Raw genomic sequence first — 57671 nt, forward strand, 5'->3', positions numbered from 1 at the left:
GCACTGTTCCGCCAACGTGGGTGAAAAAGGCGATGTCGCGGTCTTCTTCGGCCTTTCCGGTACCGGAAAAACCACTCTGTCCACCGACCCGAAACGTCGTCTGATTGGCGATGATGAGCACGGTTGGGATGACGACGGCGTGTTCAACTTTGAAGGCGGCTGCTACGCCAAAACCATCAAACTGTCGAAAGAAGCGGAGCCAGAAATTTATCATGCGATTCGCCGTGATGCGCTGCTGGAAAACGTCACCGTGCGCGAAGACGGCAGCGTTGATTTCGACGATGGTTCCAAAACCGAAAACACCCGCGTCTCTTACCCGATCTACCATATCGATAATATCGTTAAGCCCGTGTCCAAAGCAGGTCACGCCACCAAGGTTATCTTCCTGACGGCGGACGCCTTCGGCGTGTTGCCGCCGGTTTCCCGTTTAACCGCTAACCAGACGCAGTACCACTTCCTGTCGGGTTTCACCGCTAAACTGGCCGGCACCGAACGCGGCGTCACCGAACCGACCCCCACCTTCTCCGCCTGCTTCGGCGCCGCGTTCCTGACGCTGCACCCGACGCAGTATGCTGAGGTGCTGGTGAAACGTATGCAGGCAGCAGGCGCGCAGGCTTATCTGGTTAACACCGGCTGGAATGGCACCGGCAAACGTATCTCCATCAAAGATACGCGCGCGATTATCGACGCCATTCTGAACGGTTCTCTTGATAACGCGGAAACCTTCCGTCTGCCGCTGTTCGATCTGGCGATCCCGACTGAACTGCCAGGCGTGGATACCCACATTCTCGACCCGCGTAACACCTACGCGTCGCCGGAACAATGGCAGGAAAAAGCCACCGCGCTGGCGAAACTGTTCATTGAGAACTTCGAGAAGTATACGGATACCCCGGCAGGCGAAGCGCTGGTTAGCGCCGGACCGAAGCTGTAAGGAACAGGCCGGATGGCGGCTTTGAACAGCGTCATCCAGCGTTAAGAAGAAAGGGAGGGTAATACCTCCCTTTCTTATGCCTCTTTTGTCGTCCCCTGGACGCGAGCCACAGGAACCGGTAGCCAGGCGCGAATCGACAATCCGCCACGCTCGCTGGTGCCAATCTCCAGCATCCCGTTATGGTTATCAATAATGCGCTGCACAATCGCCAGCCCCAGCCCTGTACCGCTGGTGCTACGGGCGCTGTCGCCGCGTACAAAAGGCTGGAACAGATGTTTACGCTGCTCCGGCTTAATGCCCGGCCCGTCATCTTCTACCTGGAACCAGGCGCGATGCGACTCGGTGCCGCTACTGACCTTAATCCAGCCGTTGCCATAACGGGCAGCATTAACCACCATATTCGCCACCGCGCGCTTAATCGAGAGCGGGTGCATTTTCACCTGGATGCTGCCTGCCTGAAGCGCAGTGTTAATCTCACGCTCATAGCCGCTTTCCGCCGCAATCACCTCGCCCAGTACGGAATTGAGATCCGCCATCTCCATTGGCATTTCCTGACCGGTACGCAGATAGTCAATAAACTGTTCGATAATGGCGTTACACTCTTCGATGTCTTTATTGATCGACTCCGCGAGATAACCGTCTTCCTCGCCCATCATCTCCGTCGCCAGACGAATACGGGTCAGCGGCGTGCGCAAGTCGTGGCTGACGCCCGCCATCAATAGCGTACGGTCATCGGCCAATTGTTTCACGCCGGCTGCCATATGGTTAAACGCCCGGGTCACAGAGCGCACCTCAGAGGCGCCATATTCACGCAGCGGCGGCGGGATAATTCCCTTCCCTACCTGCAAGGCGGCATGTTCAAGATCCACTAACGGTCGGTTCTGTATACGAATAAACAGCCACGCGCCGCCTATCGCCAGGAGCATGATCGCCAGCGTGTAACGGAAAAGCGGAGAAAAATCGCCCTGATGAATCTCGGTCAGCGGCACGCGCACCCAGATATTGGGCGACAGCCAGGTTTTGAGCCACACGACGGGCGAGCTTTTGTTGACCTCAACGCGCACTTCCGTCGGGCCGCCTAATTGCTGCGCCATCTGGTGGCTTAAGAATTCGTAGTGTTGCGCCCAACGCAACCCGGCCTCTTCAGCGGCTTCGTTGGTGTAGAGAGAGATCCCCAGCTCGCGATAGATTTCCCGACGAAACGCAGGCGGCACGACTAACTGCGTGCCGTCCTCCAGTTGCAGCTTATCGGTCATCAGCATACGGACTTCGTAAGCCAGAACCTTATTAAACTGCTGGAGGCTCGGCAAAATCGCGAAGTTCAGCACCACCAGGTAGGTCGTCACCAGGCTGACGAACAGCAAGGTGACGATGAGCAACAGCGTGCGGGCAAATGAACTTCGCGGCGAGAAGCGCATTCGCCTCATGCTTTAGAACCGTCCGGTACGAAGACGTAGCCCAGGCCCCAGACGGTCTGAATATAACGCGGATGCGCCGGATCTTCTTCCACCATACGGCGCAGGCGGGAGATCTGGACGTCGATGGAGCGTTCCATCGCGGAATACTCGCGGCCACGGGCCAGATTCATCAGCTTGTCGCGAGAGAGCGGCTCGCGCGGATGGCTGACTAACGCTTTCAGTACCGCAAACTCCCCGCTGGTCAGCGGCATCGGTTCATCTTCACGGAACATCTCGCGCGTACCGAGGTTCAGTTTAAACTTACCGAACGCGATAACGGCCTCTTCCTGCGACGGCGCGCCGGGCAGTTCGTTTGCCTGACGACGTAGCACGGCGCGGATACGCGCCAACAGCTCGCGCGGGTTAAACGGTTTAGGAATGTAGTCATCGGCGCCGATTTCCAGCCCGACGATACGGTCAACTTCTTCACCCTTCGCCGTGACCATAATGATCGGCATTGGATTACTTTGACTACGCAGGCGACGACAAATCGACAGACCATCTTCACCTGGCAGCATTAAATCCAGTACCATGAGATGGAAAGATTCACGGGTCAGCAGACGATCCATCTGCTCGGCGTTAGCGACGCTTCGAACCTGGAAGCCCTGCTCGGTCAGATAACGTTCCAGTAGCGCCCGCAGACGCATATCGTCATCAACCACCAGAATCTTATAATTCTCTTGCATTGTCTGTACTCCCAAAGGTTCGCAACAAATGTAAGTGTGTATTCTTAAAAAAGCTCACGTGAGTCACCAGCAAATTCTGGTATGAATTTCAGGCTAAATTGTTACAAAGCATATTTAACAGCAGCTTAAATATACAATTAATCGGCAACCCCATTATTTATTCTGTCGGGACGATCACGTTATACCCCGTGTGCGCAATATCGACAGCAAAGGTAAATCAACGAGATGAAAACGCCCCTGATCACCCGCGAAGGGTACGAAACACTCAAACAAGAGCTCAATTATCTCTGGCGTGAAGAGCGCCCGGAGGTCACCAAAAAAGTGACCTGGGCTGCGAGTCTGGGCGACCGCAGCGAGAATGCCGACTATCAGTATAATAAAAAGCGCCTGCGTGAGATCGACAGACGCGTCAGATATCTGACCAAATGCATGGAAAATCTCAAAATCGTGGATTATTCCCCGCAGCAGGAGGGCAAAGTCTTCTTCGGCGCCTGGGTGGAAATTGAAAATGATGACGGCGATACGCTGAAGTTCCGCATTGTCGGCTACGATGAAATTTTCGGACGTAAGGATTACATCTCTATCGACTCGCCGATGGCGCGGGCGCTACTGAAAAAAGAAGTGGGCGATCTGGCGGTGGTCAACACCCCTGTCGGCGAAGCAAACTGGTACGTCAATGCGATCGAATACGTCAAATAAGACAAGAAGAATCCTAAGCCCCCGCTGATGGCTGGCATTTTTGCCAGCCAATCCGTATAACTATCCCCTGATTTTTATCCTGAAGACGAAGCTAACCCATGATGAATGATTCTTTCTGCCGCATTATTGCGGGTGAAATCCAGGCAAATGCCGGGCAGGTTGAAGCTGCCGTTCGCCTGCTTGACGAAGGGAACACCGTGCCGTTTATCGCACGTTATCGTAAAGAAATCACCGGCGGTCTGGATGACACGCAGTTGCGTAACCTGGAAACGCGTCTGGGCTATCTGCGTGAGCTGGAAGACAGGCGTCAGGCCATCCTCAAGTCCATTTCCGAACAAGGCAAACTGACCGATGAGCTGGCTGGCGCCATCAACGCTACGTTAAGTAAGACCGAGCTCGAAGACCTCTACCTGCCCTATAAACCTAAACGCCGCACCCGTGGACAAATCGCCATTGAAGCCGGCCTTGAGCCGCTGGCCGATCTGCTCTGGAACGAGCCGTCCCACGATCCTGACGTGGAAGCGGCAAAGTACATTGATGGCGACAAAGGCGTGGCGGACACGAAAGCCGCGCTCGACGGCGCACGCTACATTCTGATGGAGCGCTTTGCCGAAGACGCCGCATTGCTGGCGAAAGTGCGTGATTACCTGTGGAAGAACGCCCATCTGGTCGCCACAGTCGTGAACGGCAAAGAGGAAGAAGGGGCAAAATTCCGCGACTATTTCGACCATCATGAGCCCATTGCTAACGTCCCGTCTCACCGTGCGCTGGCCATGTTCCGTGGTCGTAACGAAGGCATTCTGCAACTTTCGCTCAATGCCGACCCACAGTTTGATGAGCCGCCGAAAGAGAGCTACTGCGAGCAGATCATCATGGACCATCTCGGCCTGCGGCTAAATAACGCCCCGGCGGATAGCTGGCGCAAAGGCGTAGTGAGCTGGACGTGGCGTATCAAAGTCTTAATGCACCTCGAAACCGAACTGATGGGCACCGTGCGCGAACGTGCGGAAGATGAAGCGATTAACGTGTTTGCCCGTAACCTGCACGACCTGCTGATGGCAGCCCCCGCAGGCCTGCGCGCTACAATGGGCCTTGATCCTGGCCTGCGTACCGGCGTAAAAGTCGCTGTCGTTGACGGCACCGGCAAGCTGGTGGCGACGGATACCATTTATCCGCATACCGGTCAGGCGGCCAAAGCGGCTACCGTGATCGCCGCGCTGTGCGAAAAATACCACGTCGAACTGGTCGCGATTGGCAACGGTACGGCCTCGCGTGAAACCGAACGCTTCTATCTCGACGTACAGAAACAGTTCCCGAACGTGACGGCGCAAAAAGTGATCGTCAGCGAAGCGGGGGCGTCCGTGTATTCCGCTTCTGAGCTGGCGGCGCAGGAGTTTCCGGATCTCGACGTCTCCCTGCGCGGCGCGGTCTCTATCGCGCGTCGTCTGCAGGATCCGCTGGCGGAACTGGTGAAAATCGATCCGAAATCGATCGGCGTCGGCCAATATCAACACGATGTCAGCCAGACCCAGTTGGCCCGTAAGCTGGATGCGGTGGTCGAAGACTGCGTAAACGCCGTCGGCGTCGATTTGAATACCGCCTCCGTACCGCTGCTGACCCGCGTCGCGGGCTTAACGCGCATGATGGCGCAAAACATCGTCGCCTGGCGCGATGAGAACGGTCAGTTCCAGAATCGCCAGCAACTGTTGAAGGTGAGCCGTCTGGGGCCGAAAGCGTTTGAGCAGTGCGCGGGCTTCCTGCGTATTAACCACGGCGATAACCCGCTGGATGCCTCCACCGTCCACCCGGAAGCCTATCCGGTTGTCGAACGCATTCTGGCGGCGACGCAGCAAGCGCTAAAAGATCTGATGGGCAACAGCAACGAATTGCGTCACCTCAAGGCCGCTGATTTTACCGACGATAAATTCGGCGTGCCGACCGTGAGCGATATCATCAAAGAGCTGGAAAAACCGGGCCGCGACCCGCGTCCTGAATTTAAAACCGCGCAATTCGCCGATGGCGTTGAAACCATGAACGACCTGCTACCGGGGATGATTCTGGAAGGGGCGGTCACTAACGTCACTAACTTCGGCGCGTTTGTCGATATCGGCGTTCATCAGGATGGCCTGGTGCATATCTCCTCGCTCTCGAATAAGTTCGTCGACGATCCGCACACCGTGGTAAAAGCCGGCGACATCGTGAAGGTGAAAGTGCTGGAAGTGGATCTGCAACGTAAGCGTATCGCGCTGACGATGCGTCTGGACGAACAGCCCGGCGAAACCGCCGCTCGCCGCGGCGGCGGCGGCGCCGATCGCGCTCAGGGCAACCGCCCGGCGTCAAAAGCGGCGAAACCGCGCGGTCGTGACGCCCAGCCAGCCGGTAACAGCGCCATGATGGACGCGCTGGCAGCGGCAATGGGGAAAAAACGCTAATCGGGTAATACGCAGGCCGGGTTACTTCTTATCCGGCCTGCGATTTTGCAATACGTCCAACCCTTTCTTTTTTAATTAACAATTAAATCTTACCCATTAGAATCTGTTAATTAATTTCCCTCTGCTATCCGCACTATTAATTATCACTTTATTAACAGATGAAACCTTAATTAAACATTAAAAACGGTGAATATTTGCACATTAGGGGTATTTGCAAAAAGACAAATAAATGTTGAGCCATATCAACATCGGCGCAAATTATCGCTTATTTGTACATTCCGTCACATTTTAATCGTTGAAGATAGAAACCATTCTCATTATCATTGTGTTGTTGATTATTTACTCTTTCCTTCGTTGGCTAAACATCGGGTCTCCTGCCGCCCCCCTGAGCGCCGCATGAGGTATACATCCAGTTAGTAAGAAACAAGTAGGTCGTATGCAATTCACTCCTGACACTGCGTGGAAAATCACCGGCTTTGCGCGTGAAATCAGCCCGGCGTATCGTCAAAAACTGCTTTCGCTCGGCATGTTGCCCGGCTCTTCATTTAATGTCGTCCGCGTCGCGCCCTTAGGCGATCCGATCCATATCGAAACACGACGCGTGAGTCTGGTTTTGCGTAAAAAGGATTTGGCGTTAATAGAAGTGGAAGCGGTTTCCTGTTAATACAGTGAGTCTATAAAAATGAAAAAATTAACCATTGGTTTAATTGGTAATCCTAATTCCGGCAAGACCACCTTATTTAACCAACTCACCGGCGCGCGTCAGCGCGTGGGGAACTGGGCGGGCGTCACCGTCGAGCGTAAAGAGGGCCAGTTCGCGACAACTGACCACCAGGTCACGCTGGTAGATTTACCCGGCACCTATTCTCTGACGACCATCTCGTCACAAACCTCTCTCGACGAACAGATCGCCTGCCACTACATCCTGAGCGGCGACGCCGACCTGTTGATAAACGTTGTGGACGCCTCCAATCTGGAGCGCAACCTCTATTTGACGCTGCAACTGCTGGAGCTGGGTATCCCCTGTATTGTCGCGCTCAACATGCTGGATATCGCCGAAAAACAGCAGGTTCGTATTGATGTCGACGCTCTGTCCACGCGTCTGGGTTGCCCTGTCGTACCGCTGGTATCGACTCGCGGCCGCGGTATCGAGGCGCTGAAACTGGCCATTGACCGTCACAACGCTAACGACAACGTCGAACTGGTGCATTATGCCCAGCCGCTGCTGCGCGAAGCGGGTTTCCTGGCCGACGCGATGGCCCAGGAGATGCCTTTACAACAGCGCCGCTGGCTGGGTCTGCAAATGCTGGAGGGCGATATCTACAGCCGGGCTTACGCAGGCGAGGCGGCGCAAAACCTGGACACCTCCCTGGCCCGTCTGAAGGACGAAATGGACGACCCGGCGCTGCATATCGCCGACGCCCGTTACCAGTGTATCGCCGCTATTTGCGACGTGGTCAGCAATACCCTGACAGCCGAACCCAGCCGCTTCACCAGGGCGGTCGATAAAATTATTCTGAACCGCTTCCTCGGCTTACCGATTTTTTTGTTCGTGATGTACCTGATGTTCCTGCTCGCCATTAACATCGGCGGCGCGTTGCAACCCCTGTTTGATGCCGGTTCCGTCGCCATCTTTATTCATGGCATTCAATGGATTGGCTACACGTTGCACTTCCCGGATTGGTTAACCATCTTCCTGGCGCAAGGTCTTGGCGGCGGGATCAATACCGTCCTGCCGCTGGTGCCGCAAATCGGGATGATGTACCTGTTCCTCTCCTTCCTTGAAGACTCCGGTTATATGGCGCGCGCGGCCTTCGTCATGGATCGCCTGATGCAGGCGCTGGGACTACCGGGTAAATCCTTCGTGCCGCTGATTGTCGGCTTCGGCTGTAACGTGCCTTCCGTGATGGGCGCCCGCACGCTTGACGCTCCGCGCGAACGTCTGATGACCATCATGATGGCGCCGTTTATGTCCTGTGGCGCGCGCCTGGCGATTTTCGCCGTCTTTGCCGCCGCCTTCTTCGGGCAAAACGGCGCGCTGGCGGTCTTCTCGCTGTACGTGCTGGGTATTGTCATGGCGGTATTAACCGGCCTGATGCTGAAGCATACCATTATGCGCGGCGAAGCCTCTCCGTTTGTGATGGAGCTGCCGGTTTACCACGTCCCGCATATCAAGAGCCTGATCATCCAGACCTGGCAACGCCTGAAAGGTTTTGTACTACGCGCCGGTAAAGTCATTATCATCGTGAGTATTTTCCTGAGCGCGTTTAACAGTTTCTCGCTGAGCGGCAAAATCGTCGATAACATTAATGACTCCGCCCTCGCCTCTGTAAGCCGGGTCATCACGCCAGTCTTTAAACCGATCGGCGTCCATGAGGATAACTGGCAAGCGACCGTGGGTCTGTTTACGGGCGCCATGGCTAAAGAAGTTGTCGTCGGTACGCTGAACACGCTCTACACCGCCGAAAATATTCAGGACGAAGCGTTTAATCCTGCCGACTTCCACCTCGGCGATGAACTGCTGGGCGCGGTTGACGATACCTGGCAAAGCCTGAAAGACACCTTTAGCCTGAGCGTACTAGCTAACCCGATCGAAGCGAGTAAAGGCGACGGCGAAATGGCAACCGGCGCGATGGGCGTGATGGATCAAAAATTCGGCAGCGCCGCGGCGGCGTACAGTTACCTGATTTTTGTCCTGCTTTACGTACCGTGTATCTCGGTAATGGGCGCTATCGCCCGCGAGTCCAGCCGCGGCTGGATGGGCTTCTCCATCCTGTGGGGACTGAATATCGCCTATTCGCTCGCCACGCTGTTCTACCAGGTTACCAGCTTCAGTCAACACCCGACATACAGTCTGATCTGTATTCTGGCAGTGATCGTCTTTAACGTTGTGGTGTTAAGCCTGTTGCGCCGCGCCCGCAGCCGTGTAGACATTGAACTGCTGGCAACCCGCAAAAACGTCAGTTCCTGTTGTTCGGGCACTGCGGGCAATTGTCACTAAGGGATGTAAAAAATGGCTTCATTGATACAGGTTCGCGATCTACTGGCGCTACGGGGGCGTATGGAGGCAACGCAGATCAGCCATACGCTGCACGCTCCGCAGCCCATGATCGACGCCATGCTGAATCAACTGGAGATCATGGGTAAAGCGGTACGTATCCCGGAAGAAGCGGACGGCTGCCTTTCAGGCAGCTGTAAAAGTTGTCCGGAAGGTAAAGCCTGCCTGCGCGAATGGTGGGCCTTGCGTTGACCTTCGCCGGGTAGCGGCATAACGCGTCTTATCCGGCCTTTATCCCGCATTATGTTGCCCGGTACGCGTCACGCTGCCGGGCAATTTTGCGTCATGCCTTCCACAAAGATGAAAGCGTTACCGCCGTGCGCATTTATCTCCCCATGCGCCTCGCAAGCGCACTAATCCTCTACTGCAATCAGCCCGGTCTGCGCGTAGCGTCACGCCATTGAACTTCACCGATGACGGATCGATATGGCGACCTCAACAACATCCACGCCGCATGACGCGGTATTCAAACAGTTTCTATGCCACCCCGATACTGCACGGGATTTTTTGGAAATTCATCTCCCGACGACATTACGTCAAATCTGTAATCTAAATACGTTACGGCTGGAGTCCGGTAGCTTTATTGAAGAGGATTTACGCCCCCATTATTCCGATATTCTTTGGTCGCTGGAAACAAGTGAAGGTGAAGGTTACATTTACGTGGTTATTGAACATCAGAGTACGCCGGACGCGCATATGGCATTTCGGCTGATGCGTTACGCAATGGCTGCAATGCAACGGCATCTGGAGGCCGGGCATAAGACGTTGCCGTTAGTGGTGCCAATGCTGTTTTATCACGGAAACCGCAGCCCCTATCCGTTCTCATTATGCTGGCTGGATGAATTTGCCGACCCGGTGATGGCGCGTAAGCTATACGCCACCGCCTTTCCTCTGGTCGATATTACGGTCGTGCCGGACGACGAGATTATGCGACACCGACGGGTCGCGCTGCTGGAACTCATACAAAAACACATCCGCCAGCGTGATCTGATGGGGCTTGTCGAACAGCTGGTCGCCCTGCTGGTTAAGGGATACGCTAATGACACCCAGCTTCAAAGTTTGTTTAATTACATGATGCACACTGGCGACGCCGCGCGCTTCAATACGTTTATCCGCCAGGTGGCTATGCGTATCCCACAGCATAAGGAGAAGATCATGACTATCGCAGACAGATTACGTCAGGAAGGACATCGTAACGGGTTACAGCAAGGCAAGCAGGAAGGCCAACGGCTCGCCGCATTGCGCATTGCCCGCTCCATGCTAAACGATGGTTTCGATCGCGATACCGTGCTTAGGGTTACCGGGCTGGCGCCTGCCGATCTGGCGTCTGAAAGCCATTAATCTGGCAGAATGGTCCGGGCCCGGCAACGCCCTGGTTACAGCGATGATTTTAGCGTCATCAGCGCCTGACAAAACGCCGCCGGATGCGAGATAAACGGCGCATGGGCCGCCTTCGCCATTATCTGTGATGTACTGTGCGGCCATAACGTATCGAGCAAAGGCACGATTTTACGCGGCACCAGACCGTCCAGATAACCATACAAACGCAAAAACGGCATGTTCACATTTTTAAGCGCTTCTCGTAGATCGACCGTTTTTAAGATTTCCAGTCCGCCATTGAGCGCGTCTACATCCGGCATAGGCTGCGCCAGCACCACGCTTTTTAAGGTGCGGGCATCCTGACGCGCCGTCTCCGTCCCTAACGTTTGCAGCGCCAGAAAACGCTCCACCGTGCGCTGAAAATCGTCGCTAAGCTGCTGCTGGAATCCGCCGAGGATTTCTGGTTTTATTCCCGGCCACCCCTCACGCGCGCTAAAGCATGGCGAAGAGGCGACTGTCACCAGCGCCTGAACGCGTTCAGGGTGGGTGAGCGCCATCTGACTCGCCACCAGGCCACCCAGGCTCCAGCCAAGCCAGATAGCCTGGTCCGGCGCGTTTTTCGCTACCTGCGCCGTCATCTCTTCAAACGTCATAGCGCCAAACCCCGAGCTGCGACCATAGCCCGGCAAGTCGACCAGATGCAGCGTAAAATGCGAGCCGAGTTCCTCGCGAATGCAATGCCATACCTCCGCGTTCAATCCCCACCCGTGCAGCAGCACAAGATGACAATTTCCCTCGCCGTAGGTCTGCCACCAGATGTCATTCATCAGTTACTGTTCTCTTTTGTCTAACAAGGATGCACCTATGCTAACAGTACCGGGATTATGCTGGCTATGCCGAATGCCGCTGGCGTTAAGCCACTGGGGGATTTGTTCCGTATGCGCGCGCGCCGTCCGCCAGCGCGTCAGCCTGTGTCCGCAATGTGGATTACCCGCCGCGCATCCTTCGCTCCCCTGCGGTCGCTGCCTGCAAAAACCTCCGCCCTGGCAGCGTCTGGTGAGCGTCAGTGACTATACGCCGCCCTTGAGTTTACTGGTGCATCAGCTTAAATTTACCCGCCGTAGCGAAATTGCCGCCGCTCTGGCGCGTCTACTGTTGCAGGAAGTCCTCATGGCGCGCCGCAGCACTGGCTTGCAGCTTCCCGACAGAATCGTCAGCGTTCCGCTCTGGTCGCGCCGACACTGGCGGCGGGGATTTAACCAAAGCGATCTGTTATGCCAACCGTTAGCGCGCTGGCTGGGCTGCGCGTGGGACAGCCAGACCATCACGCGGGTACGGGCAACCGCAACACAACATCATCTCAGCGCCAGGTTACGTAAGCGCAATTTGAAAAACGCGTTTCGCCTTGAATTGCCGGTACAGGGTCTCCATATGGTTATTGTGGATGATGTCGTCACTACCGGAAGTACCGTCGCGGAAATCGCGCAACTGCTTTTGCGCAACGGCGCAGCGACTGTCCAGGTATGGTGCCTGTGTCGAACCTTGTAGAGCCTCGATGATGGGCGTATTATAACCAACTAAAATAGTCAACTATTAGGCCATTACTATGATCCGTATTTCCGATGCTGCACAAGCGCACTTTGCCAAACTGCTGGCAAATCAGGAAGAAGGGACGCAAATCCGCGTATTTGTCATTAATCCCGGCACTCCTAACGCAGAGTGCGGTGTTTCTTATTGTCCGCCCGACGCCGTAGAAGCCACCGATACTGCACTGAAATTTGACCTGTTGACCGCTTATGTCGACGAGCTGAGCGCGCCCTATCTGGAAGACGCGGAAATTGATTTCGTGACCGACCAGCTAGGTTCTCAACTTACATTGAAAGCGCCAAACGCGAAGATGCGCAAAGTGGCCGATGACGCGCCGCTGATGGAGCGCGTGGAATATGCTCTGCAATCGCAGATTAACCCACAGTTGGCGGGCCACGGCGGTCGCGTCTCGCTGATGGAAATTACCGATGAAGGCTATGCAATTCTGCAGTTTGGCGGCGGTTGTAACGGTTGCTCGATGGTTGACGTCACGCTGAAAGAAGGGATCGAGAAACAGTTGCTGAATGAATTCCCGGAACTGAAAGGGGTTCGCGATCTGACCGAACACCAGCGCGGCGAGCACTCATACTACTAAGATTTTCCCCGCATCCATGCCCGATGGCGCTTGCGCCTGTCGGGCCTTGTCTGCCCCACCGTAGGCCGAATAAGGCGTCTACGCCGCCATCCGGCGCTATCAGCCACATCTCAGAACGATGGTCCTTCTTCTTGCGCCGATAACATGACCTGTGTCTCATAATTTAAATTTTGCCTGCCAGGGTCATTTTCAACACCCATATGTTACCCGTATCATTCTTATGGGCACCTAACATCCATATAACATCTGACTACGCTCATTCGTTTCAACGGTAATCAGTATTGGTGCTATTGCGACTCTGTTCCCGTCGGGAACAACAGGAATTTGTCGTCGAAACAATGACGTTACCCATAACAAAGTAAAGGCCAGGTAAATCATGCCATTAGTCATCGTTGCTATCGGTGTTATCTTGTTACTTCTTCTGATGATCCGCTTCAAAATGAACGGATTTATCGCCCTTGTCCTGGTAGCGCTCGCTGTCGGGTTGATGCAGGGAATGCCGCTGGATAAAGTCATCGGCTCCATCAAAGCCGGTGTCGGCGGTACGCTTGGCAGTCTGGCCCTGATTATGGGGTTCGGCGCCATGCTGGGCAAAATGCTTGCCGACTGCGGCGGCGCTCAACGTATCGCCACTACCCTGATCGCGAAATTTGGTAAAAAGCATATTCAGTGGGCCGTAGTGTTAACCGGCTTTACCGTCGGCTTCGCTCTGTTCTATGAAGTGGGCTTCGTTCTGATGCTGCCGCTGGTATTCACCATTGCCGCAGCGGCGAATATCCCGTTACTGTACGTCGGCGTGCCGATGGCCGCGGCGCTCTCCGTCACACACGGCTTCCTGCCGCCGCACCCGGGTCCAACCGCGATCGCCACGATTTTCCATGCCGATATGGGTAAGACGCTGCTGTTTGGTACGATTCTGGCAATCCCGACCGTGATCCTTGCCGGACCGGTTTACGCCCGTTTCCTGAAAGGTATCGATAAGCCGATCCCGGAAGGCCTGTACAGCGCGAAAACTTTTACGGAAGAAGAGATGCCGGGCTTTGGCGTCAGCGTCTGGACGTCGCTGGTTCCGGTGATTCTGATGGCGATGCGTGCGGTTGCCGAGATGATTCTGCCAAAAGGCCACGCTTTCCTGCCCGTTGCCGAGTTCCTGGGCGACCCGGTAATGGCTACGTTAATTGCCGTACTGATTGCGATGTTCACCTTTGGCCTGAACCGCGGGCGTTCCATGGATCAGATTAACGATACGCTGGTCTCTTCCATCAAAATTATCGCCATGATGCTGCTGATCATCGGCGGCGGCGGCGCGTTCAAGCAGGTGCTGGTCGATAGCGGCGTGGATAAATACATCGCTTCAATGATGCATGAAACCAATGTCTCTCCGCTGTTGATGGCGTGGTCTATCGCGGCGGTGCTGCGTATCGCGCTGGGCTCTGCGACTGTCGCGGCGATTACCGCAGGCGGCATTGCGGCGCCGCTGATCGCCACTACCGGCGTTAGCCCTGAACTGATGGTTATCGCAGTCGGTTCCGGGAGCGTGATTTTCTCTCACGTCAACGACCCGGGCTTCTGGCTATTCAAAGAGTATTTCAATTTGACTATCGGCGAGACCATTAAATCCTGGTCGATGCTGGAAACGATCATCTCCGTCTGCGGCCTGATCGGCTGTCTGCTACTGGGTATGGTGGTTTAAGCGAGGCGGCTTGTAGGCCGGATAAGGTAGCAATGTGCGCCAGGATTGCCTGATGGCGCTGCGCTTATCAGGCCTACGTGCTCTCACCATCATAAAGCCGGGGAAATCCCCGGCTTTATTACTTCTTCTTCGCGGCCGCTTTTCGGCGCTTATCCAAATCCTTAATCAGCTTGTTTACGCCCTCATCGGCAAACATCTGCTCCAGCGTGGCGGTGAGCTTCCGTCGCCATTTTTTATACTGATCGCTGGTGCCCGGTACGTTAACCGGATCGGCCATATCCAGCCAGTCCTCCGGCTGTAGCCCCAACAGACCGCTGTTACTGTCGGCGATATAGCGCTGAAGTCCGCGATTTAGCGTTGGCGTCATCGACATTAACGATGCCTTATGCCCGGCGCGTTTTGGCAGACAGCCATATTTATGCAGCGCGTCCAATAGCCCCTGTTTCGCCCGCTCGCGATCCTCATACAGCCCGCGCAGAATCACTTCATCCGGATAAAGCCCCAGAGCTTTACCCAACGTCAGGTCACCGCATTCCCAATAGCCGCGCAGCGTGGGGAGATCGTGCGTCGAGGCGACAGCCATCGATTGTTGCGGATATGCGCCTGGCGCGCGGAAGTTTTTCTCAAGGTCATTTTCAAACCACAGCACTTTATAAGAATAGACCCCGCTATCGCGCAGCTTGCCGACAATCTCAACTGGCACCGTCCCCAGATCTTCGCCTATCACCATACAACGGTGACGTTGGCTCTCCAGCGCCAGAATAGCCAACAGGTCGTCAACCGGATACTGAACATATGCCCCGCGATCCGCGGTTTCGCCATACGGTATCCACCACAGACGCAGCAACGACATGACATGGTCAATGCGCAACGCGCCGCAGTTTTGCATATTGGCGCGCAGCAGGTCGATAAAGGGCTCATACGCCCGGGCGACAATAATATGCGGGTCCATTGGCGGCAGCCCCCAGTTCTGACCGAGCGGGCCGAGGATATCCGGCGGCGCGCCGACAGATGCTTTCAGGCAGTACAGCTCCCGGTCGCACCAGGTTTCCGCGCCGCCTTCCGCTACGCCAACCGCCAGATCGCGGTACAGACCAATCGGTAGTTTAAAACTCTGGCAGGTATCCCAGCAGGCGGCGAATTGGCGCCAGGCCAGCCACTGAAGCCAGAGGTAAAACTCCACCTCTTCGCGGTGCGCTTCACAGAATTGTTTTACAGCGGGAGACTCTACCGACTGGTACGCCTCCGGCCAGGCTGGCCAGCCCCAGCGCTGCTCATCCTCTTTTACCTGATACGCATGCAGCGCGTCGAATGCCGCCTGCCAGTAAAGGCTCTCGCCTTCGCGGGCGATAAAGTGACGAAACTCCGCCATTTGCGCATCGTCGCGAGCGGCAAACCGCGTCCACGCCATCCGCAGCGCCGTGATTTTCAGCGCGGTAACGGTAGCGTAATCCACCCATTGCGCATCGCGCGCCTGTCGCAGCTTTTGCTGTGTGGCGGGCATTTGCCACCATGCCTGCGCCTCTTCGCTCAGGCGGAAATCTTCGACGGCGTTGACGTCGATATATATCACGTTCAGCCAGCGACGAGACGAGGGGCTGTAGGGACTGGCGCTCTCCGGATTCGCCGGATAAAGCGCGTGGATCGGGTTCAGGCCGATAAACGCGCCGCCGCGTGTCGCCACGTCGACCAGCATCGACTTCAAATCGCCGAAATCGCCAATACCCCAGTTTTTTTCTGAACGCAGAGTATAAAGCTGGACGCAGGCCCCCCACAGTTTTTTCCCCTCCAGCAGCGCCTGCGGCTCATAGCATCGCGGCGGGGCGACGATAATCCGGCAGTGCGTACGCTGTTCATCCTGGGTCAACGTCAGGGTGTGGTAGCCCTCCGGCAATGTAGCCGGAAGGTTAAGTTTTTTACCGCCCGTCACGCGCCCTTTGTAATGCACGCCCTCTTCCGTAGTCAGCAGCCAGGCAAACTCGCCGTGCCCCTCTACCGGCAACGCCATTTTTTTACCCGCGGTATAAACCTTCACATTCGGCACGACCGCCTGTGGTCCTGTTGTCGTGCCGTGCATCGCCGCCAGCAAACGTCTCTTGGTTTCAGCGCCAATAGACTGCGGTTTGCCATGAGCATTGATGTAACTGGGGCTGATCCCCGCCGCCAGCGCGGCACTATCGAGACGTTTATTTTCCATCGCGCTCCCTTAGCGTTTTGCCTGCCAGATACGGGCCTGATAATCGCGAATAGAGCGATCGGAACTGAACATACCGCAGCGCGCGGTATTGAGGATCGCGGCGCGCGTCCACGCTTCCTGGTCGCGATACAGCGCATCCACCTGCTTTTGCGCCTCGACATAAGCGGCGAAGTCCGCCATGACCAGGTACGGATCGCCCCCCTGTTTGCCGAGGCTATGCAGCATCTGGTCAAAGGCATGTTTATCGCCATCGCTGTATTGACCGCTTTCCAGCTCTTTTAGCACCGCATCCAGCACTTTGTCTTTTTTACGCCATTTCACCGGATCGTAGCCTTTGGCTTTGAGCGCCTTGACCTCTTCCACAGTATGGCCAAAGATAAAGATATTCTCTTCACCCACCTTCTCAGCGATTTCAACGTTAGCGCCGTCCAGCGTTCCCACTGTCAACGCCCCGTTCAGCGCCAGTTTCATGTTGCCGGTGCCGGACGCCTCTTTCCCGGCGGTAGAAATTTGCTCGGAAATATCCGCCGCCGGAATGAGCATTTCCGCCGCCGAGACGCAGTAATCCGGCAGGAAAACCACCTTCAGCTTATCACCCACCGCCGGGTCGTTATTAATGGCTTCCGCAACCTTATTGATAGCAAAAATGATGTTCTTCGCCAGGTAATAGCCCGGCGCCGCCTTCGCGCCAAACAGGAATACGCGCGGTACGCGGTCAGCCTGCGGGTTTTCGCGAATCTCTTTGTACAGCGCCAGAATATGCAACAGGTTCAGGTGCTGACGTTTGTACTCGTGCAGACGTTTGATTTGAATATCAAAAATCGCGTTGCTTGAAATCTCAATCCCGGTACGGGCCTGGATGAATTTCACCAGCCGTTCTTTGTTCGCCCGTTTGATGTCGCGATACTGCTGACGGAATTTGGCGTCGTCAGCGTATTTTTCGAGGTTGATCAACTGGTCGAGATCGTTAGCCCACTCTTTTTTCAGCGTTTTATCCAGCAACGCCGCAAGCTGCGGATTGCACTGTTTGATCCAGCGACGCGGCGTAATGCCGTTGGTGACATTGTGGAATTTGTTCGGCCAAAGCTGGTGATATTCCGGGAACAGATCTTTCACCACCAGATCGGAGTGCAGCGCCGCCACGCCGTTGACCGCAAAGCCGCTGACCACGCACATATTGGCCATGCGTACCTGACGGTCATGCACCACCGCCAGTTTTGCCCATACCTGCTTATCGCCAGGCCAGGTGTTATCGACCAGCGTCTTAAAGCGATCGTTAATCTGCTTGATAATCTGCATATGACGCGGCAACAGCGCTTTGATTAACCTCTCGTCCCAGCACTCCAGCGCTTCCGGCATCAGGGTATGGTTGGTGTAGGCGAAGGTTTTGCTGGTGATAGCCCAGGCGTCATCCCAGCTCAGCTGGTGCTCGTCAATCAGCACGCGCAGCAGTTCCGGAATGGCGATGGTCGGGTGAGTATCGTTCAACTGAATGACCTCGTAATCCGCCAGCTCATGCAGTTTGCGTCCGGCCAGATGATGGCGACGCAGAATATCCGCTACCGAGCAGGCGCACTGGAAGTATTGCTGCATCAGACGCAGTTTTTTACCCGCCGTGTGGTTATCGTTGGGATAAAGCACCTTCGTCAGTTTTTCCGCATCGATACCCTGCTGTTCCGCCCGCAGGAAAGCGCCGTCGTTGAATTTGGTCAGATCAAACGGATGCGCGTGGGTCGCCTTCCACAAACGCAGCGGTTGCGCGACGCCGTTACGATAGCCTAACACCGGCAGATCCCAGGCCTGGCCTGTAATCACAAAACCGGGCTCCCAGCGCCCTTCTTTGGTGACTTTACCGCCGATCCCAACCTGGACGTCCAGCGCCTCGTTGTGGCGGAACCACGGATAGCTGCCGCGATGCCAGTCATCAGGCGCCTCCATCTGCTTGCCTTCAACAAATGACTGACGGAACAGCCCATACTGGTAGTTCAGACCATAGCCCGTAGCGGACTGCCCGACGGTGGCCATCGAATCGAGGAAGCAGGCGGCCAGACGTCCCAGACCACCGTTGCCGAGCGCCGGATCGACTTCCTCTTCCAGCAGATCGGTCAGATTAATATCGTGCGCTTTCAGCACATCGCTAACGTCCTGGTACCACCCCAGATTTAACAGGTTATTTCCCGTCAGGCGGCCAATCAAAAATTCCATCGAAATGTAGTTCACATGACGCTGGCCTTTCGTCGGCTGCGCTACCGGTTGCGCGCTCAGTAATTCCGCCAGCGCGCCGCTAACGGCCTGCCACCACTGACGAGGCGTCATGTCAGACGCCGACAGTAAACCGAAACGCTGCCACTGACGCGTCAGGGCGGCCTGGAATTGATCTTTATTGAAGGTTGGCTGTGACATAGGAAATCCGTCCTCGGGTAATAAAACAACGTTATCGCTAGTTTGCCAGGCTCGATGTTGACCTTCCTCCTCCCGGCAATGATTAGGGAGGGAGGAGGAGCGGGGATGAGCATAAAAGTGTGATCGCCGCCACTTACCCCTGTATAAACGCGCCGATTCCTGTCAACGACACCCAGTGTTACGCATAATCAAATGAATAAACAGAAATAACAGTAAATCGCGAAGGGGTATTTTCGAAAGATTATATGAACGCCGAAATAGTTTCTTACCTGAAATATTCAGCGGCGGGAGATTCACTAACTAAACATAATTAATTAAACGCCTGGTATCGCCATTGTGTTAAATCCGGATGATGTCCAGGACATTATTTACAATAACGGAAATATGACCTCAGCCCAGCTCTGACGCTCGTTTCAACCGCGCCGAATACTTTTTTAATACCGTTATTTAGAATTGTGACAGAGTGCAAATTCAGACACATAAAAAGTCTGCTTAGCTTGCATTAAAATGCTTTCTGGCCGACCTTATATCTATTAATTACGAAGCGCAAAAAAAATCGCAGTTCCCCCCATTTCCCACAGTGAAGTGATTGCTATGTTGATTCCGTCTAAATTAAGTCGTCCGGTTCGTCTCGACCATACCGTGGTTCGTGAGCGGCTGTTGGCTAAACTTTCCGGCGCGAACAATTTCAGGCTCGCCCTGGTAACCAGTCCTGCTGGCTATGGGAAAACCACGCTTGTCTCACAGTGGGCGGCGGGCAAAAATGAATTAGGCTGGTACTCTCTCGACGAAGGCGATAACCAGCAAGAGCGATTCGCCAGTTACTTAATTGCCGCTATCCAACAGGCCACCGGCGGACACTGCTCGACCAGCGAAGCGATGGCGCAAAAACGTCAGTACGCCAGCCTGACGTCTCTCTTCGCACAGCTCTTTATTGAACTGGCGCAGTGGCATCGCCCGCTTTATCTGGTGATTGACGACTACCATTTGATTACCAATCCGGTGATTCACGACGCGATGCGCTTTTTCTTACGGCATCAGCCGGAAAATTTCACCCTGGTGGTGTTATCGCGTAATTTGCCGCAACTGGGCATCGCTAACCTGCGCGTGCGCGATCAGCTGTTGGAAATCGGCAGCCAGCAGTTGGCTTTTAACCATCAGGAAGCAAAGCAATTTTTTGACCGTCGTCTTTCGTCGCCCATTGAAGCCGCTGAGAGCAGCCGCATGTGCGACGATGTGGCCGGTTGGGCCACTGCGCTACAGTTGATCGCCCTCTCCGCGCGCCAGAACCATACCTCTGCGCATCACTCCGCCCGCCGTCTTGCCGGGATTAATGCCAGCCACCTTTCTGATTATCTGGTGGACGAAGTACTGGATAACGTGGATGTCAGCACCCGACATTTTTTACTTAAAAGCGCGATCTTACGCTCAATGAATGACGCGTTGATTGTGCGCGTGACCGGCGAAGAAAACGGCCAGATGCGGCTGGAGGAGATTGAGCGCCAGGGGTTATTCCTGCAACGCATGGACGACACGGGCGAGTGGTTTAGCTATCACCCGTTGTTTGGTAGCTTTCTGCGCCAGCGTTGCCAGTGGGAACTGGCGGCGGAACTGCCGGAGATCCACCGTGCGGCCGCGGAAAGCTGGATGGAACAGGGTTTTCCCAGCGAAGCTATACATCATGCGCTGGCGGCGGGTGACGCGCAAATGCTGCGCGATATCCTGCTTAACCATGCGTGGGGGCTGTTTAATCACAGTGAACTGGCGCTGCTGGAAGAGTCATTAAAAGCGCTGCCGTGGGAAAGCCTGCTGGAAAATCCGCGGCTGGTGTTGTTACAGGCCTGGCTGATGCAAAGCCAACACCGCTACAGTGAAGTGAATACGTTGCTGGCGCGCGCCGAGCAAGAGATCAAAGGGGTCATGGACGGCACGCTGCATGCTGAATTTAACGCGCTGCGCGCCCAGGTCGCCATCAACGACGGCAATCCGGAAGAGGCAGAGCGGCTGGCGAAACTGGCGCTGGATGAGCTTCCTCTCGCCTGGTTTTATAGCCGCATTGTCGCGACCTCCGTTCACGGCGAAGTGCTGCACTGTAAAGGCGATCTCAGCCAGTCTTTATCGCTGATGCAGCAAACCGAACAAATGGCGCGCCATCATGACGTCTGGCATTACGCGCTGTGGAGCTTAATTCAACAAAGCGAAATTCAGTTCGCCCAGGGATTCCTGCAGGCCGCATGGGAAACGCAGGAGAGAGCCTTCCAGTTGATCAAAGAGCAACATCTGGAACAACTGCCGATGCATGAGTTTCTGGTACGTATCCGCGCGCAATTGCTGTGGGCGTGGGCGCGCCTTGACGAAGCGGAGGCCTCGGCGCGCAGCGGTATCGCTGTGCTGTCCACCTTCCAGCCGCAACAACAGTTGCAGTGCCTGACGTTACTGGTGCAGTGCTCGCTGGCGCGCGGCGATCTGGATAATGCCCGTAGTCAGCTTAACCGACTGGAAAATTTATTAGGCAATGGTCGTTATCACTGCGACTGGATCTCTAACGCTGATAAAGTGCGTGTCATTTACTGGCAGTTAACCGGCGACAAAAAATCCGCCGCCAACTGGTTACGTCATACGCCCAAACCGGCGTTTGCCAATAACCATTTTCTGCAAGGGCAATGGCGGAATATCGCCCGCGCGCAGATCCTGCTGGGCGAATTCGAGCCTGCGGAAATCGTGCTGGAAGAGTTAAATGAGAATGCCCGTAGCCTGCGCTTAATGAGCGATTTAAACCGCAATCTGCTGTTACTCAATCAGCTTTACTGGCAATCCGGGCGGAAAAACGACGCCCAGCGCGTATTGCTTGATGCCTTACAGCTTGCCAACCGCACCGGATTTATCAGCCATTTTGTGATTGAAGGCGAAGCCATGGCGCAACAATTGCGTCAGCTGATTCAACTCAATACGCTGCCGGAGATGGAGCAGCATCGCGCGCAGCGCATCCTGCGAGAGATTAACCAACATCACCGGCATAAATTCGCCCATTTTGACGAAGGCTTCGTCGAGCGCCTGCTTAACCATCCGGATGTCCCGGAGCTTATTCGCACCAGCCCGCTCACCCAGCGTGAATGGCAGGTGTTAGGGCTTATCTATTCCGGTTACAGCAACGAACAGATTGCCGGCGAACTGGCGGTAGCCGCAACCACCATTAAGACGCATATCCGCAACCTCTACCAGAAACTCGGCGTCGCGCACCGTCAGGACGCGGTACAGCACGCGCAGCAGTTGCTGAAGATGATGGGGTACGGGGTTTAACTTGTGCCTGATAACGCTTCGCTTATCAGGCCTGCAGAGTCATTTTAAATCATATTGATATTGCTGCTTTTGTAGGCCGGGTAAGGCGTAGAGGCGTAGCCGACATCCGGCATAAACGTAAATCCAGACGTTGAGTTGGCTTCAGGCCCGATGGCCGTCGCTCAGCCGCAGGTTAAATGGCGCCCATCCATCCGGCGGGTCCCATTCGCCACTGCCATAAATAATACCCTCCCGGATATCGTGAATAATGACGCCATCAATACCACACGGTTCCGATCGCCAGATAATGCCGGAACTCACGTTGATAAGAAACGTATACTGAAAGGTTGTGACCAGGAAATTCTCGCTCAGCGAGGCCTTATGATCCCAAACATCGGGTATTGAATAAATATGGCCAACATAATCATCAAGAAACAGGCTCTTAACCTGATGTGAATCCGTATCAAATAAATGAACGTGCTGACCGTATAATATCGCAATAGTCTTATCATTATTCATGATGCCGCTGAAGCACTGCTCAACGATCCAGCGCCCCTCTTCCAGCGCGACAAAAAGACACAGCACGATAACCGGCTCGCCGTCCTGACTCACCAGCACTCTTCGCCGCATCGTTGAAGGGCCGGAAAAGGGATTAACATCCCTCTCCGGGATGGCGTCAGCAACGCGTTGTTCAGCATCAAGGAAATCAGCGTGGTATGTCATGATCCGCTATCCTTTTTACTTACCATAACCTGCACCATCCCCCTCGCCTCCTCCAGGTTGAACATTACCGGCAAAAACCGTTCCACCACCGCAATATTGGTAAGCAAGTGAGCGGAAGCCCGCGCCACGGTAAACGCGCCTTCGCCCGCCAGCGCCAGCGGTAAAATCAGCTGGTCGGCCAGATGCTCTCCCACCGCCGCCGGGCTTGCGAGATAGCGCCGCGCTTCATGCGCAACCTGGTTAGCTACCGCTTCCGCGCTGGTGCCTTTTACGCCGAACGCGGCGAACAGTTCGGTTAACTGTTCGCTTTGGATCATCAGCGACAGCGCGTTGCCCGGCCCGCAGCCGCCTTCCAGAGCAACGACGTTTTTCTCCGCCTGCGGGAAGTGGGCTTCCAGCGTTGCGACTTCACGTTCGCCAACGTGGTGAGGCACCGAGGCCAGTAAAGCTTCGGCGGTGATACGCCGCGTCTCGCCGCGCGATATCAGCGTTAGACCGCGTAAAGACGCCGCCGGTTCGACGACCGTCGCCGCCGCGCCGCCGCCTGCCGGATAAAAGCCGTGTTTTATCAGCGTGGTACGCTGGCTGATGCCCATCCTCGCCAACAGCGGCTCCCAGACGCGGCAGATAAAATCGGCGCTGGGCGCGGCCTGATTATGCGTCCCACCGTGAACCTCCACGCGGGATGAACCATCGGCAAACCACAGCGCGGGCAGGACGGTTTGCAGCACCAGCATACAACTGCCCGCGCTGCCAATCGCGAAACGGTACTCGCCGCCGCGAATCGGCCCCGGCGTAAAACGCAACTGTTGCGAGCCCAGCTCGTCGCCGTTCACCTGCGCGCCGCAGATTTCCGTTGCCGCCCGCACCGCCGTTAAATGCTGGCGTAGCAGCCCCGGTTTGGCGCGCCCGGCGCGGATGCCGCTCATTTCAAACGGCTGGCCGGTTATCATTGATAAACTCAGCGCCGAGCGCAAAATCTGCCCGCCGCCCTCTCCCTGTGCGCCATCCAGCGCGATGATCCTTGCCATTTTCTATCCTTTAACGCACACCACCTGCCGCAGGGTGTACATGATTTCCACCAGGTCAGACTGCGCCGCCATCACCGCATCAATATCTTTATACGCCATTGGGATCTCGTCGATCACGTCCGCATCTTTACGGCATTCGACATGCGCGGTGGCGCGAATCTGATCGTCAACGCTAAACAGTTTCTTCGCTTTCGTTCGGCTCATCACACGCCCGGCGCCGTGGCTGCACGAACAGAACGACTCTTCGTTACCCAGCCCGCGCACGATAAAGCTTTTCGCCCCCATCGAACCGGGAATGATACCGAACTCACCGCGCCGCGCCGAAACTGCCCCTTTACGCGTCACATAGATCTCTTCGCCAAAGTGCTGCTCTTTTTGCACATAGTTATGGTGGCAGTTGATCTCGTCCATATCGAGGGCGATCGGTTTTTCCACGCAGCGCTGGAGCGCCGCCAGCGCGTTTTCCATCATCGCCTCGCGGTTCAGGCTGGCGAATTGCTGCGCCCAGTGTACCGCTTTCAGGTAATCATCAAAATATTCGCTTCCTTCATTAAAATACGCCAGATCGCGGGACGGCAGCGTTTCTAACTGCTCCTGCATTTCTTGCTGCGCCAGGCCGATAAAATAGGTGCCGATGGCGTTACCGATCCCGCGCGAACCGGAGTGCAGCATGATCCATACCCGATCGGTTTCATCCAGACAGATCTCAATAAAGTGGTTACCGGTTCCCAATGTTCCCAGGTGCTTATAGTTATTGGTATTCAAAAAGCGCGGATATTTTTGCGTTAACCACTGATATCCCGCTTCCAGCTGCGCCCATTTTTCATCAACGTTGGCGGGCGGTTTTCCCCATGCGCCCACATCGCGATGCCCGCGTCCGGTGGTACGCCCGTGAGGCACAGCGGCCTCTATGGCGCTACGCAGTTCCGCCAGATTTTCCGGCAGATCGGCCGCCGTTAAGCTGGTACGCAGCGCGTTCATTCCACAACCGATATCCACTCCCACCGCCGCCGGAATAATCGCCCCTTTCGTCGGGATCACGCTACCGATGGTCGATCCTTTCCCCAAATGCACATCCGGCATAACGGCAATATGTTTGAAAATAAACGGCATTTTCGCCGTATTGATCAGCTGCTGACGGGCATCGTCTTCTACCGGTACGCCTTTGGTCCACATTTTTACCGGTGCGTTCTGGGTGGTCATCAATTCGTAATTCATCATTTTTTTCTCGTTTTAATCATTAGGGTGGCGACAAGTTTATGTGAATACACCGCTCTACCATTGAGCTACAGAGCCGGGCTCTGACGGGTCTCGAACCCGCAACAAATGTAGATCCACAGGCATTCGCCAAAATAGGGTGGCACGACAAGTTAAGGTGAATCACCCGCTCTACCGTTGAGCTACAGGGCTAAGCCCCGGCAGGGTTCGAACCTGCGTCTGGCCATACAAGGTGTAGATCCACCAGCATTCGTGCCTTCAGCGTTGCGCGACAAATTCATAGCCGGGATGATACGCATCGGGAAAGATGTAATCCCGGCCAGCATTCGCGCCGCGCTGAATACTCTTTACAGCGTCACGGCTTCAATCTCTTCCAGCCAGTGCGTGCTGCCATAGCGACCGTTAACAAAGTTATCTATCACCGTAAACACCTCGTCGCTGAAGCCGCCGACGTTCAAAATATCGTTTCGTTCCGCCGCCTGCGTGGTGCCGTAAGGCAGCAGATCGATACACACCAGGCGCGCCTGCGGGTTGCGCTTTTTCAGTTCGATCCAGCATTCCATGGTGGCCGTTGAGCCATGGCGCGATTTATCAACCCACGATTCGTTATCCGACACCATAATCACCAGATCCACCCGCGCCCGCTCGTTCAACAACCTACGTAGCGGCGCGGAGCAGTTGGTGCCGCCGCCGCCAACCGCCGCCAGCTTTTGCGCGTTGTGCATGACCGACTGGCGCGCATCAAGCCGCACGTCGACCACATCGCATTCAAACGGCAGCACGCGGGCCTGCGGATGATTACGCAGCACGGCGGCGGCGATCAGCCCGGCAACGTCCACGCAGCGGATCTTACTGGTCGCCCCCTTGCGATAGCCGGTTATCGACGACTTCATCGACCCCGACACGTCCGGGCAGACCACCACGTTGCCGCGAAACGGCGGAATGTTCTCCAGCGCGTACTCCATCGCCTGCGCTAAAGCCTCGCGAATAACCTGCGGCACGCCGCTTTGCAGATTGCTCCACGCCGACAGCAACTGATAAGGATAAACCCAAGACTGGCGCACCTGCGCCCTGTCCGCCAGCCGCTGCGCCACGCTGGCGGCAAGCGTTGCATTCTCAAACACGCCATGACGCGCCAGCGTATTCAAATTCATCCGCAACGTTTGCCAACTCATCCGCTGCGCCAGTTGCGCCCACTGTTCGCGACTCAGCGGCGCGTTGGTCAGCAGTAAAAACGGCACATCGGGTAAGGCCGCGCCCATGTCGCCTTCACGAAACGCCAGCAGCGCGCGCGTTTTTTCCGGCAGTTGCGTCTTATCGCACGGCTTACCAATCAGCCAGGCGAAGAAGGCTTCCTGCCACGCCACCTGCGGCCGTGGGTGCACCATTTTGACGATATCCGCCAGCGACGGCGCATTGCCCACCGATGTCTGCAATAAGCGCTCTTCGCTGGCGTTCTGCAACCAACGCTGCACCAGCTTCTTTGGCCGCGTCCCCAGCGAGCGCCGCCCGGTCACGCCGCTGCGCAACATTTGCACAAAGTTACGCAGCATCCGGCCATTATTGATCACCCGCGCAAATACTACCGGCAGCAGCGCCGAACCACGCGCCGCCAGAATGGCGGTCAACAGCGCGGGCATATCCTTCATCATCCCGCGTTCGCGGCCATAAATCGCCAGTTGCGCTAAAAACAGATCGTCGAGATCTTTCGCCGTCGCCAGAACATCATTTAGCTGCGCCTGGCCGCTGGCATAAAAAGTCTCGTTCATGCAGCCGGTCATCACCATTTGCGCCAGTTTATGGCGCGGGGTGAAGGCAAAGGCCGCTGCGCCTTGCTGATTGCTGGCGTTGGCCAGCGGCGCGTCCCTTAACAGCGAACGGAACAAAAGTGGATTAGCCATTTGTTTTTCCCATTTCCGTTATTCTCCATGCCAGAGTTATTGCAACCAGCGTGCCAGAAAATAAATTATTTTTTAATATATTGATTTTTAATTGATTTATTTCTTTAGCGTTCAAGTGAAAGAAAAATGCCTGCACGGCAGCCATTAAAAAGCGATAAAATTATCTCGTCTTTTAGAAGGAAATCTAAGATGCGAAAAACGGTGGCCTTTGGTTTTGTCGGTACGGTACTCGACTATGCAGGACGCGGCAGTCAACGTTGGGAAAAATGGCGCCCTACTTTGTGTCTGTGCCAGCAGGAGACGCTGGTCGTTCACCGCCTGGAACTGCTGTACGATGCCCGCTCTCGCTCGCTGTTTGAAGGATTAAAGAAGGATATCGCCAGCGTCTCGCCGGAAACGGAAGTCGTCGGCGTAGAAATCGCGATCCGCAACCCGTGGGACTTCGAAGAGGTTTACGCCTGCCTGCACGATTTCGCCCGCAGCCATACTTTTCATCCCGAAGATGAAGACTATCTGATTCACATCACCACCGGCACCCACGTCGCGCAGATCTGCTGGTTCCTGCTGGCGGAGGCGCGCTATCTTCCGGCGCGATTAGCGCAGACCTCGCCGCCGCGCAAAAAAGATAAACCGCATAGCACGGGCGACGTGACGATTATTGACCTCGACCTCAGCCGCTACAATGATATCGCCACCCGCTTCGCCCAGGAGCGGGAGGAGACGCTCAACTTCCTGAAGTCCGGCATTGCAACCCGCAACCCGTGTTTCAACCGGATGATTGAGCAAATTGAGCGCGTCGCGATACGCTCCCGTTCGCCAATCCTGCTCAATGGCCCGACCGGCGCGGGCAAGTCGTTTCTCGCCCGTCGCATCTATGAACTAAAACTGGCCCGCCACCAGTTCAGCGGCCCGTTTGTCGAAGTGAACTGCGCCACCCTGCGCGGCGACACGGCGATGTCGGCGCTGTTCGGCCACGTTAAGGGGGCGTTTACCGGCGCGAGAGAGGAGCGTGCAGGGCTGCTGCGCAGCGCCGACGGCGGCATGTTGTTTCTTGACGAAGTGGGAGAACTGGGCGCGGATGAACAGGCCATGTTGCTGAAAGCCATTGAAGAAAAACGCTTTTACCCTTTCGGCAGCGACCAGCAGGTCAGCAGCGATTTCCAGTTGATTGCCGGCACGGTGCGCGACCTGCGCCAGCGGGTGGCGGAGGGGACATTCCGCGAAGACCTGTACGCGCGTATTAATCTCTGGACCTTCGAACTACCGGGCCTGCGTCAGCGCCAGGAAGATATTGAGCCAAACCTTGACTACGAACTGGAACGCCACGCGGCGCTAACCGGCGACAGCGTGCGTTTTAATACCGAAGCGCGCCGCGCCTGGCTGAGCTTCGCCACCTCGCCGCAGGCCGCCTGGCGCGGTAACTTCCGCGAACTCTCCGCCAGCGTCACCCGCATGGCGACGCTGGCGGACAACGGGCGAATCACGGTCGAAACGGTAGACGATGAAATCGCGCGTTTGCGCTATAGCTGGAATGACCATCGCCCCTCCGCGCTCGACGGACTGCCGGGCATTGACGCAACGGCGCTGGATCTGTTTGACCGTATGCAACTGGAAAACGTCGTTGCGGTCTGCCGCCAGGCGAAAACCCTTTCCGACGCCGGGCGGCAGCTATTCAACGTTTCCCGTCAGGGGAAAGCCACGGTGAATGACGCTGACCGGCTGCGTAAGTACCTGGCGCGTTTTGGGCTGACGTGGGACGTTTTACAGAATTAACACAGCTCCAGTTGAATATGGTTCTCCGTCAACACCTGCATCACGCCCGGCGGCGGCAGGGTATCGGTGTAGACCGCATCGACCATACTAATACTGCCCATGTTTACCATCGCGTTACGGCCAAATTTAGAGTGATCCACCACCAGCATCACGTGGCGCGAATTTTCGATAATCGCGCGCTTGGTGCGTACCTCATGGTAGTCAAATTCCAGCAACGAGCCGTCGCTATCAATACCGCTAATACCGAGAATGCCGAAATCGAGACGGAACTGGGCGATAAAGTCCTGCGTCGCTTCGCCAATAATGCCGCCGTCGCGGCTGCGGAGTTCGCCGCCGGCGAGGATAATACGAAAATCCTCTTTCGCCATTAGCGTGTTCGCTACGTTCAAATTGTTGGTCACGATCCGCAAATTACTGTGCCCTAACAGGGCGTGCGCTACGGCTTCCGGCGTCGTGCCGATATCAATAAACAGCGTTGAACCATTGGGAATCTGGGCCGCGACTTTGCGAGCGATGCGCTCTTTTTCTTCCGTTTGCGTCGCCTTACGATCGTGCCACGGCGTGTTCACCGAGCTGGAGGGCAACGCCGCGCCGCCGTGGTGGCGCAAAATCATATTCTGTTCCGCCAGATCGTTAAGATCCCGACGAATGGTTTGCGGGCTGACAGAAAAATGCTCCACCAGCTCTTCCGTACTGACGTACCCCTGTTTTTTCACCAGTTCAATGATCGCGTCATGCCGTTGTGTTTGTTTCATGAATAATCTCTGAAAGTAACCAACCTTGCGCCGGATAGCGGCATTCGCCCTACCCGGCCTGGAAAAATATCTCGACCACAGGCCGGATACGCCTCACGTTCGTTTTCGCGCATTCAGCGTATCAACAAAGGCCATCGCTAAACCGACGATAAGCCCGGCGATGTGCGCGCCGTTCGCCATAGACATGCCAAACCAGTCAAACCAACCAGCGACTATCCACAATAATGCAAAAATAATTAAGCCGCGCTGGAGGTAAATTCCGCTTTGCGGATCGCGCTCTCCGCGCAGCCACACGTACCCCATCAGCGCATAGACGACGCCAGACAGTCCGCCAAACCACGGGCCGCTAAATTTCTGCTGTACATAGCCGCTTAGCAGCGCGCTTATCACCGTAATGACGATTAATTTACCGCTGCCCAGGCGCTTCTCTACCGCCCCGCCGAGATACCACCACCACAGCAGGTTAAAAAGAATATGCATCAGTGAGAAGTGCATAAAGATATGGGTGAAGTAGCGCCAGACTTCAAATTTTAAAACCGGATCGAACGGCCACGCCAGCCACACCATCACCGTCTGATCGCCGATGAGACTCATCGCGATATAGACCAGCACGCAGGCGAGCATCACGATCCAGGTAACAGGGCCGGCTCGTTCACGCAGCGTGGCGAGAAAGGGAAAACGGCGATAGCGTAGCCCGCTGTTAGTCTGCCCGGACTGCCAGCTAGCCGCCAGATAACGCGGATCGCCGGGATTTTCTATAAACCGCGCCAGCTCGACCCGCACACGTTCGGCCTGCGATTCATCTGCCAACCAGATATCGCTTTGATTATGTTGCTGAATAGTAAGAATGACGCCCTGGGTGGCCATGTAATCAACAAATGCCTGCGCCACGCGAGGATTCGCAAAGGAAGTAATCATCAACATTATTGCTGTCGCTTAGTCCATACAAAAGAAGACAGTATATATACCCTTCTCGTCGGAGGCTGCATCTTTATGGGATTACGCGCCATTCGCGACATCGGCAGGGAAACGGCGATGCCAGGCCTCAAACCCGCCGTCAATGCTGTAAACCGCATCATAGCCTTGCTGGAGCAGATACTGCGCGGCGCCTTTACTACTGTTGCCGTGATAGCACATTACCATCACGGCGGTATCGAAACCATGCTCACGCATAAACGCGCCCAGCGTATCGTTAGTCAAGTGAAACGCCTGCGGCGCATGACCCATGGCATAACTTTGCGGATCGCGAATATCGACCAGCACCGCCGCGCCCTGGTGCAGTTTCTGATACGCCTCTTCTACAGTGATACATTCAAATTGTTCCATGAATCGCTCTTTCATTATTGCCGGTGAAGCCAATTAAGGCATTTTATCGCCCAGTGTACGTTGACGGAGTAGCTTAACGCCATAATGTTATACATATCACTCTAAAATGTTTTTTCGATGTTACCAATAGCGCGTTTCTTTGCTATTATGTTCGATAACGAACATTTTTGAACTTTAACGAAAGTGCAAGAGGGCAGCATGGAAACCAAAGATCTGATCGTGATAGGCGGGGGCATTAACGGTGCAGGCATCGCGGCTGATGCCGCCGGACGCGGTTTGTCCGTACTCATGCTGGAAGCGCAGGATTTGGCCTGCGCAACCTCTTCCGCCAGTTCGAAACTTATCCACGGCGGCTTACGCTACCTTGAGCACTACGAGTTCCGCCTGGTCAGCGAAGCGCTGGCAGAACGTGAGGTGTTGTTGAAAATGGCGCCGCACATCGCCTTCCCGATGCGTTTTCGTCTGCCGCACCGCCCGCATTTACGTCCAGCCTGGATGATCCGCATCGGTCTGTTTATGTACGATCACCTCGGCAAACGTACCAGCTTACCCGGTTCCACCGGTGTGCGGTTTGGCGCAGATTCGGTGCTCAAACCTGAAATCGTGCGCGGATTCGAATATTCCGACTGCTGGGTAGACGATGCGCGTCTGGTGCTGGCTAACGCACAGATGGTGGTGCGTAAAGGCGGCGAAGTCCTTACCCGTACTCGCGCAACCGCCGCTCGTCGGGAAAATGGCCTGTGGATTGTCGAAGCGGAAGATATCGACACCGGTAAAAAATATGTCTGGCAGGCGCGCGGACTGGTTAACGCCACCGGACCGTGGGTCAAACAGTTCTTCGACGAAGGGATGCACCTGCCGTCGCCGTATGGCATCCGCCTGATCAAAGGCAGCCATATCGTCGTGCCGCGCGTCCATAATCAGAAGCAGGCGTATATTCTGCAAAACGAAGATAAGCGTATCGTCTTTGTCATTCCGTGGATGGAAGAGTTTTCGATCATTGGCACAACCGATGTCGAATATAAAGGCGATCCGAAAGCGGTAAAAATTGAAGAGAGCGAAATTAATTACCTGTTGAAGGTCTATAACGCGCACTTCCAGAAACAACTGGGGCGCGATGACATCGTCTGGACGTACTCCGGCGTCCGTCCGCTGTGCGATGATGAGTCCGACTCACCGCAGGCGATCACTCGCGATTATACCCTTGATATTCATGATGAAAACGGCAAAGCGCCGCTGCTTTCCGTGTTTGGCGGTAAGCTCACGACCTACCGTAAGCTGGCCGAACATGCGATGGAAAAACTGGCGTCTTATTATCCAGGCATCGGCCCGGCATGGACCAAAACGTGCGTACTGCCCGGCGGCGACATCGACGGCAGCCGCGAAGATTACGCGGCGAAGCTGCGTCGTCGTTACCCATTCCTGACGGAATCGCTGGCGCGCCACTATTCGCGCACTTACGGCAGCAACACGGAGTGGATTCTCGGCGAAGCCACGTCGCTGCTTGATTTAGGCGAAGATTTCGGTCATGAGTTTTACGAAGCGGAACTCAAGTACCTGGTGGATCACGAATGGGTGCGCCGTACTGAAGACGCTATCTGGCGTCGCACCAAAGAAGGCATGTGGCTGACCGCCGAGCAGCAATCCCGCATCACCCAGTGGCTGGCGGCGTATGTTGAGAAACACCAACTTTCACTGGCGTCGTAATAAAATCCGGGGCGGTTTATACCGCCCTTTTCGCCACATACCGCATTCACTCGCCGGGTTTTGTACAGCCGGGCATATGATTAGTGATACGGTAGCGATCGACACTTATTTTGGTAATAAAGAAGGGTTTTGCCCGCGCTTCACTATTCCAGAGAGTTTTCCCCGTTTTACACCAGCTTTTATGAGAAAAGTTGGCATAATGAACCACGCTCTCCTCCCCCAGCACGCTTTCAAAATGCGCGCGTTTATCACCGTCGGCCACGCTAAAGTCAGCATAAAAAAGATTGCTGTCCAGGTTAAACGTCATCTCTATTTCACTGGCGGACGATGGAAAGAACACAGGCAGCCAGGTCCAGATACCGGATTGCTCGGGTATGGCGGCATAATCAGGAAAATAGCTTACCTGGCGATCATCGCAGGCGGTCAGCACAGCGATGATGATTAATGTTGCACCACACCGGAGAACCTGATTAATCAGCTCAGCAACAATATCTTTATGCCACGAAGTGGATTCACGCCGTGCAATACGAATATCCGCGCCGCTGGCCGGGTCTACGCCTACCCGTTCCACATATAATTTAACATCTTCCATTTAGTCCCTTTATTTCGCGGCCGGATACAGCGGCACATATCCCACATCCTGCACCAACTGTTGTCCCTGCGGGCTTAGAAACCAGTCCACCAGCTTTTGTGTTTCCGCTGTGGGGTGTTCACGGGTGACCATATAAACATCAACCGTGTATGGGTAACTGCCGTTACGAATATTTTCAACCGTCGGCGCAACATCGTTTATCGCCAGTAATTTAATCTCTTTATTGCTGTGCATCTGCGTAGCGTAATAACGAAAGGTATAGCCAATGGCGTTGTGCGTATTGCGATACTCAGCCACGATATCCACCATTTCCCCCATCGCGGTTGCCACTGATGTTTTTTGCGCTGGCATCAGCTTTGTTTCTTTCATTACCTTCGCCAGCATCGCCGTTTGGCTGCCAGAGTTTTCCGGTCGCTGCCAGGGCTTAATGTCGATTGCCTCTCCGCCTACCTCATTCCAGTGGGTGATTCTTCCGCTAAAAATGCCGCGAATTTGTACATCACTCAACGATGACACGGGATTGTTTTGGTTGACGATAAACACAAACGCTTCACGTGCAAAGGGGGTGTAAACCAGTTTTACGCCACTGGCCTCGGCCAATTGCTTTTGAGCAGTGGAAGGCTGGGCGACAAAAATAAGATCGGCATTACCGTTAAGGATATTTTGATAGGCTTCAATGGTTCCCTGGTTTTCAAGGTAGTCTTCAGGGCAGATATCATCCGGAAAGCGCGTAAGCGCATAAAAAGCCGAGGCGTATAACGGCAAGCCAGCCGTTGCGCCATCGAGCCGCGGCCAATTTTGGGTGAGCAAAAGTGTCGGTTCATCGCGCAGCCCGGTTAGTTTGTTGCCCCATGTGTGCGCCTGATAATCGCGGAAATAAAGATATTCACTGCTCTCGGGAGCGGGATACTTCACGGCATAAAGATGTGACTGATATACGGCACAGCTCCCGAAAAACAGCAGGCAAATCACCAGCAGATTACGACAAGAGTAGCCCGCACCGCCGCGTAGCACTCCCCAACGCGCACCGCCATACCCCAATGCAAAACAGAGCTGCGAGCCAACCGGGATGAGCAACACTGCCCATACCCAGCCGTTGAAAAAGGATATTACGCTGGGTACTAACCAAAGCGTTTGCACCACCTGGGCGATGGGTTTACGCCCTATCGCGTGAATATTAAGATCGGTGAGAAACATCAGGATGACCCACCCCATCAGCACCACCAGAGCGGGCATAAGCAGGCAGCAATCACGCCATTCTGGATTTACCTCTGATGCATTTCCCTTTCCCCATATCCGGCCACAAAGAAAAATTAACCCTGCGCCCAGAAGCGCTACCGGGATAATGGTCGCCTTCTCAATAGATTGCGCGACGGGGATACTATTTTCAAGAACGCTAATGCACGCCCACATTCCCCCCACGATAATCGTAATAATGTTCACCAGCAGCGGCACGCCGATAAACGCCATTATGATTGACAAAAAAAGCCACTTAGCATTTTTCATTTTTCTATCCGCTAATCCCTGCGATAGCGGAAGTATAAACCCGGTAGTCCTGAGCACCCCCCATGCATTTTTCTGAAATCGCGACGTTAAAACATTCACGATAGCGGCAGACAGAAGTTGAAAGTTCCGGCTGCCGTTTTTTATTTACAGGCTCACATTAACCTGCAAGATCGATCTTTTTCCGCGCCTGCCCAACAGCATCGGCGGCCCGCAATGCCGCCTGAACGGCCTCCGGCGTAATGGTAAACGGCTCGTTGTGCATCGTTTCCCCAGTTTGACAAGACGCCCTGGCAACGGCCAGCAGTTCATCATCGCTAACGCCAGCCAGACCAATATCCGCCAGCGTGGTGGGCAAGCCTATATCTTCACAAAATTGATAAACCTCCTCGATAAGCTCAGGCGCTCTATCGGTGAGCATAAGCATTGCCAGCGTGCCAAACGCAACCTTTTCCCCATGCCAGTATTTGTGCGTGGCGGGCAGTACCGTCAGACCGTTATGAATGGCGTGCGCCGCCGCCAGCCCACCGCTTTCAAAACCGAGCCCGGATAATAGTGTATTCGCTTCGATAACATGTTCGAGCGCCGGAGTAACCTGATGTTGTTCACAGGCAAGCTTCGCCAGGCGCCCATAGCGCATCAAGGTGGTGTAGCAAAAGCGCGCCAGCTCAAATGCGGTCATCGGTCCTGGCCTGGTGGTCATATTGCCTGCCCCTTTGATGCGGCAATCTTCCGCTTCAAACCAGGTTGCCAGCGCATCGCCTATCCCGGAAACCAAAAAGCGTACCGGCGCGGCAGCAATAATACTGCTGTCCACCAGCACAAGTGTCGGGTTACGTGGAATCATCAGGTAGCGTTTGAATTTCCCTTCTGGCGTATAGATAACAACCAGTGAACTGCACGGCGCATCCGTTGAGGCCAGAGTAGGAACCACGGCAATAGGCAACCGCAGGCTGGCGCCGGTTGCTTTTGCCGTATCCAGGGTTTTCCCACCCCCCATACCGACAATCACATCGGCGCCAATTTCCTGCGCGCGTGCGGAGATGCGAGCAATTTCCTCATCACTGCACTCGCTACTGAACACTTCGATATCAAATTCAATCACCCCGTGCAGTGCTGTTGCAACTGTATCCCGGTAGGTGTTGTGAACAACAGGATCCTGCAAAATCAGCGCCTTATGACCGAGTGCGGCCAATTCCTGCGGGAGATGCGTTGTCAACGCTCCTTTACCCTGAACATATCGTGACGGAAAGATCGCGGTAGTAACCATTGTTTCTCCTTAAAAAGCATTAAAGTTCAATATACAGAACACAAATTCCACATAAAGAATTTAATGCTGTTTACTCTGAACACACAATGACCAGGTGAGAGCATAATTTTATCCTGTGAGGCAGCGCACAATTTTGGCTATGTATTAGACCAATGAGCAGTTTCCATTGGGTTACCCGCTCTTTCTCACCTTATCTCCGTTCATTTTTGAAGCAAATCACAAAATATAACCTTCCTTAGAGTATGGAATTGACGCTGTATGAATACGTCGGCATAGTGTCAATATACAGAACAGTAGTTCCATATACAGAACACATTTTTGATACTAAAGGGATGCAATGATGAGCATTGAAATAGAGAAACCGACCACACGAGGGCGCTGGCTGCATATTATTCCAGCCACGATCCTCGTTTATATCGTGGCCTATATGGACAGGACCAATATCGCCATTGGGATCGCAGGCGGCATGGATGAAGATTTAGGCATGACGGCTTCTTTTGCCGGTCTGGTCGCCGGGATCTTCTTTATTGGTTATATCTTCCTGCAAATTCCCGGCGGTCAGATAGCCGAGCGGCTAAGCGCCAAAAAGTTAATTGCCTGGACAATCGTCGCCTGGGGTGGCTTTGCCCTGCTGACCGGTTTTGTTCAGACACCGACGCAGTTGTTGATTATCCGCTTTGTGCTCGGCGTGGCGGAAGGTGCTGTGTATCCCGCCATTCTGGCGCTGATTGGCCACTGGTTCCCAAATGAGGAGCGCGCCAGGGCTATCGCCTATTTCCAGATGAACCTGGCCGTCGCTTCTATTATTACCGGGCCGCTTTCCGGCTGGCTTATTGAAACCTACGGCTGGCGGGAGATGTTTATCATCGAAGGCTTGCTCTCTCTGGGACTGCTCTTTGTCTGGCTACCTTTGGTTTCCGATCACCCGCATCAGGCAAAGTGGCTGGATCCGAAAGAGCGCGCCTGGATCGAACAAAAATTGCTGGCCGATCGCGCGTTGAGTATTGGCGGAGAGCAAAGCAGCATTCGCGGCGTATTAAAAAGCATCAACCTGTGGAAGCTTGTCGGTATCTATTTCTTCGTACAGGTCGGCTTCTATGGCTTCGCGCTATGGATGCCAAATCTGATTAAACACCTGACCGGCAGCGGCATGACCATCGTTGGGGTACTCACTGCGGCGCCTTACGTTCTGTGCATTATCGGTCAGTATTACATCGCCAAATGGTGTGATAAGACGATGAATCGCCGCCTTTACACGGCTATTCCTCTGCTGGGTTTCGCGGTCTGCCTCGCCCTCTCCTTATTACTGAAAGATAACGTCTGGCTCGCCTACGGCATGATGGTTATTTGCGGGTTCTTCCTGCAAGCCTATGCCGGTCCATTCTGGACGCTGCCGCCATTACTCTTCGCCCCCAACGTTCTGGGCGGCGTGCGCGGCACGATCAACGCCCTGGGCAACATCGGCGGGTTTATCGGTCCGTACCTCGTCGGGCTGTTAACGGTGACGTTCTCGCAAACAGCAGGAATGACCGTACTGGTTGCCGCCCTGCTTATCGCCGTTGGACTGCTTTTCAGCTTGCCTTCTGTTACCGCTCGTCCTGCAGGTAGCAGCAACACACCTAACACCTCGACGCCGGGTGCGTCACTTAAACAGGAAGGAATCGCCAAATGAGCCAAAAATGTCAACATGCTCGCGATCTGTGGTCGCAGCTCGACGCCCTGCGTCTTGGAATGAATTACAGCAAAGAAGATGTCAATAAACTGCAGGTCCTGGTGGATGATTGCTATGGCGAAAGTCATCCGGGCAGTTTCCATCTTAACCAACTGGGCGATGAAGCCGTGCTGGGTGTTCATGAAAGCGGCGGTCGCGCGGTCCGTCACCATGTGACGGATATCTGCGACGGCTGGGGTCAGGGCCACGATGGGATGAACTACATCCTGGCATCTCGAGAAGCTATTGCCAACATGGTCGAAATTCATGCCTCAGTGGTGCCTTATGATGCCGGTATTCTGATCTCAAGCTGCGATAAATCTATCCCGGCGCATCTGATTGCCGCCGCACGCCTGAACCTGCCGCTGCTGCATATTCCCGGCGGTTCTATGCGTCCGGCACCGAATATGAGTACTTCTGACCTCGGTGGGATCACTGCTAAGTTGAAGAAAGGCGAAATCGGCATTCAGCAAGTGGAAGCCATGCAGCAATGCGGTTGCCCCACCGCCGGAGCCTGCCAGTTTATGGGAACGGCCAGTACCATGCAGTGCATGTCGGAGGCCTTGGGGCTGGCCCTGCCAGGCAGCGCTTTGCTGCCATCGACCCTGGCGGAAATTCGCCGCGTTGCCAGAACCGCAGGCCACCAGGCGCTATATCTGGCGGAGAAAAATATCACCACCCATAAGATCCTGACTCCTGCGGCGTTTGAAAATGCTATCAAAGTCCATGCTGCTATTGGTGGCAGCACCAATGCGATGATCCACCTTCCGGCCATCGCTCATGAACTTGGATGGGAGCTGAAGCCCGAACTGTTTGATCGGATCAATAACGAAATCCCTTATCTGACCAATATTCAGCCCAGCGGTGAATACGTTACCGAAATGATGTGGTTCGCTGGCGGCGTGCCAATGGTGCAATGGTATCTGCGCGATTATCTGGATCTTGATGTTCTTACCGTGACTGGCCGTACGCTCGGCGACAACCTGGAAATGCTCCATCAATCCGGCTTCTTTACCCGCAACCACGGTTACCTCAACAATTACAAAGTCAGTCCGGAGGCGGTAATCCGTAAACCAGAAAATGCCACCAAAAAAGGGTCGATTGCGGTACTGAAAGGCAACATCGCGCCTGAAGGAGCGGTCATTAAATACGCGGCCTGTGCGCCGGATATGCACCACCATACCGGTCCGGCTCGGGTCTTTAACTCCGAAGAAGACGCTCAGCAGGCCATCATCCATAACCATATCGAACCCGGAGACGTCATTTTCATTCGCTACGAAGGCGCAAAAGGCTCTGGCGCACCGGAAATGCTGATGACCACCGATGCCATCGTGTATGACAAACGCCTCGACGGAAAAGTCGCATTGATTACCGACGGTCGTTTCTCTGGAGCGACCAGCGGGCCATGTGTCGGACACGTCTCGCCAGAAGCCGCTGATGGCGGGCCGATTGCCCTGGTGGAAGATGGTGATTTAATCGAAATGGATGTGAAAGGCCGCAAGCTCAATATTGTAGGGATCGACGGGATGCCTAAAACAGAAGAGGAAATACGCCGCTGTCTTGAAGAGCGTCGAGCAAGCTGGAAGAAACCTGATTATTCAAACCGTCGCGGCGTCTTTAAACAGTTCACCGCTAATGCAACATCATTAATGGCCGGAGCCTGGCTTAAATAATATCCCTGGCGGGCTACGGCTCGCCTGTTTTAAGGATCAATACATGACTCAGATTACGAAATTTCACGGCGTATTTCCGCCAGTTCCGACCATTGTTAATGCGCAGGGAGAGTTAGATAAAGTCGGCATGGCAACCTTGCTGGATCATCTTATTGCAAGCAAGGTCAATGGCGTATTACTGCTGGGCAGCGGGGGGGAATTTTGCCATATGACCAATGCGCTGCGTCTGGAAACCGCAGAGTTTTGCGTCCGTCATATTAACCGCCGTATTCCAGTACTATTAGGTATTAGCAGCACCAGCACGCAGGAAGTGATTGAGTATGGTCAGCATGCCGACCGACTCGAAGTCGATGCCGTGCTGGTACTCAATCCCTACTATGCCAGATTGACCGATGAGTATATTTATCATCATTTCAAAACCGTGGCTAATAACATAAAAAGCCCGGTGATTCTCTACAACTTCCCAGCATTGACGGGACAGGACCTTAGCGTTGATTTAATTACCCGGCTGGCGCAGGATCACCCCAATATTATCGGCATTAAGGATACCGTTGATAATATCAGCCATATTCGTGAAATCATCAATAATGTCAGGCCAGTGCGTCCGGACTTCGTTATTTTCTCCGGCTATGATGAATATATGATGGATACGCTTATCTTAGGCGGCAACGGCGGGATTCCAGCGACAGCGAACTTTGCGCCGCAGCTAACCTGCGGGATCTACCGCGCGTGGTGTGAAAAAGAGTATGAGACAATGTTCGGATTACAGCGCAGGCTGTCCGCGCTTTCCACTATTTACAGCCTGGATTCACCTTTCTTCGGGATAATCAAAAAGGCAATTCAGCTTAGCGGAGTCGATATTTCAACTCATGTAATGCCCCCCGTTTTGCCGGCAAATGAAGAACATATTTCGAATTTGAAGCAGATCTTACAGCGTGCGGGACTTTAAGCGATGACGAAAGCGGGCTTCTTGCCCGCTATGTCTTTTTATTTCAGCACATCAGACGCGTCAGGCTACGGCTGGCATCCATCATCAACGTAGCAAGCGACTCGCGTTTATCATCGGGGATCTGGAACGTAACGCCGGATACGCTCAGGGCGGCGATCACTTTCCCCTGCGTATTGAATACCGGCACCGCAATGCAGCGCACGCCAAGGGAGTCTTCTTCGTTATCATAACCCCAGCCGCGACGGCGAATTCCTGCTAACTCCTGCTTAAGGATATTCACATCCGTGATCGTCGTATCCGTAAAACGCGTTAATATCTGATCTGGAGGCAGCAACTCCTCCAGCTCTTCCCCGCTAAGCCATGCAATCAGCACCTTTCCCAGCCCTGAGCTATGTAATGAGAGACGCTTGCCCTCCCAGCTTCGAATCACAATAGCCTGTGGGCTTTCGACTTTCAGAAGGTAAATAGGGGCATCGCCCTCCAGAACGCCAAGATGGCAGGTCAGGCCGGTGTTATCGCGAATCTCTTCAAGAATCGGTAACGCGATTTTTTTAATATCGTACTGTTCCGCCGCTTTATTACCTAATTCATACAGGCGTAGCCCCAGATAATACTTGTCTTTTTCCTGGCGTAATAACCCATGCTCCACCATGCCGTTGAGCAAAGATGAGGTACTGCTTTTCGCAATCCCTGAATTTTGATGGATCTGGGTAAACGTTGCGCCATCGCACTCCAGAAGGTAAGCAAATACGCGCATAATTTTATCGAGAGCCGGAATAGATGTCGTAATCTTTTTCATATTATTATCAATTAATTATGGATTTTTCTGCTAATACTATACACCAGTACTCAACCCTTTTTCCATGACAGAGACCAAGTGCCGCTAACAGATTCAGCAGACGAATATCGGCATACCTCCCGAATATACCACGATAAAAAACGGGGCCGTTTGGCCCCGTTCTCAAGCGTTAAACCGCTACAACCGCACCGGATCAATATGCCAGATATTTTCGGCATACTCTTTGATGGTTCTGTCCGATGAGAAGTAGCCCATATTGGCAATGTTGAGCATCGCTTTCGTCGTCCATTCTTCCGGGCGACGATACAACTCATCCACCTTATCCTGGCAGTCCACGTAGCTGCGGTAGTCCGCCAGCACCTGATAGTGATCGCCAAAGTTAATCAGCGAATCTACCAGATCGCGGTAACGGCCTGGCTCTTCCGGATTAAAGACGCCGCTACCAATCTGCGTCAGTACCTGATGTAGCTCTTCATCTTTTTCATAATAGTCGCGAGGCTTATAACCCTGCCTGCGCAACGCTTCCACCTCTTCGGCAGTATTACCGAAGATAAAGATATTCTCCTCGCCGACATGCTCCTGCATCTCTACGTTCGCGCCATCCAGCGTACCAATGGTGAGCGCGCCGTTCAGGGCAAATTTCATATTACTGGTGCCGGAAGCTTCTGTCCCTGCCAGCGAAATCTGCTCAGACAGGTCGGCAGCGGGAATGATTACCTGCGCCAGGCTGACGCTGTAGTTCGGGATAAACACTACTTTCAGCTTGTCGCCAATCTGCGGATCGTTGTTAATCACTTTCGCCACGTCGTTGATCAGATGAATAATGTGTTTTGCCATGTAATAGGCGGAAGCCGCCTTACCAGCAAAAATATTCACCCGCGGCACCCAGTCGGCCTCCGGATTTTCTTTAATGCGGTTATAGCGGGTAATGACATGCAGTACATTCATCAACTGCCGCTTGTATTCGTGAATACGCTTAATCTGCACGTCAAATAACGCTTTAGGGTTCACCACCACATTCAGTTGTTGCGCTATCACTACCGCCAGCCGTTTTTTATTTTCCAGCTTCGCCTGACGCACCGCATGATTGACCAGCGGATAATCACAATGCTGCTTCAGCTCGCTGAGCTGACTAAGATCGGTACGCCAGGTACGACCAATATTCTCATCCAGCACGTCAGACAGCGGCGGGTTTGCCAGCGCCAGCCAGCGGCGCGGCGTAACGCCGTTAGTGACGTTACAAAAACGGGTCGGAAAAATCTTCGCAAAATCCGCGAACAGCGACTGCACCATCAGGTTGGAATGGAGTTCAGAAACGCCGTTGACTTTATGGCTGACCACCACCGCCAGCCAGGCCATCCGTACCCGGCGACCGTTCGACTCATCAATAATCGACGCGCGTCCAAGCAGGCTGGTATCGTTGGGATATTGCTCCTGCAAAGTTTTCAGGAAATAGTCGTTAATCTCGAAGATAATCTGCAGGTGACGGGGCAGAATTTTCCCCAGCATATCGACGGGCCAGGTCTCCAGCGCCTCGCTCATCAACGTATGGTTGGTATAAGAGAAGACCTGACAGCACACCTCAAACGCGTCGTCCCAGCTAAATTTATGCTCATCAATCAGCAGGCGCATCAGCTCAGGAATTGACAGCACCGGATGCGTATCATTGAGGTGAATGGCGATTTTATCCGCCAGATTCTCATAGGTTTTATGCAGTTGATAATGACGGTGCAGGATATCCTGCACTGTCGCCGAGACCAGAAAATACTCCTGGCGCAGGCGTAGCTCTCGTCCGGAATAGGTGGAATCGTCCGGGTAGAGCACCCGTGAAACGTTCTCAGAGTGGTTTTTATCTTCCACCGCCGCAAAGTAGTCGCCCTGGTTGAATTTACCGAGGTTGATTTCACTACTGGCCTGCGCATTCCACAGCCGCAGTGTGTTAGTGGCGTCGGTGTCGTAACCGGGGATGATCTGATCATACGCGACGGCCAGAATCTCTTCCGTCTCAATCCAGCGCGCTTTTTTACCTTCCTGCTGAATGCGCCCGCCAAAAAGCACCTTATAGCGCGTATTGTGGCGCTTGAACTCCCACGGGTTGCCATATTCCAGCCAGTAATCCGGAGATTCTTTTTGCCGCCCGTCGACAATATTCTGCTTAAACATGCCGTAATCGTAGCGAATGCCATACCCGCGACCCGGTAATCCTAGCGTCGCCAGCGAGTCCAGGAAGCAAGCCGCCAGCCGTCCTAAGCCGCCGTTACCAAGCCCTGGGTCATTCTCTTCATCGATCAGCTCTTCGAGATCTAAGCCCATGGCCTCCAGCGCGCCTTTAACGTCATCATAAATGCCCAGCGAGAGCAGCGCGTTAGAGAGGGTACGACCAATCAAAAACTCCATCGACAGGTAATAAACCTGCCGGGTTTCCTGCGATAATTGAGCTCGATTAGAACGCAGCCAGCGCTCCACCAGACGATCGCGCACCGCGAACAACGTGGCGTTCAGCCATTCATGTTTATTGGCAATGACCGGGTCTTTACCAATCGTAAACATCAGCTTATAGGCAATAGAATGCTTAAGCGCCTCAACGCTGAGTGTGGGCGATGCATAAGTAAACGGAGCATTCATATAAATGATTCCTGGATGACTATTTCAAGCGATAGTACAGCTCGCGGTATGATTTCGCGGCAACTTGCCAGCTAAAATCCATCGCCATCGCCTGCCGTTGTACAAACCGCCAAAGCGAAGGCCGTGACCACAACACAAAAGCACGCCGAATCGCGCGTAGCAACGACCAGGCGTTACTGTCTTCGAAGACAAAACCGCTGGCGATACCGTCCGCCAGATTTTCCAGCGAACTGTCGGAGACCGTATCGGCCAACCCCCCGGTACGCCGCACCAGAGGCAGCGTGCCATACTTTAAGCCATATAACTGCGTTAAGCCGCACGGTTCGAAACGACTGGGCACCAGAATAACGTCCGCGCCGCCCATAATGCGATGCGAGAAAGCTTCGTGATAGCCGATCTGTACGCCAACCTGCCCTGGGTGTTCCGCCGCCGCCGCGAGGAACCCTTCCTGAAGCACCGGATCGCCCGCGCCGAGTAGCGCCAACTGCCCGCCCTGCTCCAGCAGCCCCGGTAACGCCTCCAGCACCAGATCCAGACCTTTCTGGTTGGTCAGACGGCTTACCACGGCGAACAGCGGCACTTTGTCGTTAACCTTTAACCCCATCGCAATTTGTAGCTGACGTTTGTTTTCCGCCTTCTCTTCCAGGGTATCGCGCGTGTAGCGCGACGCCAGCAGCAGATCGGCTTCCGGGTTCCAGATCTTCTCATCCACGCCGTTCAGTATGCCGGACAAGCGCCCTTCCAGATGACGCTGGCGCAGCAGGCCTTCCATACCATAAGCAAACTGCGGTTCAGTAATTTCACGCGCATAGGTCGGGCTCACCGCCGTAATATGGTCGGCATAGTACAAACCGGCCTTCAAAAAGGAGAGTTGTCCGTTGAACTCCAGCCCATGCATATTAAAGAATGACCACGGCAGTTCGATGTCATCCATATGCTTTGCATAAAACATGCCTTGATAGGCCAGGTTGTGTACGGTAAAGACCGATTTCGCCGGCCGCCCGCGCGCCGCCAGATAGGCGGGCGCCAGCCCGGCGTGCCAGTCATGGGCGTGCACCACGTCGGGGCGCCAGAATGGATCAAGTCCGCAGGCCATTTCACAGCCGACCCACCCTAACAGAGCAAAGCGCAGCACGTTATCGGTATAGGCATATAAATTCGTATCGTGATAGGGACTGCCTGGACGCTCGTACAGATGCGGCGCGTCGATCAGATAAATGCCCACGCCGTTATAATGCCCGAACAGCAGCGATATCTTACCTGCGAAAGTATCGCGGCGGCTCACCACATGCGCATCGGGTATCCCCCGACGGATATCGGGAAACCCTGGAAGCAGAACGCGAACATCAACACCATCCGCAATTTGTGCCGCAGGCAACGCGCCTATCACATCCGCCAGCCCCCCAGTCTTCAGCAGGGGGAACATCTCTGAACATACATGTAAAACCTGCATTATCGCTCCTGTTTGACCTGCAGTTTGCGCAGCATTTCACGCGTGACCAGTACAATACCTTCTTCTGAACGGTAGAAACGACGAGCGTCCTCTTCCGCATTTTCACCAATCACCATGCCTTCCGGGATAATACAGGCACGGTCAATAACACAGCGACGTAAACGGCAGGAGCGCCCTACCCAAACCTCAGGTAACAACACTGCCGAATCAATATTACAAAAAGAATTTATTCTCACCCGTGGGAAGAGCACAGATTGCACCACCACCGAACCGGAGATAATGCAGCCGCCGGAGACCAGCGAGTTCAGCGTCATACCGTGGCTACCTGAGCGGTCCTGCACGAATTTCGCAGGCGGTAGCGATTCCATATGCGTACGGATAGGCCAGTTCTGGTCATACATATCCAGCTCCGGCGTCACCGAGGCTAAATCCAGGTTCGCCTTCCAGTAAGCTTCCAGCGTACCTACATCGCGCCAGTACGGTTCGGCTTGTGGATCGGACTGCACGCAGGAGAGCGGGAAAGGATGCGCGTAAGCCATACCTTCGCGGGTGATTTTGGGGATAATGTCTTTACCGAAATCGTGGCTGGAAGCGTCATCTTTATCGTCTGCCGCCAGCAATTCATACAGGTAATCGGCGTCAAAAACGTAAATGCCCATACTGGCCAGCGCTTTACTGGCGTCACCAGGCATTGCGGGGGGATTCGCCGGTTTTTCGACAAAATCAATAATCTTGTCGCTTTCATCGACCGCCATCACGCCGAACGCCGTCGCTTCTTTGATCGGCACCGGCATACAGGCCACCGTGCAACGCGCGCCCTTTTCAACGTGATCGATCAACATACGCGAGTAGTCCTGCTTGTAGATATGATCGCCTGCCAGGATGACGACATATTCCGCTTTATAGCGACGAATAATATCCAGGTTCTGGGTCACCGCGTCTGCCGTGCCGCGATACCAGTTTTCGCCCTTCATACGCTGTTGAGCTGGCAGCAGATCGACAAATTCGTTCATCTCTTCGCTAAACAGTGACCAGCCACGCTGAATATGCTGCACCAGCGTATGGGACTGATACTGAGTGATCACGCCGATACGGCGAATCCCGGAGTTCAGACAATTAGATAAGGCGAAATCGATGATGCGGAACTTCCCACCAAAGTGGACGGCTGGTTTGGCGCGTTTGTTCGTTAAATCTTTTAGACGCGTGCCGCGGCCGCCGGCCAGGATTAGGGCAACAGATTTCAATGGCAGCTGGCGCGCCAACATTACACGATCGTTCTTCTCTAAACTCACCATGATTAACTCCTTTTTTATCCTCTCTGGAACACACACAGTCCATGCGCAGGTCCCTGCCAGACCGCCGTTATCACCGGATTATCCTCTCCAGCGAATGGGGGAACGGCGCGCCATTCCCCTTCGGGTAAAACTATATCTGTCACCTCAAGCGTGGCATTTATCGCAATCAGAAAACGGTCCGACAACAGAATTTGCATCAGCTTAGGCCCGTTTTGCCACTCATCCGCACTCAAGGGTTGCGCGTTTTTATTTAACCAACGCACGTTGCCATCGCCTTCTTCCCACCAGCTATTGCCGGTTAAAGCCGGTATCTGCTGACGCAAACGAATCAGCGCGGCGGTAAACGTGGTTAACCCACGGTTTGCCTGCTGCCAGTCCAGCCAGGTTAAGGCATTATCCTGACAGTAGGCGTTATTGTTGCCGTGCTGGCTATGGCCGTGTTCATCGCCTGCCAGCAGCATCGGCGTTCCCTGAGAGAGCAGTAGCGTCGCCAGCAGGGCATGAATGCTGTCGCGCCGCCGCTCCATTAAATCAAGCGGACCGCCTAATCCTTCTTTACCATGATTGTCGCTGTAATTGCTGTTGGTGCCGTCGCGATTTTCCTCACCGTTCGCCTCATTGTGTTTCTGATTGAAACAGACGCAGTCCCGGAGCGTAAAACCGTCATGCGCCGTGAGCAGATTGACAGAGGCGCCGGGCGCGCGGCCATTGCGTTTAAACACATCGCTGGAAGCGGCGAAACGACAGGCAAACTCCCCGGTCGTCAGGTTACGCGGCAACCAGAATCGGCGGGCCGCATCGCGAAAATGATCGTTCCACTCGGCAAACGGTGGCGGAAAATTCCCGACCTGATAGCCGCCCTCGCCAATATCCCACGGTTCAGCAATCAGCTTGACCGTTGATAACACAGGACACGCTTTAATCGCGGCGAACAGCGGCGCATCCTGGCGAAACGTCGGCGTGCGCCCCATGACGGACGCCAAATCAAAACGAAAACCATCGACATGACAGGTTTCCACCCAATAGCGCAAACACTCGCACGCGTATTCCACCACGCCGGGATGGCTTAAATTGAGCGTGTTGCCGCACCCCGTCCAGTTGTGATAATCGCCATCGTCCCTTATCCAATAATAGCTACGGTTATCAATTCCGCGCAGGGAGAAGGTTGGACCGTCCAGATCCAGCTCGGCGCTATGGTTTAATACGATGTCCAGAATGACCTCAATCCCCGCGCGATGCAGCGCTTTCACCGCATCGCGAAACTCGTCCAGCGCCGTCTCGGGCGAACTGGCCCAGGCGGGATGCAGCGCGAACATCGCCATCGGGTTGTAACCCCAATAATTGGTCAGTCCCATACGTTGCAGGCGCGGCTCGCTGGCAAACTGCGCTACCGGCAACAGTTCCAGCGCCGTAATGCCAAGCTGTTTGAAGTACGCCACCATGACCGGATGACCGAGCGCTTTATAGGTGCCGCGTATCTCCTGGGGGAGTTCCGGATGCAGGTAGGTAAGCCCTTTGACATGCGCTTCATAGATGATCGTTTTTCCCCACGGCGTGCGCGGCGCGGCGTCATCTTCCCAGTCATAATGGTCGCTGATTACCACGCTTTTCGGCGCCACCGCCGCGTTATCGCGGTAGTCCGGTTCATCGTGTCCGCCGTGCAACAGCGGATGATCTTTTAGTTCACCCTCGACCCGGCGCGCATAAGGGTCAAGCAGTAACTTCGCCGGATTAAACCGATGCCCCTGCGCTGGTTGCCACGGGCCATGTACGCGATAGCCATAGCGCAAACCTGGCCTGGCGCCTGCCAGATAACCATGCCAGACATCGCCGCGACGTCCTGGCAGGTCATAGCGACGCTCATTCCCTCGGGAATCAAAAACGCACAGCTCTACGCGCTCCGCATGGGCGGAAAAGAGCGTGAAATTCACGCCATGACCGTCATACGTTGCGCCATGCGGCGTTGCTTCGCCGATCGCAAGCTGCGTCATTCCCCCTCCCGCATCAGCCAGATCGTCGCCAACGGCGGTAACGTCAGGTTAAGAGAGTGCTGACGGCCATGGCTTTCGATCTCATCGCTGTGCACCACGCCGCCATTGCCGGTGTTGCTACCGTGATAATGCATCGAATCAGTATTGAGAATTTCACGCCAGCGTCCCGGCTGATTGATGCCAAAGCGGTAGTCGTGGCGAGGCACGGGCGTAAAGTTGCTGGCGACGATGATCTCGTTACCGGCTTTATCACGGCGTACAAAAATCAGTACCGAGCGTTCATTGTCATCGACCACCAGCCACTCAAAGCCGTAAGCATCAAAATCCAGCTCATGCAACGCTTTATGGTGGCGATAGGTGTGGTTGAGATCGCGTACCAGACGCTGAACCCCGTGGTGCCAGTTATCGCCCCCCTCCAGCAGGTGCCAGTCGAGGCTGGCGTCATGGTTCCACTCGCGTCCCTGGGCAAACTCATTCCCCATAAATAGCAGTTTCTTGCCGGGAAAGGCCCACATCCAGCCATAGTAGGCGCGCAGGTTGGCAAATTTTTGCCACGCATCGCCCGGCATACGATCGAGAATGGATTTCTTGCCGTGAACCACCTCATCGTGCGACAGCGGCAGAACAAAGTTTTCGGTATGGTTGTACAACATACCAAAGGTCAGCTTGTCGTGATGATACTGGCGGTACACCGGGTCCAGCTTCATGTAGTCCAGCGTGTCGTGCATCCAGCCCAGATTCCACTTGTACCAGAACCCCAGGCCGCCCGTTTCCGGTGGACGCGTCACGCCAGCGAAGTCTGTCGACTCTTCCGCCATGCTGACCGCGCCGGGCACCTGCTCGCCAATAATGCGGTTGGTATTGCGCAGAAACTCAATGGCTTCCAGGTTTTCACGACCGCCGAACTCGTTCGGTATCCACTCGCCCTCTTTGCGGCTGTAGTCGCGGTAGATCATAGAGGCCACCGCATCGACACGCAGCGCATCAATCCCAAAACGCTCCATCCAGTACAGGGCGTTGCCCACCAGATAATTACTGACTTCACGACGACCATAGTTGTAGATCAGCGTATTCCAGTCCTGGTGATAGCCCTCGCGCGGGTCGCTGTGCTCATAGAGGTGGGTGCCGTCAAACTCCGCGAGGCTAAATTCATCGGACGGGAAATGGCCCGGCACCCAGTCGAGAATGACGTTAAGGCCCGCCGCATGGGCCGCATTGATGAAATAGCGGAAGTCGTCCCGCGTACCAAAGCGGCGGGTCGGCGCGTAGAGGCCGGTCGGCTGGTAGCCCCAACTGCCGTCAAACGGATGTTCGTTGACCGGCAAGAGTTCAAGGTGCGTAAAGCCCATCCATTTGGCGTAAGGCACAAGCTGATCCGCCAGCTCACGATAGCTCAGCCAGAAATTGTTATCCGTATGGCGGCGCCATGAACCTAAATGCACCTCATAAATCGAGATCGGCGCATCAAACTGATTGGCTTTTTGTCGTTCTTCGCTTGGCGTCACTTTCTCCGGCAGTCCGCAAATCATCGACGCCGTTTCCGGACGCATCTGCGCCTCAAAAGCATAGGGATCGGCTTTAATGCGCAGATTACCGTTCGCATCAAGCAGCTCGAATTTATACAGTTGTCCATTATGCGCGCCGGGGATAAACAGCTCCCAAATACCGCTCTCTTTGCGCAGACGCATCGGGTGGCGACGCCCATCCCAATAGTTGAATTGCCCGACAACCGAAACGCGACGAGCATTAGGCGCCCAGACGGAGAAACGGGTGCCGGTGACGCCATCCATCGTATCGGCGTGCGCGCCCAGCGTTTCATAAGGACGCAGGTGGGTGCCTTCCGATAATAACCAGGCATCCATTTCCTGTATTAATGGACCAAAACGGTAAGGATCGTCGATGAGGTTCTGCTGTCCGTGCCAGGTCACGGCGAGCTGATAGCGAAAGAAATTTTTACGTCGGGGTAAAACGCCGCAGAAAAAACCGCGAGCGTCGAGACATTCCAGTTTGCCGACTTTACGTCCGGTTTTGGGTTCAATCACCCATACGTCGGTGGCGTCAGGTAATAGGGCGCGGACTTCTAGTCCGGCTTGGGTCTGGTGCATTCCGAGTACGGAAAAAGGGTCCGCAAAATGTCCTGCAATTAGCGCATTAATCACGTCTCTATCGATACGACTGGACATGGTTTGTCATCCTGTTTTGTGGCGTCACTCCATCTCACTGAATTCAACATCAGGTAGTGACACTTCTTTGACCTGAACGGCGCAGCACACTGTGCATCCTATCTGCGTCGTCCTACCTTCAGGTTAGGCTTAATACCCGTGGGATTAAGCTACCCTTAAAGAATAGCCAATGCTCTGCTTAACTCCTGATAAAAATGAAACATCTGCGTTTACTCCTGTATTACGCAAAAAAAAGGGTGACGATGCACCCCTGGTTTAACACAAATTCCCCCGCCGGATGGCGGCGCGAGCGCGCCTTATCCGGCCTACAGAACCACACGCAGGCCCGATAAGCGCTACAATAGCCACTACGCCAACTGGCGCAGCATTCGACGCAGCGGCTCGGCGGCGCCCCATAACAACTGGTCGCCTACGGTAAACGCCGACAAGAACTCTGGCCCCATGTTCAGCTTACGCAGACGACCAACCGGCGTAGTCAACGTGCCGGTCACCGCCGCCGGGGTTAATTCGCGCATAGTGATATCACGATCGTTCGGCACCACTTTCGCCCACGGATTATGTGCCGCCAGCAGTTCTTCCACCGTCGGAATGGATACCTCTTTTTTCAGCTTGATGGTGAACGCCTGGCTGTGACAGCGCAGCGCGCCGACGCGCACGCACAAACCATCAACCGGAATCACAGAGGCAGTATTGAGAATCTTGTTGGTTTCCGCCTGGCCTTTCCACTCTTCGCGGCTCTGGCCGTTATCGAGCTGTTTGTCGATCCAGGGGATCAGGCTTCCCGCCAGCGGTACGCCAAAGTTATCAACCGGCAGCTCGCCGCTGCGGGTCAATGCCGTAACTTTGCGTTCAATATCAAGAATTGCGGAAGACGGCGTCGCCAGTTCATCGGCGACATGGCCATACAACTGACCCATCTGGGTTAACAGCTCGCGCATATGGCGCGCGCCGCCGCCGGAGGCGGCCTGATAGGTCGCGACGGATACCCAGTCAACGAGATTATGGGCAAAGAGACCGCCCAGCGACATCAACATCAGGCTAACGGTACAGTTACCGCCCACAAAGGTCTTCACGCCATTGTTCAGGCCGTCGGTAATCACGTCCTGGTTGACCGGGTCGAGAATAATAATGGCATCATCTTTCATGCGCAGCGTAGAAGCCGCGTCAATCCAGTAACCCTGCCATCCGCTTTCGCGCAGCTTTGGATAAATTTCGTTGGTATAATCGCCGCCCTGGCAGGTCACGATGATATCGAGCGCTTTTAGCGCATCCAGATCAAAAGCGTCCTGTAGCGTGCCGGTGGAGGTGTCGCCGAAGGTGGGCGCCGCCTGTCCAAACTGGGAGGTAGAAAAGAAAACAGGGCGAATAGCGTCGAAATCGCGCTCCTCTACCATGCGTTGCATGAGAACAGAGCCGACCATTCCGCGCCAGCCGATAAAACCAACATTTTTCATAGCGTTTTTTTCCTGCAAAGAGATGTGCTGTGTATGCGCGCCAGTATCCTGTGGCGCATCCTTCACCATACAAAAAGCAGCCAAAGTCGCAAGTGAAATTAATCAATGATAGCGAAGCCATCAGTAATGCGACTTATCCTGCCTTACCGCGCAAGCAGAAAGTCCAGTGGCGATTATCAGGGAATTTGCGTTAGGAAGGGAATCATTTCCGTCGCTGTTTTATTGATCCTAATTATGGATCAGCGTAGAAATTTTCCTGCTTTTATGCGCGTACTGAAACATGGCGAGGCAAAATGTCGTTGGGCGATTGCCATGCACACCTCAATAAAAAACCGGGTAGCGATTACGCCTTACCCGGCTTACGGTGTCGATATGTGCCCGTTTCCAGGCCCGGTAAGCACAGCGCCACCGGGCAACAAGACTCAGCTCAGCAGTTGGAAAGCAATCATCCCGACAATCGCGCCGACCGTGCCGAGGATAGTTTCCATCATCGTCCAGGTCTTCAGCGTCTGCGCTTCGGTCGCGCCGGTAAATTTACCGAACAGCCAGAAGCCAGCGTCGTTAACATGAGAAACCACAATTGAACCGCCGGCGATACAGATAGAGAGCGCCGCCATCTGCGCGCCGGAGAAATTCAGTTGCTCAATGACCGGCATCACCAGACCGACCGCGGTTAAACACGCCACGGTCGCGGAACCCTGAATGATGCGCACCGCCGCCGCCAGCACAAAGCAGGTAATGGCAATCGGCAGTCCCATACCGGTTAACGCTTCGCCCAGCGCCGGGCCGACGCCGGAGTCAACCAGTACCTGTTTGAACACCCCGCCTGCGCCAATCACCAGCAGGATAATGCCCGCCGGTTGCAGCGCGTGGCCGCAGATTTCCATCACTTTGTCTTTCGGCATCCCCTGACGCATCGCCAGGCCGTAAATCGCAACCAGACAAGCGACCAGAATCGCAGTGAAGGGGTGGCCGATAAACTCAAACCATTCGTAAGCGGTGGAACCTTCCGGCACAAAACGCGCGGCGATCGTTTTCAGCCCTACCAGCACCAACGGCAGCAGGATCAGCGACAGGCTGAAGCCGAAAGAAGGCATTTTACCTTCACCCAGATGCGGCTCGGTAATGTCGTCAGGAATACGCAGCTCAACGTAGCGGCTGATAAAATTCCCCCACAGCGGCCCGGCGATAATCATGCCAGGAATGGCGGCGCACAGCCCAATCAGGATCATCCAGCCGAAATCAGCATGCATCTGGGAAGCCAGCAGCATCGGCGCAGGCCCAGGCAACAAAAACGCCGCGGCTGCCGCCACGCCCGCAAACAGCGGAATGACCAGCTTCACCAGGTTTGTGCCGGTATGACGCGCCATTGAGAACGCCACACTTATCAGCAGCACAATCGCCACTTCAAAGAACAGCGGGAGCGCGCAAATCAAGCCGGCCAGGCCAATCGCATAGTGCGCGCGGTTATGGCCAAAGGATTTAAGCATTTTCACGGCTATCTGATCGACCGCGCCGGTTTCATGCAGAATCTTGCCGAACATCGCCCCCAGCGCGACCACAATCGCCAGGAATCCCAGCGTGCCGCCCATCCCTTTTTCCATGGTCGCGGCGATTTTATCAAGCGGCATCCCTGAAAAAAGCCCCGCGCCCATCGAGACGACCATTAACGCGACGAAGGCGTGCATACGCGCCTTCATCACGAGAAACAGCAGCAGTAAGACGGAACCGACGGCGGTTAAAACCAGTGTTAATGTACTCACAGCGTACTGCCTTTATTGATGACCTCAATGGTGCTCGCCACGACGTCTTCCAGCGGCTGGTCGATATCCACCACCAGAACATCGCGTTCGTCGGCACCCGGCTCTTGCAGCGTTTCAAACTGCGTCACCAGCATCTGGGTTTTGAAGAAATGACCTTTGCGCGCTTTCAGACGGCTTTCAATGACGTCGAAATCACCTTTCAGGTAGATAAAGGAGAGGTTCGGGTTTCCCTCGCGCAGCAGGTCACGATAATGTTTTTTCAGTGCGGAACAGACGATCAGCGAGATTTTATTGGTTCGCTGCATCGCGAAAGCGGCGTCGTTCAGCGCCTGTAACCACGGTTTGCGGTCATCATCATTCAACGGCTCGCCGGAAGCCATTTTTTCAATATTGCAGCGCGGATGCAGAAAATCGCCGTCCAGAAACGCGGCATGAAGCTGATGCGCCACGGCGCTTGCGACAGCGGATTTACCGCTGCCTGATACGCCCATCAGAACGTAAACGTGGTGATCATGATTAGTCGTGCTCAAAGCGGGCCCCCACTCTACAAGTTGCAAAATTTGTTACGGGTAACTGTTATCGGTAACATTGTCCAACCGCACCATTCACGACGCAATGACCATTCGTGCCAAAAGTGAATAAGTGTGAGCTACTTCAAAGTTGTCAGACTAAATAGATCCGCCCGGTGACAAGGTGAAACCTAAATCTAACATTTTCGGCGTGACCGTTTCGCCGCGAATGCGGGCCAACAGACGTTCCGCGCCAATGCTGCCCATTCGCTCGCGCGGCGTCAGGACGCTTGCCAGACGCGGTTCCATCACCTGGCCGATGTCATGACCGTGGAACCCGGCGATCGCCATGTCGTCCGGGATTTTTAGCCCCAGGCGCTGGCATTCGAAGGCCGCCCCCACCGCCAGGTCATCGTTGGTGCAAAAAATACCGTCAAGCTGTGGGTATTCGCGTCGCGCCTGGCGCATGAGTTCGATACCGGAAGAGTAGGATGAAGATTGCTCCATCATCACACTGTAAGGAACCAGGCCTGCGTCCCGCATCGCCTGTTCATAGCCCTTCTGCTTGATGATAGTACGTTCGTCGAGGCGCGCCCCCAGATAGGCGATATGACGATGACCGCGCGCGATAATCGCGGCGGTCATCTGACGGGCGGCCTCGAAGTTGTCAAAACCAACGGCAATATCGAGACACGGCGACTGGCTGTCCATCAGTTCCACCACCGGAATCCCGGCGACTTCGATCATTTTTAAGGTGCGCGGCGTATGGGTACGCTCAGTGAGGATCAGGCCGTCGATATTCCAGGAGAGCATCGATTCCAGGCGCTCCTGCTCCATCTCCGGTTTATAGCCGTAGTGCGCTAGCATGGTTTGATAACCATGCGCGTCGGTGACAGCCTCAATGCCGCGTAACACTTCCGCAAAGACCTGGTTGGTTAAAGACGGCAGCAGAACGCCAATGGCGCGGCTGGTGGCGTTGGAAAGAATGTCAGGCGCGCGATTAGGAATGTACCCGAGCTCATCAAGCGCAGCCGCAATTTTACCCCGCAGCGCGACGGAGACCTGCTCCGGATTACGCAAAAAACGGCTGACCGTCATTTTGGTCACGCCCACACGGTCGGCCACATCCTGAAGTACGGGTCTTTTCTTTTTCATCGTCCTGAAAGGTATAAAAGGGATAGATTTGCCCAGTTTACCACGGACGTGCGGAATTAATGACAAACGATGAAAAGCCGGATGGCAACGCTTTCGCGTCTTATCCGGCCTACAAAAGGTTACAGCACGTTAGACTGGCGGCAAGTCAAACAACAACACTTCACTGTCGCTGTCGGCATGAATCGAGATTGCCTGCTCATCCCAAATCGCCAGGCCGTCGCTGGTCGTCGCTTTGGTACCGTTAATGGTCACGTTACCTTTTACCACCTGTATCCAGACGCGGCGCTCAGCGGCAATCTGATGCACCGATTGCTCATCTTTGAGCAGCGCCCAGCGGTACAGCTCCATATCCTGGTGGACCTTCAGCGAACCATCGCGAGCATCTGGCGAAAGCACCAGTTGCTTGCCCTGCGCGGCGTCGAAGCGGCGCTGTTCGTAGCGCGGCGTGATGCCGGTTTCTTGCGGAATGATCCAGATCTGGTACAGCCGCAGACGATCCGTTTTGCTCGGGTTGTACTCGGAGTGGCGAACGCCGGTCCCGGCGCTCATAATCTGGAATTCACCGGCCGAAACCTGTTCTTTATTGCCCATACTGTCCTGATGCTCCACCGCGCCTTCCAGCACATAAGTCAGGATTTCCATGTCTTTATGGGGGTGAGTACCAAAGCCCTGACCTGCGTCGATCACATCGTCGTTAATCACACGCAGCGCCGAGAACCCCATAAAGTTCGGATCGTAATAATCGGCAAAAGAAAAGGTATGCCAGGAGTCAAGCCAGCCATGATTCGCATGACCGCGGTCGTTTGCTTTGCGTAAGTAGATCATTGTGTTCACCCCCAGATGTTTTCGATGGAATAAGTGTGGACTCATTCCGTCCGGGATCATAGAGGGTGAAAATTGACTCCTCTGTTCAAAAAATATGAACAAGCCAAGAGGAGTCTGCGCAGGCTATTTAGCGAGGGTTATCGTCGCAGGCGATGCCTGTTCGAAAGCACGTTCGAGGATTTCCAGATTGGTAAGAACTTCAGATTCCTTGACGTAATTAGGCGTACCGACGGTCAACGTCTGGTACAGCGCATCATAGACGCGACCATAGTCACCCGTTTCCGGTTTCACCTCTTCTTTCACCGTAACGCCGTCATCGTTAACATATTCCAGCACGCCGACGGATTCGTCAGCGGCGAAACCGGGTTCGCCAGGCATAATGTTCGCTTTCAGGCTGGTTTCTTGTTGATCGATACCGTATTTCACAAACGAACCTTTGGTGCCGTGAACAATAAACTTCGGATAGTCGATTTTCACCAGATGGCTGGTTTTAACGATAGCCTTCAAATCGCCATAAAACAGTTGCGCTTCAAAGGTGTCATCCGGATTCGCTTTATTACGCAGGCTACGAATGTCATACGCGACATGATCCGGACGGCCAAATAGCGAAATAATTTGATCCATGGTGTGGACGCCAAGTCCGTAGAAAGCGCCATCCTGCGGCAGGCCCGGTTTGGTTTCTGCTACCGGGCGGTAATAATCGAAATGGCTTTCAATTTCGACAATCTTGCCCAGTTTCCCGCTCTCAATCGCTTTTTTAGCAGTAAGAAAACAGGAATCAAAACGCCGATTCTGATACGGCGTGACGGTCAGTCCTTTGCTTCGCGCCAGGTCGAACAACACTTTTGCCTCCGCCAGCGTCGGCGTGAAAGGTTTCTCAACCAGCACATTTTTACCCGCTTCCAGCGCGCGTTTGGCGTATTCGAAATGGCTGTCAGCATGCGTACAGACGATCACCAGTTTTACCTGCGGATCGCCCAACACCTCATCCAGATCGCTGGTGAAGTGAATATGCGAATACTGCGGCGCCTGCTCTTCCGGTTTAGCGTGACGACGGAAAATATGCGCGACATGCCAGGTATCTTTCCGATTCAGAACGTAGGGGAGATGGTAACGGGTGGTGCTTTTGCCGAATCCAATAAATGCGCAG

Annotated in this window: 43 protein-coding genes and 1 pseudogene (2 of these 44 running past the window's edge); 17 read left to right on the forward strand and 27 right to left on the reverse strand. The window is 54.6% G+C overall.

Going from position 1 to position 57671, the window contains the following annotated elements; all coding sequences use genetic code 11:
- Nucleotides 1-931: the 3' portion of a phosphoenolpyruvate carboxykinase (ATP) gene (gene pckA / locus ACLJPQ_RS12145; RefSeq protein ID WP_020899320.1), read on the forward strand. It extends 689 nt beyond the left edge of the window; the window shows 931 of its 1620 coding nt (coding positions 690-1620); the start codon falls outside the window, past its left edge; its stop codon occupies nt 929-931.
- A 74-nt stretch (nt 932-1005) separates the two neighbouring features.
- On the opposite strand, the gene envZ is transcribed toward pckA, so the two are convergent.
- Nucleotides 1006-2358 (reverse strand): two-component system sensor histidine kinase EnvZ, encoded by a 1353-nt coding sequence (gene envZ, locus ACLJPQ_RS12150; protein WP_001253818.1) that lies wholly within the window; start codon nt 2356-2358, stop codon nt 1006-1008.
- Nucleotides 2355-3074, reverse strand: a complete 720-nt coding sequence (gene ompR, locus ACLJPQ_RS12155; protein WP_001157751.1) for a two-component system response regulator OmpR — start codon at nt 3072-3074, stop codon at nt 2355-2357. Before ompR ends, envZ begins: the two co-directional genes overlap by 4 nt.
- A gap of 225 nt (nt 3075-3299) precedes the next feature.
- Between ompR and greB the strand changes: the two genes are divergently transcribed.
- The 6 genes from greB (at nt 3300) to ACLJPQ_RS12185 (ending at nt 10604) form a co-directional block, all read left to right on the forward strand.
- The gene (gene greB / locus ACLJPQ_RS12160) at nt 3300-3773 is read left to right on the forward strand and encodes a transcription elongation factor GreB (RefSeq protein WP_000856695.1); all 474 of its coding nucleotides are present in this window, start codon (nt 3300-3302) and stop codon (nt 3771-3773) included.
- Nucleotides 3774-3871: 98 nt separating this feature from the next.
- Nucleotides 3872-6205: a Tex family protein gene (locus ACLJPQ_RS12165; RefSeq protein ID WP_080185087.1), complete on the forward strand. Its 2334-nt coding sequence runs from the start codon at nt 3872-3874 to the stop codon at nt 6203-6205.
- Nucleotides 6206-6641: 436 nt separating this feature from the next.
- A complete protein-coding gene (gene feoA, locus ACLJPQ_RS12170; protein WP_001160955.1) occupies nt 6642-6869 on the forward strand; it encodes a ferrous iron transporter A in 228 nt (75 codons plus the stop codon).
- Nucleotides 6870-6887: 18 nt separating this feature from the next.
- On the forward strand, nt 6888-9206 hold the full coding sequence (feoB, locus tag ACLJPQ_RS12175; RefSeq protein WP_000736983.1) for a Fe(2+) transporter permease subunit FeoB: 2319 nt from the start codon (nt 6888-6890) through the stop codon (nt 9204-9206).
- Between the two features lie 12 nt (nt 9207-9218).
- Nucleotides 9219-9455 carry a [Fe-S]-dependent transcriptional repressor FeoC gene (feoC, locus tag ACLJPQ_RS12180; RefSeq protein WP_000157587.1) on the forward strand — a complete coding sequence of 79 codons (237 nt, stop codon included), beginning with the start codon at nt 9219-9221 and terminating at the stop codon, nt 9453-9455.
- A gap of 234 nt (nt 9456-9689) precedes the next feature.
- On the forward strand, nt 9690-10604 hold the full coding sequence (locus tag ACLJPQ_RS12185) for an Rpn family recombination-promoting nuclease/putative transposase (RefSeq protein WP_000235955.1): 915 nt from the start codon (nt 9690-9692) through the stop codon (nt 10602-10604).
- Nucleotides 10605-10639: 35 nt separating this feature from the next.
- Here the strand turns inward: ACLJPQ_RS12185 and bioH are convergent, their stop codons facing one another.
- On the reverse strand, nt 10640-11410 hold the full coding sequence (bioH, locus tag ACLJPQ_RS12190) for a pimeloyl-ACP methyl ester esterase BioH (protein WP_023241899.1): 771 nt from the start codon (nt 11408-11410) through the stop codon (nt 10640-10642).
- 37 nt (nt 11411-11447) lie between these two features.
- On the opposite strand from bioH, the gene gntX reads away from it, so the two are divergent.
- The 3 genes from gntX (at nt 11448) to gntT (ending at nt 14458) form a co-directional block, all read left to right on the forward strand.
- A complete protein-coding gene (gene gntX, locus ACLJPQ_RS12195) occupies nt 11448-12131 on the forward strand; it encodes a DNA utilization protein GntX (protein ID WP_000958733.1) in 684 nt (227 codons plus the stop codon).
- 58 nt (nt 12132-12189) lie between these two features.
- Complete coding sequence (gene nfuA / locus ACLJPQ_RS12200; RefSeq protein WP_000619387.1) at nt 12190-12765, forward strand: Fe-S biogenesis protein NfuA; 576 nt, start codon at nt 12190-12192, stop codon at nt 12763-12765.
- Nucleotides 12766-13141: 376 nt separating this feature from the next.
- Nucleotides 13142-14458, forward strand: coding sequence for a gluconate transporter (gene gntT / locus ACLJPQ_RS12205; protein ID WP_001131741.1), 1317 nt, complete (start codon nt 13142-13144; stop codon nt 14456-14458).
- Between the two features lie 118 nt (nt 14459-14576).
- On the opposite strand, the gene malQ is transcribed toward gntT, so the two are convergent.
- A complete protein-coding gene (malQ, locus tag ACLJPQ_RS12210) occupies nt 14577-16655 on the reverse strand; it encodes a 4-alpha-glucanotransferase (RefSeq protein WP_410967606.1) in 2079 nt (692 codons plus the stop codon).
- 9 nt (nt 16656-16664) lie between these two features.
- Entirely contained in the window at nt 16665-19058 is a 2394-nt protein-coding gene (gene malP / locus ACLJPQ_RS12215; RefSeq protein WP_061424134.1) for a maltodextrin phosphorylase, read from the reverse strand.
- 594 nt (nt 19059-19652) lie between these two features.
- Here malP and malT point away from each other — a divergent pair.
- Nucleotides 19653-22358: an HTH-type transcriptional regulator MalT gene (gene malT / locus ACLJPQ_RS12220; protein WP_000907030.1), complete on the forward strand. Its 2706-nt coding sequence runs from the start codon at nt 19653-19655 to the stop codon at nt 22356-22358.
- 141 nt (nt 22359-22499) lie between these two features.
- Here malT and ACLJPQ_RS12225 read toward each other — a convergent pair whose 3' ends face one another.
- From ACLJPQ_RS12225 to ACLJPQ_RS12240, 4 genes are all read right to left on the reverse strand, one after another.
- Nucleotides 22500-23060, reverse strand: coding sequence for a hypothetical protein (locus ACLJPQ_RS12225; RefSeq protein ID WP_001650910.1), 561 nt, complete (start codon nt 23058-23060; stop codon nt 22500-22502).
- The gene (gene rtcA / locus ACLJPQ_RS12230; RefSeq protein WP_080185088.1) at nt 23057-24091 is read right to left on the reverse strand and encodes an RNA 3'-terminal phosphate cyclase; all 1035 of its coding nucleotides are present in this window, start codon (nt 24089-24091) and stop codon (nt 23057-23059) included. Before rtcA ends, ACLJPQ_RS12225 begins: the two co-directional genes overlap by 4 nt.
- A gap of 3 nt (nt 24092-24094) precedes the next feature.
- Entirely contained in the window at nt 24095-25309 is a 1215-nt protein-coding gene (rtcB, locus tag ACLJPQ_RS12235; RefSeq protein ID WP_061424128.1) for an RNA-splicing ligase RtcB, read from the reverse strand.
- A gap of 347 nt (nt 25310-25656) precedes the next feature.
- On the reverse strand, nt 25657-27210 hold the full coding sequence (locus tag ACLJPQ_RS12240) for a vWA domain-containing protein (RefSeq protein WP_080185089.1): 1554 nt from the start codon (nt 27208-27210) through the stop codon (nt 25657-25659).
- 189 nt (nt 27211-27399) lie between these two features.
- Here ACLJPQ_RS12240 and rtcR point away from each other — a divergent pair, with 189 nt between their 5' ends.
- Nucleotides 27400-28983 carry an RNA repair transcriptional activator RtcR gene (rtcR, locus tag ACLJPQ_RS12245; protein ID WP_001232871.1) on the forward strand — a complete coding sequence of 528 codons (1584 nt, stop codon included), beginning with the start codon at nt 27400-27402 and terminating at the stop codon, nt 28981-28983.
- Here rtcR and ACLJPQ_RS12250 read toward each other — a convergent pair.
- From ACLJPQ_RS12250 to glpE, 3 genes are all read right to left on the reverse strand, one after another.
- Nucleotides 28980-29738: a DeoR/GlpR family transcriptional regulator gene (locus ACLJPQ_RS12250; protein ID WP_000815085.1), complete on the reverse strand. Its 759-nt coding sequence runs from the start codon at nt 29736-29738 to the stop codon at nt 28980-28982. The two genes, rtcR and ACLJPQ_RS12250, sit on opposite strands and share 4 nt — an antisense overlap.
- Before the next feature lie 93 nt (nt 29739-29831).
- A complete protein-coding gene (gene glpG / locus ACLJPQ_RS12255; protein ID WP_000928702.1) occupies nt 29832-30662 on the reverse strand; it encodes a rhomboid family intramembrane serine protease GlpG in 831 nt (276 codons plus the stop codon).
- Between the two features lie 75 nt (nt 30663-30737).
- Complete coding sequence (glpE, locus tag ACLJPQ_RS12260) at nt 30738-31064, reverse strand: thiosulfate sulfurtransferase GlpE (RefSeq protein WP_000434523.1); 327 nt, start codon at nt 31062-31064, stop codon at nt 30738-30740.
- 198 nt (nt 31065-31262) lie between these two features.
- On the opposite strand from glpE, the gene glpD reads away from it, so the two are divergent.
- Nucleotides 31263-32771: a glycerol-3-phosphate dehydrogenase gene (gene glpD, locus ACLJPQ_RS12265; RefSeq protein ID WP_000448178.1), complete on the forward strand. Its 1509-nt coding sequence runs from the start codon at nt 31263-31265 to the stop codon at nt 32769-32771.
- Nucleotides 32772-32817: 46 nt separating this feature from the next.
- Here glpD and ACLJPQ_RS12270 read toward each other — a convergent pair whose 3' ends face one another.
- The 3 genes from ACLJPQ_RS12270 to ACLJPQ_RS12280 form a co-directional block, all read right to left on the reverse strand.
- Entirely contained in the window at nt 32818-33363 is a 546-nt protein-coding gene (locus tag ACLJPQ_RS12270; RefSeq protein WP_080095296.1) for a hypothetical protein, read from the reverse strand.
- A gap of 9 nt (nt 33364-33372) precedes the next feature.
- The gene (locus ACLJPQ_RS12275; RefSeq protein WP_227490270.1) at nt 33373-34869 is read right to left on the reverse strand and encodes a PstS family phosphate ABC transporter substrate-binding protein; all 1497 of its coding nucleotides are present in this window, start codon (nt 34867-34869) and stop codon (nt 33373-33375) included.
- A gap of 157 nt (nt 34870-35026) precedes the next feature.
- Nucleotides 35027-36136, reverse strand: coding sequence for a glycerol dehydrogenase (locus ACLJPQ_RS12280; protein ID WP_000258840.1), 1110 nt, complete (start codon nt 36134-36136; stop codon nt 35027-35029).
- 337 nt (nt 36137-36473) lie between these two features.
- On the opposite strand from ACLJPQ_RS12280, the gene ACLJPQ_RS12285 reads away from it, so the two are divergent.
- From ACLJPQ_RS12285 to ACLJPQ_RS12295, 3 genes are read left to right on the forward strand one after another with little or no spacing between them, the layout of a single operon-like run.
- Nucleotides 36474-37808: an MFS transporter gene (locus ACLJPQ_RS12285; RefSeq protein WP_001518078.1), complete on the forward strand. Its 1335-nt coding sequence runs from the start codon at nt 36474-36476 to the stop codon at nt 37806-37808.
- Complete coding sequence (gene ilvD, locus ACLJPQ_RS12290) at nt 37805-39520, forward strand: dihydroxy-acid dehydratase (RefSeq protein ID WP_000078493.1); 1716 nt, start codon at nt 37805-37807, stop codon at nt 39518-39520. Before ACLJPQ_RS12285 ends, ilvD begins: the two co-directional genes overlap by 4 nt.
- Nucleotides 39521-39563: 43 nt before the next feature.
- Nucleotides 39564-40469: a dihydrodipicolinate synthase family protein gene (locus tag ACLJPQ_RS12295; RefSeq protein ID WP_000192193.1), complete on the forward strand. Its 906-nt coding sequence runs from the start codon at nt 39564-39566 to the stop codon at nt 40467-40469.
- 43 nt (nt 40470-40512) lie between these two features.
- Here the strand turns inward: ACLJPQ_RS12295 and ACLJPQ_RS12300 are convergent, their stop codons facing one another.
- The 7 genes from ACLJPQ_RS12300 to asd all read right to left on the reverse strand — a co-directional run bounded on the left by ACLJPQ_RS12300 (nt 40513) and on the right by asd (nt 52269).
- Nucleotides 40513-41268: an IclR family transcriptional regulator gene (locus ACLJPQ_RS12300; protein WP_000724553.1), complete on the reverse strand. Its 756-nt coding sequence runs from the start codon at nt 41266-41268 to the stop codon at nt 40513-40515.
- Between the two features lie 177 nt (nt 41269-41445).
- Nucleotides 41446-43893 (reverse strand): glycogen phosphorylase, encoded by a 2448-nt coding sequence (gene glgP, locus ACLJPQ_RS12305; protein WP_000993424.1) that lies wholly within the window; start codon nt 43891-43893, stop codon nt 41446-41448.
- A gap of 19 nt (nt 43894-43912) precedes the next feature.
- The gene (glgA, locus tag ACLJPQ_RS12310; protein ID WP_001197665.1) at nt 43913-45346 is read right to left on the reverse strand and encodes a glycogen synthase GlgA; all 1434 of its coding nucleotides are present in this window, start codon (nt 45344-45346) and stop codon (nt 43913-43915) included.
- Entirely contained in the window at nt 45346-46641 is a 1296-nt protein-coding gene (gene glgC / locus ACLJPQ_RS12315) for a glucose-1-phosphate adenylyltransferase (RefSeq protein ID WP_000253994.1), read from the reverse strand. Before glgC ends, glgA begins: the two co-directional genes overlap by 1 nt.
- A 14-nt stretch (nt 46642-46655) precedes the next feature.
- Complete coding sequence (glgX, locus tag ACLJPQ_RS12320) at nt 46656-48632, reverse strand: glycogen debranching protein GlgX (protein ID WP_080185091.1); 1977 nt, start codon at nt 48630-48632, stop codon at nt 46656-46658.
- The gene (gene glgB / locus ACLJPQ_RS12325) at nt 48629-50815 is read right to left on the reverse strand and encodes a 1,4-alpha-glucan branching enzyme (protein WP_000098548.1); all 2187 of its coding nucleotides are present in this window, start codon (nt 50813-50815) and stop codon (nt 48629-48631) included. The genes glgX and glgB overlap by 4 nt, the downstream gene beginning before the upstream one ends.
- A 347-nt stretch (nt 50816-51162) precedes the next feature.
- The gene (gene asd, locus ACLJPQ_RS12330) at nt 51163-52269 is read right to left on the reverse strand and encodes an aspartate-semialdehyde dehydrogenase (RefSeq protein WP_000799940.1); all 1107 of its coding nucleotides are present in this window, start codon (nt 52267-52269) and stop codon (nt 51163-51165) included.
- Nucleotides 52270-52395: 126 nt separating this feature from the next.
- Between asd and ACLJPQ_RS12335 the strand changes: the two are divergent.
- Nucleotides 52396-52769 (forward strand): annotated as a pseudogene (locus ACLJPQ_RS12335) (MarC family protein); the annotation flags it as partial.
- On the opposite strand, the gene gntU reads toward ACLJPQ_RS12335, so the two are convergent.
- From gntU to ACLJPQ_RS12360, 5 genes are all read right to left on the reverse strand, one after another.
- Nucleotides 52692-54032, reverse strand: a complete 1341-nt coding sequence (gene gntU / locus ACLJPQ_RS12340) for a gluconate transporter (protein ID WP_000105950.1) — start codon at nt 54030-54032, stop codon at nt 52692-52694. The pseudogene ACLJPQ_RS12335 and the gene gntU overlap by 78 nt on opposite strands.
- Entirely contained in the window at nt 54029-54562 is a 534-nt protein-coding gene (gene gntK, locus ACLJPQ_RS12345; RefSeq protein WP_000108340.1) for a gluconokinase, read from the reverse strand. Before gntK ends, gntU begins: the two co-directional genes overlap by 4 nt.
- 138 nt (nt 54563-54700) lie before the next feature.
- On the reverse strand, nt 54701-55696 hold the full coding sequence (gene gntR / locus ACLJPQ_RS12350) for a gluconate operon transcriptional repressor GntR (RefSeq protein ID WP_000730239.1): 996 nt from the start codon (nt 55694-55696) through the stop codon (nt 54701-54703).
- A gap of 129 nt (nt 55697-55825) precedes the next feature.
- Nucleotides 55826-56521, reverse strand: a complete 696-nt coding sequence (locus ACLJPQ_RS12355; RefSeq protein ID WP_079898625.1) for a pirin family protein — start codon at nt 56519-56521, stop codon at nt 55826-55828.
- Between the two features lie 123 nt (nt 56522-56644).
- Nucleotides 56645-57671 carry the 3' portion of an oxidoreductase gene (locus ACLJPQ_RS12360; protein WP_001728080.1) on the reverse strand. Its footprint extends 11 nt past the window's final position, so 1027 of the gene's 1038 nt are visible here — the last part of the coding sequence; the start codon falls outside the window, past its right edge — the gene reads right to left on this strand; it ends in the stop codon at nt 56645-56647.

This window comes from Salmonella sp. SAL04213 (genome assembly GCF_046550535.1).
In the GTDB taxonomy this organism is placed as follows: Bacteria; Pseudomonadota; Gammaproteobacteria; order Enterobacterales; family Enterobacteriaceae; genus Salmonella; species Salmonella enterica.

Coding starts and splice junctions, on each gene's coding strand:
- malP (WP_061424134.1), bottom strand. CDS start 19,058: ATGTCACAGCCAACCTTCAATAAAGATCAATTCCAGGCCGCCCTGACG.
- glpG (WP_000928702.1), bottom strand. CDS start 30,662: ATGTTGATGATTACTTCCTTTGCGAATCCTCGCGTGGCGCAGGCATTT.
- nfuA (WP_000619387.1), top strand. CDS start 12,190: ATGATCCGTATTTCCGATGCTGCACAAGCGCACTTTGCCAAACTGCTG.
- glpD (WP_000448178.1), top strand. CDS start 31,263: ATGGAAACCAAAGATCTGATCGTGATAGGCGGGGGCATTAACGGTGCA.
- gntX (WP_000958733.1), top strand. CDS start 11,448: ATGCTAACAGTACCGGGATTATGCTGGCTATGCCGAATGCCGCTGGCG.
- envZ (WP_001253818.1), bottom strand. CDS start 2,358: ATGAGGCGAATGCGCTTCTCGCCGCGAAGTTCATTTGCCCGCACGCTG.
- ilvD (WP_000078493.1), top strand. CDS start 37,805: ATGAGCCAAAAATGTCAACATGCTCGCGATCTGTGGTCGCAGCTCGAC.
- glgB (WP_000098548.1), bottom strand. CDS start 50,815: ATGTCCAGTCGTATCGATAGAGACGTGATTAATGCGCTAATTGCAGGA.
- gntT (WP_001131741.1), top strand. CDS start 13,142: ATGCCATTAGTCATCGTTGCTATCGGTGTTATCTTGTTACTTCTTCTG.
- malT (WP_000907030.1), top strand. CDS start 19,653: ATGTTGATTCCGTCTAAATTAAGTCGTCCGGTTCGTCTCGACCATACC.
- ACLJPQ_RS12300 (WP_000724553.1), bottom strand. CDS start 41,268: ATGAAAAAGATTACGACATCTATTCCGGCTCTCGATAAAATTATGCGC.
- malQ (WP_410967606.1), bottom strand. CDS start 16,655: ATGGAAAATAAACGTCTCGATAGTGCCGCGCTGGCGGCGGGGATCAGC.
- glgX (WP_080185091.1), bottom strand. CDS start 48,632: ATGACGCAGCTTGCGATCGGCGAAGCAACGCCGCATGGCGCAACGTAT.
- gntR (WP_000730239.1), bottom strand. CDS start 55,696: ATGAAAAAGAAAAGACCCGTACTTCAGGATGTGGCCGACCGTGTGGGC.
- feoB (WP_000736983.1), top strand. CDS start 6,888: ATGAAAAAATTAACCATTGGTTTAATTGGTAATCCTAATTCCGGCAAG.
- ACLJPQ_RS12285 (WP_001518078.1), top strand. CDS start 36,474: ATGATGAGCATTGAAATAGAGAAACCGACCACACGAGGGCGCTGGCTG.
- glgP (WP_000993424.1), bottom strand. CDS start 43,893: ATGAATGCTCCGTTTACTTATGCATCGCCCACACTCAGCGTTGAGGCG.
- glpE (WP_000434523.1), bottom strand. CDS start 31,064: ATGGAACAATTTGAATGTATCACTGTAGAAGAGGCGTATCAGAAACTG.
- ACLJPQ_RS12275 (WP_227490270.1), bottom strand. CDS start 34,869: ATGAAAAATGCTAAGTGGCTTTTTTTGTCAATCATAATGGCGTTTATC.
- ACLJPQ_RS12280 (WP_000258840.1), bottom strand. CDS start 36,136: ATGGTTACTACCGCGATCTTTCCGTCACGATATGTTCAGGGTAAAGGA.
- ompR (WP_001157751.1), bottom strand. CDS start 3,074: ATGCAAGAGAATTATAAGATTCTGGTGGTTGATGACGATATGCGTCTG.
- ACLJPQ_RS12165 (WP_080185087.1), top strand. CDS start 3,872: ATGATGAATGATTCTTTCTGCCGCATTATTGCGGGTGAAATCCAGGCA.
- greB (WP_000856695.1), top strand. CDS start 3,300: ATGAAAACGCCCCTGATCACCCGCGAAGGGTACGAAACACTCAAACAA.
- glgA (WP_001197665.1), bottom strand. CDS start 45,346: ATGCAGGTTTTACATGTATGTTCAGAGATGTTCCCCCTGCTGAAGACT.
- ACLJPQ_RS12240 (WP_080185089.1), bottom strand. CDS start 27,210: ATGGCTAATCCACTTTTGTTCCGTTCGCTGTTAAGGGACGCGCCGCTG.
- ACLJPQ_RS12270 (WP_080095296.1), bottom strand. CDS start 33,363: ATGGAAGATGTTAAATTATATGTGGAACGGGTAGGCGTAGACCCGGCC.
- ACLJPQ_RS12250 (WP_000815085.1), bottom strand. CDS start 29,738: ATGAAACAAACACAACGGCATGACGCGATCATTGAACTGGTGAAAAAA.
- ACLJPQ_RS12355 (WP_079898625.1), bottom strand. CDS start 56,521: ATGATCTACTTACGCAAAGCAAACGACCGCGGTCATGCGAATCATGGC.
- ACLJPQ_RS12295 (WP_000192193.1), top strand. CDS start 39,564: ATGACTCAGATTACGAAATTTCACGGCGTATTTCCGCCAGTTCCGACC.
- ACLJPQ_RS12185 (WP_000235955.1), top strand. CDS start 9,690: ATGGCGACCTCAACAACATCCACGCCGCATGACGCGGTATTCAAACAG.
- bioH (WP_023241899.1), bottom strand. CDS start 11,410: ATGAATGACATCTGGTGGCAGACCTACGGCGAGGGAAATTGTCATCTT.
- feoA (WP_001160955.1), top strand. CDS start 6,642: ATGCAATTCACTCCTGACACTGCGTGGAAAATCACCGGCTTTGCGCGT.
- feoC (WP_000157587.1), top strand. CDS start 9,219: ATGGCTTCATTGATACAGGTTCGCGATCTACTGGCGCTACGGGGGCGT.
- glgC (WP_000253994.1), bottom strand. CDS start 46,641: ATGGTGAGTTTAGAGAAGAACGATCGTGTAATGTTGGCGCGCCAGCTG.
- ACLJPQ_RS12225 (WP_001650910.1), bottom strand. CDS start 23,060: ATGACATACCACGCTGATTTCCTTGATGCTGAACAACGCGTTGCTGAC.
- rtcB (WP_061424128.1), bottom strand. CDS start 25,309: ATGAATTACGAATTGATGACCACCCAGAACGCACCGGTAAAAATGTGG.
- asd (WP_000799940.1), bottom strand. CDS start 52,269: ATGAAAAATGTTGGTTTTATCGGCTGGCGCGGAATGGTCGGCTCTGTT.
- rtcR (WP_001232871.1), top strand. CDS start 27,400: ATGCGAAAAACGGTGGCCTTTGGTTTTGTCGGTACGGTACTCGACTAT.
- rtcA (WP_080185088.1), bottom strand. CDS start 24,091: ATGGCAAGGATCATCGCGCTGGATGGCGCACAGGGAGAGGGCGGCGGG.